The sequence below is a fragment of the Peribacillus sp. NPDC096448 genome, from assembly GCF_044762675.1.
GTDB lineage: Bacteria > Bacillota > Bacilli > Bacillales > DSM-1321 > Peribacillus > Peribacillus frigoritolerans_B.
The window spans coordinates 1-57671 of the sequence record NZ_JBIWEU010000009.1 but is presented as its reverse complement, the minus strand read 5'-3'; the positions used below and the strand labels follow the sequence as shown (position 1 = coordinate 57671).

The 57671-nt window shown below is 38.6% G+C and carries 57 protein-coding genes and 1 pseudogene (1 of these 58 running past the window's edge); 13 read left to right on the top strand and 45 right to left on the bottom strand.

Annotation, left to right across the window (positions count from 1 at the left end; translation table 11 throughout):
- The 6 genes from ACIQ0C_RS16070 to ACIQ0C_RS16045 form a co-directional block, all read right to left on the bottom strand.
- On the bottom strand, positions 1-800 hold the 5' portion of the coding sequence (locus ACIQ0C_RS16070) for a transporter substrate-binding domain-containing protein (RefSeq protein WP_403061670.1). The gene continues 1174 nt to the left of window position 1, outside the view; the window shows 800 of its 1974 coding nt (coding positions 1-800); it begins with the start codon at positions 798-800; its stop codon lies beyond the left edge, outside the window.
- Between the two features lie 239 nt (positions 801-1039).
- Positions 1040-2176, bottom strand: coding sequence for an o-succinylbenzoate synthase (menC, locus tag ACIQ0C_RS16065; protein ID WP_402840864.1), 1137 nt, complete (start codon positions 2174-2176; stop codon positions 1040-1042).
- Positions 2177-2287: 111 nt separating this feature from the next.
- Entirely contained in the window at positions 2288-3118 is an 831-nt protein-coding gene (locus tag ACIQ0C_RS16060; RefSeq protein WP_403061667.1) for a GNAT family N-acetyltransferase, read from the bottom strand.
- Positions 3119-3273: 155 nt separating this feature from the next.
- Positions 3274-4758, bottom strand: a complete 1485-nt coding sequence (locus ACIQ0C_RS16055) for an amino acid permease (RefSeq protein ID WP_403061664.1) — start codon at positions 4756-4758, stop codon at positions 3274-3276.
- A gap of 37 nt (positions 4759-4795) precedes the next feature.
- The gene (locus ACIQ0C_RS16050; protein ID WP_403061661.1) at positions 4796-5926 is read right to left on the bottom strand and encodes an amidohydrolase; all 1131 of its coding nucleotides are present in this window, start codon (positions 5924-5926) and stop codon (positions 4796-4798) included.
- Positions 5927-5971: 45 nt separating this feature from the next.
- Positions 5972-6829: a MurR/RpiR family transcriptional regulator gene (locus tag ACIQ0C_RS16045; RefSeq protein ID WP_402840854.1), complete on the bottom strand. Its 858-nt coding sequence runs from the start codon at positions 6827-6829 to the stop codon at positions 5972-5974.
- A 1009-nt stretch (positions 6830-7838) separates the two neighbouring features.
- Between ACIQ0C_RS16045 and ACIQ0C_RS16040 the strand changes: the two genes are divergently transcribed.
- Complete coding sequence (locus ACIQ0C_RS16040) at positions 7839-8255, top strand: PaaI family thioesterase (protein ID WP_402840852.1); 417 nt, start codon at positions 7839-7841, stop codon at positions 8253-8255.
- Between the two features lie 161 nt (positions 8256-8416).
- On the opposite strand, the gene ACIQ0C_RS16035 is transcribed toward ACIQ0C_RS16040, so the two are convergent.
- On the bottom strand, positions 8417-8989 hold the full coding sequence (locus tag ACIQ0C_RS16035) for a hypothetical protein (protein WP_402840849.1): 573 nt from the start codon (positions 8987-8989) through the stop codon (positions 8417-8419).
- Between the two features lie 342 nt (positions 8990-9331).
- On the opposite strand from ACIQ0C_RS16035, the gene ACIQ0C_RS16030 reads away from it, so the two are divergent.
- Complete coding sequence (locus tag ACIQ0C_RS16030; protein WP_403061658.1) at positions 9332-10096, top strand: hypothetical protein; 765 nt, start codon at positions 9332-9334, stop codon at positions 10094-10096.
- A 113-nt stretch (positions 10097-10209) separates the two neighbouring features.
- Here ACIQ0C_RS16030 and ACIQ0C_RS16025 read toward each other — a convergent pair whose 3' ends face one another.
- The 7 genes from ACIQ0C_RS16025 to ACIQ0C_RS15995 form a co-directional block, all read right to left on the bottom strand.
- Positions 10210-11808 (bottom strand): long-chain-fatty-acid--CoA ligase, encoded by a 1599-nt coding sequence (locus tag ACIQ0C_RS16025; RefSeq protein WP_403061656.1) that lies wholly within the window; start codon positions 11806-11808, stop codon positions 10210-10212.
- A gap of 71 nt (positions 11809-11879) precedes the next feature.
- Entirely contained in the window at positions 11880-12284 is a 405-nt protein-coding gene (locus ACIQ0C_RS16020) for a PaaI family thioesterase (RefSeq protein ID WP_063576637.1), read from the bottom strand.
- An 86-nt stretch (positions 12285-12370) separates the two neighbouring features.
- Positions 12371-13555: a thiolase family protein gene (locus ACIQ0C_RS16015; RefSeq protein WP_403061653.1), complete on the bottom strand. Its 1185-nt coding sequence runs from the start codon at positions 13553-13555 to the stop codon at positions 12371-12373.
- Positions 13556-13623: 68 nt separating this feature from the next.
- Entirely contained in the window at positions 13624-14772 is a 1149-nt protein-coding gene (locus tag ACIQ0C_RS16010) for an acyl-CoA dehydrogenase family protein (RefSeq protein ID WP_403061650.1), read from the bottom strand.
- Positions 14773-14883: 111 nt separating this feature from the next.
- On the bottom strand, positions 14884-16056 hold the full coding sequence (locus ACIQ0C_RS16005; RefSeq protein WP_403061647.1) for a thiolase family protein: 1173 nt from the start codon (positions 16054-16056) through the stop codon (positions 14884-14886).
- A 94-nt stretch (positions 16057-16150) separates the two neighbouring features.
- Positions 16151-17419 (bottom strand): MFS transporter, encoded by a 1269-nt coding sequence (locus tag ACIQ0C_RS16000; protein WP_403061644.1) that lies wholly within the window; start codon positions 17417-17419, stop codon positions 16151-16153.
- 94 nt (positions 17420-17513) lie between these two features.
- A complete protein-coding gene (locus tag ACIQ0C_RS15995) occupies positions 17514-19115 on the bottom strand; it encodes a long-chain-fatty-acid--CoA ligase (protein WP_403061641.1) in 1602 nt (533 codons plus the stop codon).
- Positions 19116-19814: 699 nt separating this feature from the next.
- Between ACIQ0C_RS15995 and ACIQ0C_RS15990 the strand changes: the two genes are divergently transcribed.
- From ACIQ0C_RS15990 to ACIQ0C_RS15975, 4 genes are all read left to right on the top strand, one after another.
- On the top strand, positions 19815-21203 hold the full coding sequence (locus ACIQ0C_RS15990; RefSeq protein WP_403061638.1) for an aminotransferase-like domain-containing protein: 1389 nt from the start codon (positions 19815-19817) through the stop codon (positions 21201-21203).
- Between the two features lie 108 nt (positions 21204-21311).
- Positions 21312-22616, top strand: coding sequence for an MFS transporter (locus ACIQ0C_RS15985; RefSeq protein WP_403061635.1), 1305 nt, complete (start codon positions 21312-21314; stop codon positions 22614-22616).
- Between the two features lie 118 nt (positions 22617-22734).
- Positions 22735-23937, top strand: a complete 1203-nt coding sequence (locus ACIQ0C_RS15980; RefSeq protein ID WP_403061632.1) for an aminotransferase-like domain-containing protein — start codon at positions 22735-22737, stop codon at positions 23935-23937.
- 279 nt (positions 23938-24216) lie between these two features.
- On the top strand, positions 24217-24624 hold the full coding sequence (locus ACIQ0C_RS15975; protein ID WP_403061629.1) for an Hsp20 family protein: 408 nt from the start codon (positions 24217-24219) through the stop codon (positions 24622-24624).
- A 67-nt stretch (positions 24625-24691) separates the two neighbouring features.
- Here ACIQ0C_RS15975 and ACIQ0C_RS15970 read toward each other — a convergent pair whose 3' ends face one another.
- The 8 genes from ACIQ0C_RS15970 to ACIQ0C_RS15935 form a co-directional block, all read right to left on the bottom strand.
- Complete coding sequence (locus ACIQ0C_RS15970; RefSeq protein ID WP_403061626.1) at positions 24692-27823, bottom strand: SbcC/MukB-like Walker B domain-containing protein; 3132 nt, start codon at positions 27821-27823, stop codon at positions 24692-24694.
- Positions 27820-28965, bottom strand: coding sequence for an exonuclease SbcCD subunit D (locus ACIQ0C_RS15965; protein ID WP_403061623.1), 1146 nt, complete (start codon positions 28963-28965; stop codon positions 27820-27822). The genes ACIQ0C_RS15970 and ACIQ0C_RS15965 overlap by 4 nt, the downstream gene beginning before the upstream one ends.
- 162 nt (positions 28966-29127) lie before the next feature.
- The gene (locus ACIQ0C_RS15960) at positions 29128-29556 is read right to left on the bottom strand and encodes a DUF2621 domain-containing protein (protein WP_034312903.1); all 429 of its coding nucleotides are present in this window, start codon (positions 29554-29556) and stop codon (positions 29128-29130) included.
- 80 nt (positions 29557-29636) lie between these two features.
- Complete coding sequence (locus tag ACIQ0C_RS15955) at positions 29637-29942, bottom strand: DUF3219 family protein (RefSeq protein ID WP_403061620.1); 306 nt, start codon at positions 29940-29942, stop codon at positions 29637-29639.
- Between the two features lie 128 nt (positions 29943-30070).
- Positions 30071-30298, bottom strand: a complete 228-nt coding sequence (locus ACIQ0C_RS15950) for a sulfurtransferase TusA family protein (protein ID WP_048685981.1) — start codon at positions 30296-30298, stop codon at positions 30071-30073.
- Positions 30299-30340: 42 nt separating this feature from the next.
- Positions 30341-31396: a YeeE/YedE thiosulfate transporter family protein gene (locus ACIQ0C_RS15945; RefSeq protein ID WP_403061617.1), complete on the bottom strand. Its 1056-nt coding sequence runs from the start codon at positions 31394-31396 to the stop codon at positions 30341-30343.
- Positions 31397-31559: 163 nt separating this feature from the next.
- Complete coding sequence (locus tag ACIQ0C_RS15940; RefSeq protein ID WP_305161405.1) at positions 31560-32036, bottom strand: CcdC family protein; 477 nt, start codon at positions 32034-32036, stop codon at positions 31560-31562.
- A gap of 317 nt (positions 32037-32353) precedes the next feature.
- Positions 32354-33061, bottom strand: coding sequence for a cytochrome c biogenesis protein CcdA (locus tag ACIQ0C_RS15935; RefSeq protein WP_402840790.1), 708 nt, complete (start codon positions 33059-33061; stop codon positions 32354-32356).
- Positions 33062-33307: 246 nt separating this feature from the next.
- Here ACIQ0C_RS15935 and ACIQ0C_RS15930 point away from each other — a divergent pair, with 246 nt between their 5' ends.
- A complete protein-coding gene (locus tag ACIQ0C_RS15930; RefSeq protein ID WP_402840788.1) occupies positions 33308-33481 on the top strand; it encodes a Spo0E family sporulation regulatory protein-aspartic acid phosphatase in 174 nt (57 codons plus the stop codon).
- An 81-nt stretch (positions 33482-33562) separates the two neighbouring features.
- Here ACIQ0C_RS15930 and ACIQ0C_RS15925 read toward each other — a convergent pair whose 3' ends face one another.
- On the bottom strand, positions 33563-33772 hold the full coding sequence (locus ACIQ0C_RS15925; protein WP_403061614.1) for a hypothetical protein: 210 nt from the start codon (positions 33770-33772) through the stop codon (positions 33563-33565).
- Positions 33773-34212: 440 nt separating this feature from the next.
- On the opposite strand from ACIQ0C_RS15925, the gene ACIQ0C_RS15920 reads away from it, so the two are divergent.
- On the top strand, positions 34213-34611 hold the full coding sequence (locus ACIQ0C_RS15920) for a DoxX family protein (RefSeq protein ID WP_214749530.1): 399 nt from the start codon (positions 34213-34215) through the stop codon (positions 34609-34611).
- Between the two features lie 870 nt (positions 34612-35481).
- On the opposite strand, the gene ACIQ0C_RS15915 is transcribed toward ACIQ0C_RS15920, so the two are convergent.
- From ACIQ0C_RS15915 to yneA, 10 genes are all read right to left on the bottom strand, one after another.
- The gene (locus ACIQ0C_RS15915; protein ID WP_403061611.1) at positions 35482-36603 is read right to left on the bottom strand and encodes an NADH-dependent flavin oxidoreductase; all 1122 of its coding nucleotides are present in this window, start codon (positions 36601-36603) and stop codon (positions 35482-35484) included.
- A gap of 81 nt (positions 36604-36684) precedes the next feature.
- The gene (gene trxA / locus ACIQ0C_RS15910) at positions 36685-36999 is read right to left on the bottom strand and encodes a thioredoxin (RefSeq protein WP_403061608.1); all 315 of its coding nucleotides are present in this window, start codon (positions 36997-36999) and stop codon (positions 36685-36687) included.
- Positions 37000-37054: 55 nt separating this feature from the next.
- Positions 37055-37429 carry an IDEAL domain-containing protein gene (locus tag ACIQ0C_RS15905; protein ID WP_403061605.1) on the bottom strand — a complete coding sequence of 125 codons (375 nt, stop codon included), beginning with the start codon at positions 37427-37429 and terminating at the stop codon, positions 37055-37057.
- 100 nt (positions 37430-37529) lie between these two features.
- Positions 37530-37949, bottom strand: a complete 420-nt coding sequence (locus ACIQ0C_RS15900; RefSeq protein WP_034312932.1) for an RrF2 family transcriptional regulator — start codon at positions 37947-37949, stop codon at positions 37530-37532.
- A gap of 782 nt (positions 37950-38731) precedes the next feature.
- Positions 38732-38947 carry a YneF family protein gene (locus tag ACIQ0C_RS15895; protein ID WP_034312934.1) on the bottom strand — a complete coding sequence of 72 codons (216 nt, stop codon included), beginning with the start codon at positions 38945-38947 and terminating at the stop codon, positions 38732-38734.
- Between the two features lie 84 nt (positions 38948-39031).
- Complete coding sequence (gene sirA / locus ACIQ0C_RS15890; RefSeq protein WP_402840776.1) at positions 39032-39472, bottom strand: sporulation inhibitor of replication protein SirA; 441 nt, start codon at positions 39470-39472, stop codon at positions 39032-39034.
- Positions 39473-39769: 297 nt separating this feature from the next.
- Entirely contained in the window at positions 39770-41773 is a 2004-nt protein-coding gene (gene tkt, locus ACIQ0C_RS15885; RefSeq protein ID WP_403061602.1) for a transketolase, read from the bottom strand.
- A 227-nt stretch (positions 41774-42000) separates the two neighbouring features.
- A complete protein-coding gene (locus ACIQ0C_RS15880) occupies positions 42001-42234 on the bottom strand; it encodes a DUF896 domain-containing protein (RefSeq protein WP_063592970.1) in 234 nt (77 codons plus the stop codon).
- Positions 42235-42299: 65 nt separating this feature from the next.
- Positions 42300-42956: a YneB family resolvase-like protein gene (locus tag ACIQ0C_RS15875; RefSeq protein WP_403061599.1), complete on the bottom strand. Its 657-nt coding sequence runs from the start codon at positions 42954-42956 to the stop codon at positions 42300-42302.
- A 19-nt stretch (positions 42957-42975) separates the two neighbouring features.
- Positions 42976-43287, bottom strand: a complete 312-nt coding sequence (gene yneA / locus ACIQ0C_RS15870) for a cell division suppressor protein YneA (protein WP_402840766.1) — start codon at positions 43285-43287, stop codon at positions 42976-42978.
- Between the two features lie 155 nt (positions 43288-43442).
- Between yneA and lexA the strand changes: the two genes are divergently transcribed.
- Positions 43443-44066, top strand: a complete 624-nt coding sequence (gene lexA / locus ACIQ0C_RS15865) for a transcriptional repressor LexA (RefSeq protein WP_048685959.1) — start codon at positions 43443-43445, stop codon at positions 44064-44066.
- A gap of 611 nt (positions 44067-44677) precedes the next feature.
- Here the strand turns inward: lexA and ACIQ0C_RS15860 are convergent.
- Together ACIQ0C_RS15860 and ACIQ0C_RS15855 are read right to left on the bottom strand one after the other, a co-directional pair.
- Positions 44678-46210: an esterase/lipase family protein gene (locus ACIQ0C_RS15860; protein WP_403062075.1), complete on the bottom strand. Its 1533-nt coding sequence runs from the start codon at positions 46208-46210 to the stop codon at positions 44678-44680.
- Between the two features lie 751 nt (positions 46211-46961).
- A complete protein-coding gene (locus ACIQ0C_RS15855; protein WP_402840762.1) occupies positions 46962-47186 on the bottom strand; it encodes a helix-turn-helix transcriptional regulator in 225 nt (74 codons plus the stop codon).
- 135 nt (positions 47187-47321) lie between these two features.
- Between ACIQ0C_RS15855 and ACIQ0C_RS15850 the strand changes: the two genes are divergently transcribed.
- A complete protein-coding gene (locus ACIQ0C_RS15850; protein WP_402840759.1) occupies positions 47322-47960 on the top strand; it encodes a LexA family protein in 639 nt (212 codons plus the stop codon).
- Between the two features lie 1110 nt (positions 47961-49070).
- Here ACIQ0C_RS15850 and ACIQ0C_RS15845 read toward each other — a convergent pair.
- Together ACIQ0C_RS15845 and ACIQ0C_RS15840 are read right to left on the bottom strand one after the other, a co-directional pair.
- Complete coding sequence (locus ACIQ0C_RS15845; RefSeq protein ID WP_403061595.1) at positions 49071-49760, bottom strand: N-acetylmuramoyl-L-alanine amidase; 690 nt, start codon at positions 49758-49760, stop codon at positions 49071-49073.
- A 329-nt stretch (positions 49761-50089) separates the two neighbouring features.
- Complete coding sequence (locus ACIQ0C_RS15840; RefSeq protein ID WP_403061592.1) at positions 50090-50866, bottom strand: alpha/beta fold hydrolase; 777 nt, start codon at positions 50864-50866, stop codon at positions 50090-50092.
- A gap of 181 nt (positions 50867-51047) precedes the next feature.
- On the opposite strand from ACIQ0C_RS15840, the gene ACIQ0C_RS15835 reads away from it, so the two are divergent.
- Complete coding sequence (locus ACIQ0C_RS15835) at positions 51048-51968, top strand: aminoglycoside phosphotransferase family protein (protein ID WP_403061589.1); 921 nt, start codon at positions 51048-51050, stop codon at positions 51966-51968.
- A gap of 102 nt (positions 51969-52070) precedes the next feature.
- Entirely contained in the window at positions 52071-52373 is a 303-nt protein-coding gene (locus ACIQ0C_RS15830) for a CotD family spore coat protein (protein WP_082196343.1), read from the top strand.
- 68 nt (positions 52374-52441) lie between these two features.
- On the opposite strand, the gene ACIQ0C_RS15825 is transcribed toward ACIQ0C_RS15830, so the two are convergent.
- On the bottom strand, positions 52442-52903 hold the full coding sequence (locus tag ACIQ0C_RS15825) for a GNAT family N-acetyltransferase (RefSeq protein ID WP_403061585.1): 462 nt from the start codon (positions 52901-52903) through the stop codon (positions 52442-52444).
- A gap of 27 nt (positions 52904-52930) precedes the next feature.
- On the opposite strand from ACIQ0C_RS15825, the gene ACIQ0C_RS15820 reads away from it, so the two are divergent.
- Positions 52931-53332, top strand: coding sequence for a hypothetical protein (locus ACIQ0C_RS15820; RefSeq protein WP_403061582.1), 402 nt, complete (start codon positions 52931-52933; stop codon positions 53330-53332).
- 610 nt (positions 53333-53942) lie between these two features.
- Here ACIQ0C_RS15820 and ACIQ0C_RS15815 read toward each other — a convergent pair.
- The 7 genes and pseudogenes from ACIQ0C_RS15815 to ACIQ0C_RS15785 all read right to left on the bottom strand — a co-directional run.
- Positions 53943-54080 (bottom strand): hypothetical protein, encoded by a 138-nt coding sequence (locus tag ACIQ0C_RS15815; protein ID WP_403061579.1) that lies wholly within the window; start codon positions 54078-54080, stop codon positions 53943-53945.
- Positions 54081-54192: 112 nt separating this feature from the next.
- Positions 54193-54375, bottom strand: a complete 183-nt coding sequence (locus ACIQ0C_RS15810; RefSeq protein WP_100533861.1) for a hypothetical protein — start codon at positions 54373-54375, stop codon at positions 54193-54195.
- 388 nt (positions 54376-54763) lie between these two features.
- On the bottom strand, positions 54764-55036 hold the full coding sequence (locus ACIQ0C_RS15805; RefSeq protein WP_403061577.1) for a hypothetical protein: 273 nt from the start codon (positions 55034-55036) through the stop codon (positions 54764-54766).
- A 132-nt stretch (positions 55037-55168) separates the two neighbouring features.
- The gene (locus tag ACIQ0C_RS15800; RefSeq protein ID WP_403061574.1) at positions 55169-55534 is read right to left on the bottom strand and encodes a CPCC family cysteine-rich protein; all 366 of its coding nucleotides are present in this window, start codon (positions 55532-55534) and stop codon (positions 55169-55171) included.
- Positions 55535-55922: 388 nt separating this feature from the next.
- A complete protein-coding gene (locus ACIQ0C_RS15795) occupies positions 55923-56375 on the bottom strand; it encodes a GNAT family N-acetyltransferase (RefSeq protein WP_403061571.1) in 453 nt (150 codons plus the stop codon).
- A gap of 39 nt (positions 56376-56414) precedes the next feature.
- Positions 56415-56990, bottom strand: coding sequence for a histidine phosphatase family protein (locus ACIQ0C_RS15790; RefSeq protein ID WP_403061568.1), 576 nt, complete (start codon positions 56988-56990; stop codon positions 56415-56417).
- 480 nt (positions 56991-57470) lie between these two features.
- Positions 57471-57671: pseudogene (locus tag ACIQ0C_RS15785) on the bottom strand (IS110 family RNA-guided transposase); the annotation flags it as partial.

Here is a 57671-nt window from a genome sequence, read left to right as displayed (position 1 = left end):
TACAACAGCGTTTTGCGTAGCCGTTGAGTATTTGGCAGGATATATTCCCCGAACCACTTTTTCTCTATCTTTTCATACGTTCCATCTTTCTTGATTTGAGAAATTGCCTGATTGAATAGTGTCAGCAACTCTTTGTTTTTCGGCATCACAGCCACAGCATAATTTGTGGTGTCAAGTGGCTCACCGACAATCTTAATGAGTGATTGCTGCTCATTTTTCTGTAGAAAATATTGACCAGTAATCCGATTTCCAATGAAAGCATCCACTTTTCCGTCTATCAGGGACTGAACGGCTTCTTGTTGATTATTAGTTTCCACCAATTGCAAACGATCGACTTTACTTAATAGACCGCTTGCAACATCTCCTTTTTGTACAGCTACTTTCCGGCCTTTAAGATCTTCGATTTTTCGGATATACATAGTATCTTTCAACACAAAAATTCCTTGTGAACTTGTGAAATACGGAGCTGAAAAATCATAAAACTCTTCACGTTCTTGATTGTACTTCATGCCTTGAATCGCATCCACTCTTCCAGAGCGCATAGCTTGCACTGCCTCGTTCCACGGCATGGGATAATATTCGAACTTAATGCCAGTCTCGATAGAAATGGCGTTCATTATATCCACATTAAAACCGGTATAAACACCCGAATCGCTCAAGTATTCAAAAGGTGGAAAGTTATTATCCCCTGCAACCCGTATCACTTTTTGGGCTTCCGAATGGACTGCTGAAGGAAAGAAACAGCAAAAAAAGAAAAGGTAGACGGTTATTACGGCACAGATAATATGTAAATTTCGCATCGTCTCACCCCTTTTTTCTATACATACAGTTTTGTATCATAAATGTGTACATATACAATGTACAAAGACTCTATTATGATAACTTTTTAAAGGATATTAGAAAAGCTAATCTGCATTTCATAACACCATACATGGCAGAAGGTCGAATTACAATATTTTTTGAATGGAAAGTGGATTATAAATAAAAAAGGCATGCTCCCTTTTTCGGGAATCATGCCTTTATGCAATGTTGTAGCACCCTAGGCGTTTCTAGCAACATTCTCACTTAAATGATAGGTTTGACTGTGTATAGTATACTTTTTGATTTTTTCCATGCTTGGTTCATAGCCGATTCCAGGCAATTCTGGAACACTGATCATTCCGTTTTCCACTGTAACTTCAGGGTCAGTGATATCTTCTGCCCAATAGAGGGAGGAAGCTGCGGTATCGCCGGGAAGAGTGAAGTTCGGCAGTGAAGTGATTGCAATATTATGTGCTCTTCCAATTCCTGATTCCAGCATACCCCCACACCATAGCGGAATGCCATGTTCAAGGCATAAATCATGGATTTTCTTAGATTCAGTCAAACCTCCGACACGGCCAATCTTAATATTAATAATTTTACAGCTGCCCAATTTAATAGCTTTCCTGGCATCCTCTAATGAGTGTATGCTTTCATCCAGGCAAATAGGTGTTTTTAACCTTGACTGTAAATCTGCATGGTCAATGATATCATTATAGGCAAGCGGCTGCTCAATCATCATTAAATTAAAATCATCCAAGGCGGATAACCGGTCTATATCTTTTAAGGTATAAGCTGAATTTGCATCGGCCATGAGCGGGATTTCAGGATATACTTTTCGTACCTTGTCTATTAGTTCAACATCCCAGCCCGGTTTAATTTTTAGTTTAAAACGTTTATAGCCTTCACCGAGACGAGCTTCAATTATATCCAGGGTCGAATCGATCGAATCCTTTATTCCGATGCTTACCCCCACTTCAATTTTCTTTTTTGTTCCACCTAACACATTTGAAAGAGAAGCACCTTGCTTTTTAGCATACAAATCCCAAACGGCACCCTCTAAAGCGGCTTTTGCCATATAATTTCCGCGAATATGGGTGAAATATTTTTCGGAAATTTCATCAGGATGCTTGATTTCATTTTTTAGGATTATTGGAATTAGATAGTCTTCTAGTATATGCCAGTTTGTTTTTAAGGTCTCTTCATTATACAGAGGGTCGAGCATCGCAACCGATTCAGCCCAACCGGAAATGCCATCATCGCTTATGGCTTCTACAAGGATAAAATCCCTATCGCATTCCGTCCCAAAGCTAGTTGTAAAAGGTTCAAGCAAGTCTAGCTTAAGATGCCTTAGAATAACTTGTTTAATTTTCACTTAGAAATTCTCCTTCTGTGATAAAACTGTTAATGGACACAGTCTTACAAATTTTTTATTAATAGGCTTACACAGCCTGAAATTACTAAACATTATATATATTCTTCTAGTTCATTTCCTTGATAGCACATAAAACTGAACGGGAATTTCCGTCATGGAATTCTTCATAAAACCTGTTACCTGCCATCCTTGCTGAAATAATCCGGTAAAAATGTCCCTGGTTTTCATCCGCCATTCTTTGGCCGCTTGAATATTTGTGACTCTTATTGTTCGGAAGTCCTTTGGAAGGGCCACAAAAGCTGTTTCACATTCTTGTTCAGGCAGCGAGCGAGTGAAAGATGGAACAGGCAATCCCTTTTCAATGGTATCCCATTGAATAAGCGAGTTTTCCATCATAAAGTCCAGCGGCATTCCCCCTCCGCTAGAATCCGTTGTCTCTTTTTTATCAATATGCCATTCGACAAGAAAGCGGTCAGAAGGAATTCCACTGTTTAATAGATCTTCCATTTCACCATAGCAGTTTGCTATATATGTGGAGCATACCCCGCCGAGCTTGGCTATATTTAAATACCCATTGACACTTTCTAAAGGATCGTATGTCCAGGTAATAAGGGAATAGCCGAGCTTAAGCGCTTCCTCACGTTGTGCTAACTTTAACTTCTCGCCTATACCTTTGTTGCGAAATTGCTCATCTATGCCTAGTATATGTGAACAAAGATAGGCTGATTGCCCATTGAATCCCGGAAAGCTGTATTGAAATCCAATCAGCTTTCCGTCGCAATAAGCTCCTATAACCAAACCGCCGTTTTTCACGGCTGTTAAGGTTTGGTGTGTGGGGATTGAGTCGGTTTCTCCCCAAATGCTGGACTCTAGCTTTCTTACGTCCTCTAGTTCTTCAATTCCATGAATAGAACGAATTATAATTTCCTGTGATTTCGTCATGGTCAACCTCCTTGGCATAGCACAAGTGCCCTTATTGACAACATAAGATGACAAGGCAGTCCACAGCTGACGGCATGTCGTTATGAGGCACTGGAGCTATCATGTAAATGGTCTTTCATAATAAGAAATACTTTCCTGCTTTTATACAAAAGAGGTTATTCCACTTTACTGAAATCGGCCTCTTGCAATGGAGTCATTTTTGTTCTCTTTACGATTTTATATCCTAGAAAAGCCAGGAAAAATAAAGGAAGCCCGATATAGGAAATTAAAATTCCATACCAGTCAATCTCAGGACCGAAAAATGCAGAGTAATTTTGTCCCAATATTGCCGTAACACATAAAAGTGTGGCTAATATCGGACCGAATGGATACCATTTTGATACATAAGGCAAATCTTTCAAATCTCTACCTTGTGCAATATATGCCTTCCGGAAACGATAATGTGTAATCGAAATTCCTAACCAGGATAAAAAACCGGATAATCCTGCAGCATTCAATAACCAAGTATAAATCGTGCCTTCACCGAAAAGAGAGGTTAGGAAAGCTGCCATCCCAACGATGGTAGAAAAGTACACAGCGTTCACTGGAATGCCGCCTGAATTCACTTTTTTTAGAAACGAAGGGGCCTTGCCTTCTTTCGCCAGCACCCAAAGCACGCGAGAAGCTCCGTACATGGCCGAATTGCCTGCAGAAAGAACGGAAGTAAGAATGACCACATTCATGACGGAGGCAGCGATGGCAAGCCCAGCGTTTTGAAAAACCAGAGTGAAGGGACTTACCGCAATATCTTCAATATCCGAGCTTAACAAACGCGGATCATTATAGCTTATTAAAAATCCAATCACAATTATCGCCAATACATAGAACAAGAGAAGTCTCCAGAAGATTTGCTTAATGGCCTTTGGTATATTTTTTCTCGGGTTTTCACTCTCACCGGCCGCAATTCCTACTAACTCGGTACCTTGAAAGGCAAATCCTACCACCATAAAGACACTTATAATAGATAAAAAGCCTCCTTTAAACGGTGCCTCCCCTTTGGTGATATTTTCAAAACCTACGGCATCCCCTCCCATGATTCCTACAATCATTAATAAACCTACTGCAATAAAAATGATAATCGTCAAAACCTTTATAATGGCAAACCAGAATTCTGATTCTCCATATCCTTTTACCGATAAAATATTCAATCCAAATATGAGTGCAAGAAATAATGCGCTCCAAATGATGCCCGGAACAGAAGGAAGCCAATATTTCATTATCAGGGAGGAAGCTGCTAATTCCAGTGCGACTACGATTGCATTGTTATACCAATAGTTCCATCCGATCGCAAATCCCAATGCAGGATCGACAAACCTTGATGTATAGGTACTAAATGAGCCTGTAATAGGAATAAGGGCAGCCATTTCGGCTAAGCTTGTCATCAGAAAGTAAACCATGATCCCGGCAATTATATAAGCAGCCACAGCTCCTCCAGGACCCGCAGTATGAACAATGGAACCGCTTGCTAAAAATAGCCCCGTTCCAATGGTGCCGCCGATTGCAATCATCGAAAGATGCCTTGGTTTGAGTTTTCGCTCAAGTTGTTTTTCATCAGCAGCTGTTTGGTCCCCGGTTTGTGATGTTTGTGCCGTATTTTCCATAAAACACCCCTTCATTAATTTTTTAAGTACAAAAATTTTACTCTTCTGCAGCCATCATGACTGTGTTAATTAAAATTTTCGTTCCATAAATAAGTGCTTGTAAATTAAACTTCATATCCGGATGGTGCAGACCAGGCGTTAGATCGCAGCCTAACCCTATCATGGTTGCAGTTATATCAGGATTTTCGGCTGTATAAAAATGAAAATCCTCTCCTCCTTGAGAAACACAGACCGGAACGACATTTTCCTTCCCAAGGATATCTGCAATTGCGGCCTCAGCCAGCTTTATCGCCTTTTCATTCAAGGTCGCAGCTGGGACAAATTCTTCCGCAGACCAGGAGATCGATGTTTCAGTTTGTTCCATTGTCTGTTCAAAAGCTTCCTTTGTTAAGCGATTTAGTTCATTCATTACATCATTTGACTGCGCTCTGGCATCAATAGCAAAGACAGCTGTTTCCGGGATAACGTTTGATGCTTTATTGTTTGTTTCAAATTGAGTCATTTTGATGGAATAAGGAATTTCGGTTACCAGATTGATCTGTTGTAATTTTTGGACAATTAAAGCTGCTGCTTCGATTACATTTATTCCATCTTGCGGACGGGATGCATGAGCCTGAAGGCCTTTGATTGTACCCCTTATTGTTTCGGCTGAGCCATGGACAATGACGGGGGAAGCCTTCATATAAGGAACCTCCGTACTGGGTCTTACATGTACCCCGAATAAATATGTAACATTCTCCAACGCGCCATCATTGATCATTTGAAGAGCGCCTTCCCCTTTTTCTTCTGCAGGCTGAAATATAAACCGGAGAGTGTGTTTAGGCCGGATTCCGCTGGAAGCAATGGCCAATGCTGTATATAAAACCATTGTGCTATGTGCGTCGTGTCCACATGAATGATTGGGCTTTACAACCCCATCAACTTCCTGAACGAGCGCATCCATATCAGCCCTTAATGCTACAACCTTTTTTGAAATGCCTGGAATCTCGGCAATAATTCCATAATGGCTCTGAAATGTTTTTAGGGATATTCCCGCTTCCCTAAGACATTTCAAAATATAGCAAGACGTTTTTTCCTCCTGCCAACTTGGCTCAGCCAAAGAATGCAGGTCATGGTAGGACTTTATCAATGATTCTTGATGCTGATCAATATATTGAATCGGGTCCATGATGATGCCCCTCCTCCTTTACATGAATTTTAACTTTGTTAAAACTCATTCATTAAACACCTCATAGCTTGAATATAGCCTTTCTAATTTTTGCTGATGGGTATAAATCCGTTTTGCGTCTTTTTGATGTATGCCTGCAATAACCAAGTCCAACAAGCTAATAACGGAAGCGATTGAATTGGTTCCGGTTTCTGCGTTTTCTTCAGTGGTCAATGAAATATCAGCGATGCGGCCGACAGGTGACAGAAGGCGGTCTGTAACTGAAATTAAACAAACTCCTTGTTCTTTGGCAACCTCTGCAACCTTTAATGTTTCATTCGCATATCTTGGAAAGGAAAAAACAACTAACGCAGACTTGTTAGTGAGATTACAAAACTTTTCATAGAAGTCACCTGTTGGTGAACATAAACTTACATTTTCCCTTAATGAACTTAGCGTATAGGAGAACCAATAGGCTGCGGCATGGGAAATCCGATGCCCTGCAATTAATATTTGGTCAGCCTGGATCAAGACATCGACTGCTTTCCATATATCCTGAACGTTCGTATGATCTAAAAGATGTCTTAAAATATGAACTTCGTTTTCTATCACTTTTGTAAATGGATCTTGCTTGTCATCAATGCGGAGAATGGAATCACTGTTGGATAAGTCTATTTGATTTTGGTGCAGCAGCTGTTTTTGAATCCTCGCCTGCATTTTACTAAACCCTTCAAATCCCAATGAATAGGAAAACCGAATGACCGTTGTTTCACTAACCTCCGCTTCCCGGCCAATTTGAAATGCCGTTTTAAAGGCGGCTTCATCCAAATTTTCGATCAGGTAAGCGGCAACTTTTTTTTGACCTGCCGATAGATGATCAAATTTTTCTTTTACTAATAATTTAAATGGAAGATGTTCCACCATATCACTCCTTCCTGACGAATTAAATACTTCTTTTCAAAATTAAGATGAAGGAAATACTTCTTTGTTTTATACACTATCACAATTTAATTAGAAAAAGAAGAAGTTTTTGATTTTTTTGATAATTATTAACTTCAACTTCCCTACAGCTTTTTATAAAATAATATTCCCGGTGATTTCAGAAATCCGCTCCCTTTCCGACTGTCTGCCGAGCCTCCTCGACGCAAGCGTCTGTGGGTCTAGGCTAGCCAGTTTTTCGACAGGAGTCTCGTAAATTTCTTCAATCCATTAAGAATTATAGTAAAAAAACAAACTAGGAGGATTAACTAGTCTCAAACATAATTCGGTGTGAGATCAGCCTGCAGTTTTTTCTAGAAAACATTCCAGCTGATTCCAGAAATCCGCTCCCTTTCCGCCGACTGTCTGCCAAGCCTCCTCTGCACGAGCGCCTGTGGGGTCTCGGCTAGACAGTTTTTCGGCAGGAGTGTCGCAATTTTCTTCCATCCAATAAGGATTATAGGTGAAAAAAACTTAAAGGATAAACTGGTCTCAAACATAATTCGGTATGAGATCAGCCTACAGTTTTTTCTAGAAATCATTACAGCTGATTTCAGAATTCCGCTTCCCTCCGCCGACTGTCTGCCAAGCCTCCTCTGCACGAGCGCCTGTGGGGTCTCGGCTAGACAGTTTTTCGGCAGGAGTGTCGCATATTTCTTCCATCCATTAAGGAGTACAGGAAAAAATATGAAATATAAACAGGTCTTAAACAGGGTTCGTGATGAGACCAGCTAACAGTTTTTTCTTTTAAAACACAAAGTTGATTGGAACGGAAGGTACGAGACTCCTGCGGGAAAAGCGTGGCATGGGAGACCCCGCAGGCGCGCCGAGGAGGCTCCCGCCCGCCCGCGGAAAGCGAGTACCTGGAGTGGAAATCAAAATCAACAACTTCATTGACATCAAGATATATGTTAGAATATTCTGTAGTTTCAACTTATTCAAGGGGGGTAATTTAATGGGGGAATCATTTAAAGGACACGAGCTTTTACAAGTTATAACAGAGGGTAAACAGCCACCGAATTGTGATTTTACGTTACAGATTGAAGCAAATTATGCCCAGGATGGAATTGCAAGGGGAATATGGAAAGTGGATGATAAATTTATAAATGGAAATGGTGTAGCAATGGGCGGTTTTGTCACTTCTGCAGCAGATATCATAATGGCTTATGCGATATCTTCTAAATTAAGCATTGGACAATCCTTCGCATCCATTGATTTACATACTACCTTTCATCGACCAGTAAGATTAGGAGACGTACAAGTTGAAGCAAAAGTTGACCGAATCGGAAAAAAAACAGCTTATGTACTCGCAGATTTATTTCAAAATGATAAAAAAGTGGCAAGCGTTGTATCATCAGTTATGGTCCTTTGAACCGGATAAAAAAGCATGTTACACAAAAAAAGCCAATTGTAACATGCTTCTTTCATTTAGATAATTCGATAAAATCAAGAACAGTTCAGAAAATTCACCGCTTCGTCTAATCATTTCATTTGATCTCCATTATATATTTTTCTTGCAGATACCTTCCATCATCAAACAAACCATCGCAGCACAGGGCTTTTGAGATCCATTGTGAATAGACCGTAATCAATGACAACCATTTCATCGTTCCCGTTATATCCGACATTATCCAAACGCAAATCTATTGGAATAATTCCGTACCTTAGAAAATTCAATTCCAACTTGATCAGTTTTGTATATTCCTTGATTGCAAACGGTACGTTCGTGTCCACCTTCTTCATGATAATCCAGCCCGTCCCATACTCCTTAACCGGACATAAATACTTTTTGACTTTCTCATTACAGTTATTATATATATAGGCTTCGTTTGCATTGCTGATTAATCCTACTTCTGAAAATGCAACTTTTAATATATAACCATTATTTAAATCATAGACGACCCGGTTAAATCCATGCCCAATGATTTTATACTTGAACTTTAGCGTTTTTCTGGCAGTAGACATTTTTTGTCCAGCTGTTTTATAAAATTGGAATATCCCTATTTGAGATATCCAGGACTCAATGGCTTTTATCTCTTGCCGGGACAGCATTGCACTTTTATTCGGCAGATGTATCCTTTCCTTACCATTGTTAATTGGCCACATTCCCTAAACGTCTCCTTTTATAATAATTTGTTACTAGAGAGAGGTTTCCAGGGATGAAAAAACAATATAAGAATAAAAGCATGTTCTCATTTTTTCAAGATTTCCCCTTCGTTATATAATATGACTCTTTTATAAAACGGCTTGTACTGTAGCTGAGAAATCATTATCAAGGACAGGGAACCTCAAATCAGTGGGAAAATGGAATTTTTCGGTAATGAAAACCCACGATCTCTTGGGCACTCTTCTTTCCTTCATTTGCAAAAAAAATGGTATATTATTCTTTGACATCAAAGTTAAGACAGGGAGTGATGAAGTATTCGTAAAAGTTGGATCATTTCGGTAATGGTTGGTTTATTGCTTACTTGTTTAAGTGTAATTGCCTACAATTATTTCGAGAGCGATAAAACTGAAAAAGGGAAAAATCCGGAAACAAAGGAATCTAAAATTGCTGAGGTGGAGGAATATGGCGGGACCCATCTAAAAAAAGTCGGTGATAAGGTTCACAATAAAAATTGGGGAACCTTCACATTACTAGAAACGAAGTCCATTAATGAATCATTTGAATTGGCACCCATGGTCATCACAGTCAAGGATATCCGCAGGATTCAATTATCTTCACTCACAGATGAAGCGAAGGAGGAGCTCAAGCCCTATACGGGATTGAGTTTTGAAGAGGCCTATTCGATATATTATAAAGAGAATTTATCCATGGAGGAAATCGATCAACAGGCGGCGTTGTCTAAAACGGATATCGATGAAGAGGTTTCTTATCTAGAGATAACTTATTCTGTTGAAAATGAAGATTCGAAGGAACTTCAGTTCTTCAGCATGGAAAATGTTACTTTCAATGATTACCTTTCATATGATGTGCCTTCTAAAAATTTCATCCATTCCGGAGATACTTTTATGGGGACAAAAAAAGTAAGTCGATCAGACTACCAACCAGGAGAAATGAGAAAAGGCACAATTGGCTTATTGGTTGATCCCGAGGAAAACTTCGAACGGCTCGATTCCTTTTCTTTCACTACCGATGATATAGCGGATGGTGAGTCTCATGAATTATTGGTGGATGGGACTTCATTTGAAATTCCCCTAAAAGGAAAGTAGTTTTATAATCTATAAAGAATATGATAGAAAAACCCTAAATAAGGGGAACCTCGAAAAAAGGTTTCACTTATTTAGCGCTTCATATAAGCTTCCTAACGATAAATGAAATGGGATTATCTTTCCCCTACAGTAGGGCTTTGTGCTCCTTCCTCCATTAATATTCTACGCAATATTTTTCCTACAGCAGATTTTGGCAGTTGTTCCCTGAACTCAAAACTTCGCGGCACTTTATATCTGGCCAGTCGCTGCTCACAAAACTCCCTGATTTCCTGCTCCGGCACTGACTTTCCTTTCTTTAAAACTATGGCCGCTTTTACCGTTTCCCCACGGTATGAATCCAATACTCCATATACACATGTCTCTTTTACGGCTGGATGCTGATAAATAATATCTTCGACTTCGATTGGATAAACATTATAACCGCTAGTAATGATCATATCTTTCTTCCTGCCTACGATATAAAAATATCCATCTTCATCCATCTTAGCGATATCCCCAGTGTAAAGCCAACCATCCCGCAAAGCTGTTGCCGTCTCCTCCTGATTTTTCCAATATCCCTTCATTACTTGCGGACCTTTAATGATCAGTTCGCCTCTTTCTCCTGCTGGCAATTCATCAACGCCTGTTTTCAAATCGACGATTTTAGCATCGGTATTTGGGTATGGAATTCCGATACTTCCTCGTTTTTTCTGTCCTATGACTGGATTACGGTGTGTAGTGGGTGAAGTTTCCGACATTCCAAATCCTTCCAATATTGTAACCCCAAATTTTCTTTCGAACTGCTGAATGATTTCTACCGGGAGCGGGGCAGAACCACAGCTGCAGTACTTAAAGCAGCATAAATCGTCCGCCGTTAAATCCGGGTGATTCAATAAAGCAATATACATGGTCGGGACACCAGGAAAAATGGTTGGCCGATGTGTTCGAATCAAATCTACCACCTTATTTATTTCAAATTTCTCTAATGTGATATAAGTTGATCCGGCATATATGGCACTATTCAATCTTCCATTTCCAAACACATGGAATAATGGGGTCAATCCAAGCATCCGTTCGCCAGGACTTTGGAGTTGAAGGGCATTTGCCGTGAAGGCAAAGTCTTGAAATACATTCGAGATCAAATTAAAATGCGTGAGCATGCCCCCTTTTGATTTCCCTGTTGTTCCCCCTGTATATTGAAGAACAGCCACAGCTTCCTTGGGGTCGATATCCAGAGCAGGGAGTTCCTTATCTTTACTTGATAAATCAGTTCCGGTTTCCATTAATTGCTCGGCTGATATGAACGTTAACCTGTCAGAAAAACTTGTTAGCACTAATTTTTCCCGTTGTACCTCACGCCCAATGAACCAATTGGCTCCGGAATCCTGTAATATATAGTCCAATTCACTTGACTGATACAGTGGGTTCACTTGAACGACCATACCTCCCAAACGATGAATGGCATAATAGGCAATGATATATTCTAGACAATTTGGCAGCATGATTGCTATACGATCGTCTTTTTGAAATCCACGGTTGTCTAAATTCACAGCAAAACGATCTGAGGCTTCCTTTAATTCCATATATGTCATTTCCCGATCCCCATCTATCACGGCCTTGCAGGTTGGGTAAAGTCGGGCTGAACGTTCAAGGAGTCCATATAATGACAATACTGGAATCTCAATTTCAGCAGGGGTTTCTTTAGGATAAAATCGATGCCAAGTTCTAGTCAATTTTTCACACCTCATTCTTTTCTATTAAAATGGAGCATAGTCACTTGTCAGCCAACTTGATCATCCTTGCCTCATTTATCACGAATGATTTTAAAAATTCCTGTGCCCTTCGCAATGATGTTGCCTTCAGCATCTTTTATTTCTCCTTCAGTAAAGGCTATTTTGTATCCTTTTTGCAGGACTTTTGCTTCCGCAAATAGTTCCCCGCTTGATATGCTGGCTAAATAATGTACAGTTAAGCTTGTCGTCACGACTTTAGATTTGGTGACGGAACGAGTCACCATTCCCAGAATGGTATCCAGCATGGTGGCATGAATGCCCCCGTGCAGTGTTCCATTGACATTAAGTAAGTGTTCTTCAATGTTTAGCTTTATAGTTACATTACCTTCTTCAAACCGGATGATTTCAAACCCAATATGTGAAAAGAATGCACTACTTTCGAATTGATTCCGAATATCCTCCACTTCAACAGGCAATCTTCCTCCCCCTCACTTATGCGCGATTCAACTTATATACGGAAAGGAGCAGAAACGTATGGGGTTTCCACTCCTTTATCGTTGGACTATATCGTTTCAATCATGATGGCCATTCCCTGTCCGCCGCCAACACAAAGTGTAGCAACTCCATATTTTTCTTTTCTGCGAATCAGTTCATATATTAGTGTTGTCACGATCCGGGCGCCCGTTGAACCGACTGGGTGCCCAAGTGCAATGGCTCCACCATTTACATTAACCTTGTTTTCATCTAACGATAAATCCCTGATTACTGCCAATGCCTGTGAAGCGAACGCTTCATTTAATTCGAAAAGCCCAATTTCTTCTACTTTTTTCCCGGTGCGCTCCATAAGTTTTCCAACGGCTGGTACTGGACCAATCCCCATCACTTCAGGAGAAACTCCAGCAGTCGCCCAATCGACAATCTTTGCAATTGGCTGTAATTGCAACCGTTCCGCTTCACTGGCTTTCATTAATACCAATGCAGTCGCTCCGTCATTACGGCCACAAGCATTACCGGCAGTGACGGTCCCGTTTTCCCTGAATGCCGGTTTTAAGCTTGCAAGCTTTTCCATTGTGGTGTCCGGGCGTGGATATTCATCCGTTTCAATGATAACCGTACTCTTCCTGTCAGAGACCTGGACAGGAACGATTTCATCTTTGAACTTTCCTTCTTCCATCGCTTGCGCCGCTCTTCGTTGACTTTCCACTGAAAAGGCATCTTGTTCTTCCCTGGAAATGTTGTATCGCTGTGCGACATTTTCAGCGGTGATTCCCATCCCCAAACTTTTCCCATAAATCTCTTGAGGTTGCTGCCCAGCTTCAGTATTAGAATCAACTAGTTTGGTGCTGTCTCCCCCAAAACGGGTACTTCTTAAATAAAGCGGTGCGCGACTCATGCTTTCCGTACCGCCGGCAACGACTATATTTGCTTGACCTGAGCTTATCTGCTGTGCTGCTGAGGTGATGGCTTGCATTCCAGATGCACATAACCGGTTTACCGTAAAAGCCGGTGCAGAATCGGGAATCCCTGATCGCAATGCCGCCACCCTCGCGACATTCGAGGATTCGGTCGTTTGCCTAACCTCCCCTAAAATGACTTCGTCCACTTGTTCAGCTGCAATATTTGCCCGCTTTATCCCTTCTTTAATGGCAATGCTAGCTAAATGACCGGAACTAATCTCTTTAAATGCTCCACCGTACCTACCAATTGGTGTTCGTACAGCACTCACGATCACGATATCTTCTCCCATTTCGTTCCTCCCCCTTGAAATACCAGATACTTGGGCAAAAGACTGCCTGCCCGAATAAAGCAGTACATTTAACACTCTTCCAAGACATTTCTTGCAATGATTAAACGTTGGATTTCATTCGTTCCTTCATAGATCTTCGTTATGCGGGCATCCCGATAGAAACGTTCAACTGGATATTCAGCCATATATCCCATACCACCATGAATTTGAACCGCTTTATCCGCCACCCGATTAAAAACGTCAGAAGCGAACAGTTTTGCCATTGAGGCTTCCTTGATCACTTTTTTTCCTTCAACAATCTTTTGTGCCGCCATCATCGTCAATGCTCTTGCAGCTTCCGTTTCGGTTGCCATATCAGCAAGCATCCATTGAATCGCTTGGTTGTCTGCGATTGGTTTACCGAATTGGATGCGCTCTTTTGCATATTTGGCTGATAATTCGATTAATTTACCACTTGAACCCACTGCTCTTGCAGCCAATCCTACCCGCCCTTCACCTAAAATTTTAAGTGCAGAGATATATCCCATTCCAACTTCGCCGATTACATTTTCTTCTGGTATGATACAATCCTCAAAAATGACCTGTGAGGTATATGATCCTCTTAACCCCATTTTTTTGTCCTTTTTGCCGACATTCAAACCTGGAAAATCTCTTTCCACTAAAAAAGCGGTAATCCCTCCCTTTGCCCCTTTATCTTTATCCGTTAAAGCAAATACGGTATAAACATCAGCTATCGGCCCATTCGTGATGAAATGTTTCGTCCCGTTCATCACCCAGTAATCACCCTTCTTTTCTGCACTCGTTGCCAAATTGGTTGCATCCGAGCCCGCTCCGGGTTCAGATAAAGCAAAGGCGCCAATTTTCGTGCCTGCTGCCATTTCAGGCAAGTATTTATTTTTCAAATGTTCGGATGCTAGCTTAACCAGACCTGTACTGCCAATCCCGGTGTGAGCGCTTATTAATGAAACGAAACCATTATGGGTCCTTCCTAACTGCTCTAATACGGTAGCCTTTCCCACCGCATTTAAGCCAATTCCACCGTATTGTTCGGGAATGCTTATCCCGAATAAGCCAAGGTCTTTTGCTTTTTCCACCAAATGCTCCGGGATGGCATCTTCTTCTTCAATTTGTATGGCAAAGGGCTCCACCTCCCTTTCAACAAAATTACGGATCATTTCCTTCATTTGCTGCATTTCCTTAGTTAAAGTGATTGTCATGAGTTTATTCCTCCTCAGTTCTGTTCATGTATAGTTCCATTGACAAGTTTTCTTCATAGGGCATATAGGGCTGAATGCTGTGTTAAATTCATTGTTTTTCTGCTATAAAATTCAGGCTTCACGTTCAATTATCGTAGCAATTCCCTGTCCGCCTCCAATACAAGCTGTAATTAGGGCGAGCCTTCCGGCAGAACGCTTCAATTCATGAACCGCTTTCGTAATGAGGATGGCACCCGTCGCACCTAGTGGGTGTCCATGTGCAATGGCTCCCCCGTTCACATTCACTCTTGCAAGATTCATATCAAGCTCCCGATTACAAGCAATGACTTGAGCAGCGAAGGCTTCATTAATTTCAATGATGTCCATTTCATTTAAGGAAAGCCCTGATTTCTCCATTACCTTTCTTATAGCGGGAACAGGCCCTATTCCCATATAATTTGGATCTACCCCTGCAACAGCCTGTGCCCTGATCGTCGCTAAAGGTTTAATCCCCAATTCCACCGCTTTTTCCCTCGACATGATGACCAATGCTGATGCGGCATCATTCAATCCCGAACTATTGCCTGCAGTCACCGACCCGCCTTCTAGAAACGCAGGTAATAATTTGGCAAGCCCTTCTTTCGTTATTTGCGGTCGTGGATGTTCATCCAATTTAAATTCGATATCGTCACCTTTTCTGACGGGAATGTGAATAGGCACAATTTGTTCATTGAAGCGGCCCTCTTCCACGGCTCTGGCCATATTTTTTTGGCTTTGTAGAGCGAAGGCATCTTGTTCTTCCCTGCTGACCTCATATTTTCCCGCTAAGTTTTCAGCCGTGATTCCCATCGGGGGATCGCCAATCTCTTTTGGGGACAACCGGGACTTTCTAAACTGCGGTGGCTTTGCACTGTATGGTTTTTCCGGTCGGTCCATCAAGTATGGCGCCCTGCTCATGCTCTCGACCCCACCTGCGATATAGACATCGTCTTCGCCAGCCCGGATCGCTTGTGCAGCCAAGTTAACAGCATTTATTCCCGAGCCGCATTGACGGTCGACAGTCACTCCCGGAAGATGAATCGAGAGGCCAGTTTCCAGTGCAGTTAACCTGGCAATGTTTCCACCCCCGCTTAACACATTCCCCATGATTACATCATCTATCATTCGAGGTTCGACATTCGCTCGTTTTAAGGCTTCTTTCATCACTTCTGCTCCAAATACGTGGGCAGGAACAGATGCAAGTGCACCTCCCTGTTTTCCAATTGCTGTTCGAACTGCAGAAACTATAACGGCATCTCTATTCATTTCCCATCCGCTCCTTTTCCTTTTATTCACACCATTATTTGAAGGCATTCCTTCATTTCACCAATTTCATTGAATGTAAGCAGGTTCCGCCTACTTATGAGGACTTAAGGTCAAAGTTATCCGAACTTTTATTTTTAAGTTTCCCGGCCGGTTTAACGAATATCGCAAACAGGATGCCAAAAGCCAGGACAAGGATGGCCATGAACAATATCGATAGGTTATAACCCAATAGTTGATTTCCTCCAGCTAAACTTATGATATAGCCAGTTAATAGAGGTGCAATAATGCCCGCAAGATTTCCTGATGATGTTAAGATACTTGTCATCAATCCCCCCCGCTCCTGCATTTCATTGATCATGATCGTTGGTCCAATTGGTAAAATGGCGTATGTAAGACCCTTTGCTAAACACATGGCGACTATCACCCAGATTGGATTTTGAAATACCATGATTGAGGAAAAGAACAATGCACCAAGAATCATGGCGCCCGCAACGACGAATACCCTTGATGATCGCCAATTCTGATTCTTCTTGAATAAATGATCAGACGCCATCGAAACACCCATATAAATACATACGGAAACGACCCCGATTATCGCAACGCTGGTTCCCATTTGACCTGGAGTCATTTTTACGGCTTCGACTAAATAAATCGGGAGCCAAACAGAAAACCAAACAACTAAAATATACGTTGAAAAATAAGCGAGGGTAGTAAACAAAGCAGTAGGTGAAGCCAATAGCAGCAAAAAGTCTTTCACTTTTATTTTTTCCAGTTTTAGTTTCTTTTTCTTTTGAACGTTTTCATATACTTCAACTGGATTTTCCTTTGTTAAAAATTGAAAGAGGAAGAACCAAACAAGGCTTGCTCCTCCAAGAGCGGCAAAGGCAGCCTTCCAGCCGAATATCGTAATTAAGGAAACGAGGATCGGTGCCACGATCATCGCACCAACGGTCCCTCCGCCAACAACTACCGAATTGGCAAAACCTTTCAGCTTCGGCGGAAACCACTTATCGGCATGACTGTAAGCAATTGGACTATAAGGCCCTTCGAATGCGCCAAGTAAAATCCTATATAGAATTAATAATGGAAGAGCGGTAATGGCTAAAACGCCGAATTGCAAAACAGTCCATGTCAGCATGATGAACCCAAGCACTTTTTTAGCCCCCAGCCGATCAGCCCATGCTGCCCCAAAAATCCCTGTTACTGGGTAGAGCCAATAATAACTGCTTCCAACAAGACCCCACTCCGCATAGGTAAGATTGAATTCCTTCATGATGGGAACAGCTGCGAGTCCCACGATCGATTTATCTGCAAAATTGATGACGGCTCCAAAGAATAATAGAATGAGAACAACCCAACGCATATGAATCCCTCCTCTACTTTATTTTTGTTCGCAAACTGGCAGACCATCCAAAGTATGTTTCGACTTAGATGGTTGGAACCACATTTCCCCTCTTTCAATCCTTTTCTAATTCCTCTTTAACTAACAATCTTTTTAATAGTTTACCCACTGTATTTCGCGGAAGTTCTTTTCTCAATTCAAATACTTTTGGTACCTTATATGGCGTCAATTGGGAATAACAATATCCTTCTATTTCTTCAAGATCCACGGAAGCGCTTTCTTTAGGTACGATGAATGCTTTCACTATTTCTCCTTTTTCTTTATGGGGGATGCCAACCACAGCTGCCTCTTTAATTGCCGGATGTTCATACAGAACCCCTTCTACCTCCTGCGGGTAAATATTGAATCCTCCGACGATGATCATTTCTTTTTTCCTGCCGACGATATAGAAATATCCTTCGTCATCCATCACAGCAAGATCTCCAGTATATAGCCAATCATTCTGTAAGGCCTTTTTGGTTTCGGCTTCGTTATTCCAATAACCCTTCATGATTTGCGGACCTTTTATGAGCAACTCCCCGACGCATGTGTTAGGCACTTCATTATTTTCATCGTCAATGATCATACAGTCCGTGCCTGGAAAAGGGATGCCAATGCTTCCTATTTTCCTTTTTCCGAAAGGCGGATTACGATGAGTGGAAGGTGAAGCCTCCGACAAACCGAAACCCTCTCCGATTTTGGCGCCGGTCAGCTCCTCAAATCGCTTAATTACTTCAACCGGCAGCGGCGCCGATCCACTAGAACAACTTTTTAAACAATTCAGTCCATAGTTTTCAATTCCTGGATGATTGACGAAAGCGTTATACATCTTTGGAACTCCTGGAAAGAAAGTCGGACGATACTTTTTTATTTTTGCAAGTACATCTTCAAGTTCGAATTTAGGAAATAAGAGGATGGCAGCTCCAATATAGATACCTAGATTCATTGCACTTGTCATTGCATAAACATGATAAAGAGGCGTTGCTGCCAAAACTATTTCTTCACCAGGTTTCAGGGAATCCCCATACATTTCAAAGCTCTGCATGACATTGGAGGTTAAATTATGGTGAGTAAGCATGACACCCTTCATCTTCCCAGTGGTGCCGCCAGTATATTGGATGACTGCAGTATCTTCATGCGGGCTTATCACTTCGGGCTTCTTGATGGCATCCCCGGTTTCAATCATCATTTGAAGGGAATAAGAGCCATTATGATCATTTTTCGTATCAATGCAAACATCAAATTCATATATCGTTTTCGTTTCTTCGATTGTATTTGCGGCCGTTTGGTCAAATACAATATTCTTGGTATCCGAGTCAATTAAAATTTGCAATAGTTCGCGCGGTTTATACATAGGATTTATTTGTACAACCAACAGACCTAGCGCCTGGGCAGCATAATAACTGATTATGAAATAAGGGTGGTTGGCCATCATCAGTCCAATCCGTTCACCTTTAACAAAGCCCATTTCTCTCCATTTACCTGCAAGTTTGTCTACCTGCATTTTTAGATTCTTATAATCCATGGACTTGTCTTCATAAATGATGGCTGTATGGTGTGGAAACTTACCCGCTGTTATATCAAGCAGTGAATAGACGGATATTTCCGGTAGATTCATAGATTTCATTCTTTCAACATACCATTGCTCCCATGGTTTATTTATCGTTTTTCGCACCATATATCCCTCCCCACATAAACGAATTTCATATCGTGCATGTTTGTTTTATACTTATTATTATGATTATGCAACTCGCATGCCAAGTCCCATTTTTATGAAAAAAGCGCTTATCATTAAGAACAGTCAATTCATTAATGAATTTTATTCACAAATAATGCCTTTCTATAGAGGATTCATCGAAATGCCCATAATTCATTTTTGAATTTAAACAAACTCAGCTTTGATTGCTTATATAACAGTATTGAAAAGTTGGTTTTTACCATAGTATAGATTATCCCTACTCATAAAACGTGATTTAGACTTTATCTATGGTGTATTAAAAAAAAAAATTCGAAAAGCCCATCCAGCTAAGGATGGGCTTTTCGAATTTTATTAAAACTTTGCCTACGAGTAAATTATATACTAAATCTATAGCTCAACTTCCATTCCTGTATTTTTAGCTTTTACGGATTCCTAGATAGATTTTTTCGCCGTTCCAAGAATCATCCTCTAGGTTGGAAGGAATTTTAATCGAGCTCTATATTAAAGCTATATTTGGTGTGAATAAATAATATAGTTGTTTATAAAATAAGACCCGATATTATTGCTGGCAATTTAGTAAAAACAATTGCTACTCAGATATTCGTTAAAGGGTTAAGAAAAGTTTAATTGTTTTATAAATGGCACAATCATATAATTGTATGAAAAAGGATGCGTATCATGCCAATTAATTCTTTTGAAAACTATCCGATGAGCTGGAAGCCATCGATTGATAAAAATGAAAAGCCTATTTATCAAGCACTAGCAGGGCAATTGGAACAGGATATTTTAAACGGAGTTTTATTACCTGGAACAAAACTTCCTCCACAGCGAGAACTAGCCGATTATTTAGATTTGAATTTGAGTACCATTTCAAAAGCGTTTAAAGTGTGTGAGTTAAAGGGCTTGTTAAGTGCAACTGTTGGAAGTGGCACATTTGTATCGTATGATGCGTTATCGAATGCGTATTTACTTGAAGATACAAAGCCGAAGCATTTAATTGAAATGGGAGCGACACTACCAGATAATGCTTCTTACGAGCCACTGCTACTTCAACTGAAAAGTATGCTGCAAGAGACAGATTTTGAAAAATGGTTTGGTTATGGTCGAGCAGGCGAAAGCCTTTGGCAAAAGGATGCAGCTATAAAGTTAATCCAAAGAGGTGGGTTTGAAACAACAGTTGATCACATTTTATTTGCAAATGGGGGTCAAAATGCGATTGCTGCCACACTGGCGAGTCTTTGTAAGCCTGGAGATCGTATTGGTGTTGATCATCATACTTACCCTGGTTTAAAAACTGTTGCTGCGATGCTTAGTGTGCAAATAGTGCCGATAAAATCAGAGAACTATGAAATGAGTCCAACTGCCTTTGAATATGCGTGTAAAAATGACAATATCAAAGGCATTTACTTGATCCCGGATTATCATAACCCGACAGCTTCCTTCATGTCTGTTGAGAATCGAAAAATGATTGCAGCAATTGCCAAAAAGTATAAACAGTTCATTATTGAAGATGCATCGTACCATCTTCTCAACAAAAAACCACTTCCAGCAGTCGCATCATTTACTCCAGAACAGGTCATCTATATTGCAAGTTTATCTAAATCATTAGCACCAGGGTTGCGTCTGGCCTATGTAGCAGTACCGAGTCAATTCAAGGAGCCAATTTCAAAGGCACTTTATAATTTAAATATAACCGTTTCCCCGTTACTAGCAGAACTTACAGCACGTATGATTGTATCGAATCAATTTGAAGTCTTAATTGAGGGTCATCGGGAACAAACTATTCGCAGAAACCAAGTCGTAAATCGATATTTGGCAGACTATACGTGTTTAGGTGTGGAAACAGGCATCTTTCGTTGGTTGCTATTACCAGGCAAGATTACAGGTGCTGAATTTGAAACGTTAGCTGCACAGCAGGGGGTGCAAGTGTATGCAGCTGAACGTTTTGTAGTCGGAAATAGTTGTCCAGAGAGGGCTGTAAGGGTTTCTGTCTGTGCACCGGAAACGCTTGAAGAGCTTGAGCGAGGATTGATTATCCTGGAACGTTTACTAAACGATTTTACGTAATATTGTTCGCCATACAATTATAATATTGTATGGCTTTTTTACGAGTGTTATGATGATTCAAATCCAGTTATATTAAATGGAATTAGCTTTCTAGAAAGGAAGGTTGTTATGTTACATAAAGATAGTGTAAAGGAGTTGGACGTCCAATCGGCTTTGTTACAAGGTTACATTAGTTCTTCAGAAAAACAACAACAATTATATAAAAGAACATTAATTGTTGTTGTAATATCCCAAATTTTTGGAGGAGCAGGACTTGCTGCAGGAATAACAGTGGGGGCTCTTATAGCCCAAGACATGCTAGGTACAGATAGTGTATCGGGAATTCCTACGGCGTTATTTACTTTAGGGTCAGCAGGGGCGGCACTACTTGTGGGACGTCTTTCTCAGCGGTTTGGACGTCGTTCTGGACTTGCGACAGGATTTTTGGCTGGAGGCATCGGCGCCATTGGTGTAGTCATTTCAGCATTAACAAATAGCATTCTACTTTTATTTATATCGCTGCTTATCTATGGGGCTGGATCAGCAACCAACTTACAAGCACGCTACGCAGGAACTGACTTTGCAAACTCAACACAAAGGGCGAAGGCTATTAGTATGGCCATGGTTTCCACCACATTCGGTGCAGTTGCAGGCCCAAACCTGGTGGATGTAATGGGTGAGTTTGCGGTATCCAAAGGAATTCCTTCTTTAGCTGGTCCATTTATATTAGCTGCTGCAGCTTATATACTTGCTGGTTTAGTTCTGTTAATTTTACTTCGTCCTGATCCCTTTATTGTTGCTAAAGCACTATCAGATGCTCAAAGAAAAACCAGTAATTTACCTTTAGAGGGAAATTCTCATACGTTATCGGTAAACAGGCGAGGAATTTTTGCAGGAGCATCAGTAATGGTTCTAACTCAATTTGTGATGACGGCAATTATGACGATGACACCCATACATATGGGACACCATGGACATGGTTTGAATGAAGTAGGGCTTGTCATTGGATTTCACATAGGTGCTATGTTTTTTCCTTCATTAGTAACTGGTTTTCTTGTTGATAAAATTGGCCGTTCTGCTATGGCCATTGCTTCTGCCGTTACGCTACTTGCTTCAGGCATTCTAGCTGCTATGGGACCTGCTGATTCGATGGTAGTCCTCATTACAGCACTTGCTTTACTTGGACTTGGCTGGAATTTTGGTTTAATTAGCGGCACAGCAATCCTAGTGGATGCAACTCCACCATCCACTAGTGCTAAAACGCAGGGTTCTGTAGATGTTTGGATTGCTTTGTCAGGAGCATTGGGAGGAGGCTTATCAGGAATCATCGTAGCACATTCTAGTTATGCAACCCTAACAATTGCTGGTGCTGTGCTTTCATTACTGCTTATTCCATTTGTTATTTGGGCAGGCGTCAATCAGAGTAAGGTCTAACCATATTAAAATAACTGAAAATTCAATATTTAACTAGAGTAAAGATAGCCTATTAGACTTTTAAATTAATTGTTAAACGTAACCAATTGCAAAAAAAAAAAAAAGGGAATGGTTATAGATGAAAAATAAATTTGCGGAGAGAGCTCGTTTAGTAAAATCTTCTGAGACACGTGAAATATTAAAAGTAACAGAAAGACCAGAAGTCATCTCTTTTGCAGGAGGCCTGCCAGCTCCAGAGTTGTTTCCTGTAGAAAATCTTAAGCATGCTTGCAATGCTGTATTGGATGAAGAAGGTGCAGCTTCTCTTCAATATGGTACGACTGAAGGATATATTCCTTTAAGAGAAGCTATTAGTCAAAGAATGAAAGATATTGGGATCAACTCCACTATTGAAAATGTTCTTATCACATCAGGGTCCCAGCAAGCAATCGACCTTACTGGAAGATTATTTATCAATGAGGGAGAAACCATTATTTGTGAAAGCCCAACCTATCTTGCAGCAATTAACGTATTCAAGTCATACGATGCCAAATTTGTTGAAGTAGTTATGGATGATGATGGAATGGTTATGGAAGAGCTGGAGAAAAAGCTGCAAAAGCATCCTAACACAAAATTCATCTATACTATTCCAGATTTCCAAAACCCTACAGGTCGCACATTAAAACTCGAAAGACGAAAAAGAATGATTGAGCTTGCCAATCAATATGATGTACTGATTGTAGAGGATAATCCCTATGGGGCCGTAAGATTCGCTGGAGAGGAACTCCCCCCTGTGAAACATTTTGACACAGAGAACAGAGTAATTTATATAAGCACATTCTCTAAGATTTTCACTCCCGGTCTTCGGCTTGGATGGATATGTGCAGACGAAACTTTCATTGAAAAGTATGTTGCTTTTAAGCAAACAGCTGACTTACATACGGACAGCCTTGCTCAAAGAATTACAGCTAAGTATTTGGAAATTTACGATATGGAAGAGCACATAAATAAAATCAAAGCAGTATATAAAACAAGATGTATAGAGATGATGCGCAGTATTGAAGAATTTTTCCCAAAGAACTTGTCTTATAGTAAGCCGGAAGGTGGTTTATTTATTTGGGTCGAGCTTCCTGAGGGCATTGATTCAAGGCATATATTTACAGAGTGCTTAAAAAATAATGTTGCTTGTGTTCCTGGTACCCCATTTTTTCCAAATGGTACACAAAAAAATACATTACGTTTAAATTACTCCAATATGTCTAAAGAGAAGATTATTGAAGGGATAAAGCGTATGGGAGAAGTATTACATCGTGAATTGAAAAAAGAATTAACTCTTTTATGATTCAGAGCCGATACTCAGTCCGAGGAAGACACACAAATAAACAATGTATCGTGCCATGTTTTATACTTTTAAAGTTTCTGCAGATGCTGTTATCCTAGCACCGCAAACTACTTTTGGATTCCCTTTAATACCCACACCATCGTTCCTTTGCCTTGGTTGCTTTTACATTTTTTTGACCACTTTTCCGAAAACTTTTTATCATCACCATTTTCACTTTTTCAATCACCATTCTTCATGCTCCAACATATAATACCTCAAAGGAAAACCGGGGGTATCAACATGCAAGACAATCAACATGGATCGCAAATGACTGAGGTTGAAAAGTTTGATGAATGGGTAAAAAGTTTTTTTCTGGATCCGGAAACTTGTGCGTTGGATCATCAACTTTTTTCAATTGATATATACGAAAGTGACGATGAGTATATGGTGGAAGCGGTTTTGGAAAACCATGATGTGAAAGATATAAAAGTTTGCCTATGTGATAATGAGCTATCGATCATCGTTGACGATACAGATAAGCATGTACTTGAAAAAAAAGAAGATACACTACCCACACAGAGAAAGATCCCTTTCCCCTTTTCGATTTGCTCACGAAGAATTACCGCTGAATTCTCGAATCCAATATTGGTGATTCGCATCCATAAGTTTTCCCCCGGAAAAACAGCTGAAGATATTAACATTGAGTAGTTCGTTCATAAAAATAAAAAGAATGGCCTAGGGAACCACTTCCCCCTTAGCCATTCTTTTTTCTTGATTATCCAGCAAAATAAAAGGACGTTCGACTTCCATTTTGTGTCGAAATGACTTGAAGCTGTGCATCGATTCTTTCTTTCAATTCCGGGACATGGGAAATTATCCCCACCAATCTCCCAGTGCTTTGTATATCCATTAATGCTTCAATCGCATGATCAAGAGATTCAGGGTCGAGCGTACCGAAACCTTCATCGATGAACATCGTTTCGAGTGAAATTCCGCCAGCATTCTGCTGGACAACATCCGCAAGACCCAAAGCAAGTGCAAGTGATGCCTTAAAGCTCTCGCCTCCCGAAAGGGTTTTGACATGCCTTTCATGCCCTGTATATTGGTCATACACAGATAACTCCAGACCGCTCTGGATATTCCTGCGTGTAGGATCAAGCTTTCGCAACAGCTGATACCTGCCGCTTGTCATTTTCAGCAGTCTTGAATTGGCTTCTTTTAGGATATCATCTAAAAAGGCTGCCAGTACATATCGTTCAAAAGTTATTTTGAAGGAGTTTTGACCTTTGGAAATCTCAGACAGATGACCGACGATACTGTACCTTTCATCTAAACTTTTCTGATCTTCCCTGATTTGCGCCAATTTCCTTTCGATTTCTTCGTTAGTCCGTTTGTCAGCCTGCAACTCATTCTGTTTTTGGCGTAACGACTCCAATTCTTCATCTATGAAATCGAAAGTCTTTTTCAATCCTTCAAGATCCGGTTTGGTCACATCTTTTAATTTCATTTCCAAATCATGAAACAGACTTAAAACACTTTGCCAATTTTGATTATACTGCTGAACTTGGTCCTCCAAATTTCCAAGAGCCGGTTCCGATATTTTTGCTGCCTTATATTCTTTATAATTGGAAAAACCTTGATTGGTCATATCCGCAATTAACTTTTCCCGCTCCTCTTGCAATTCTGTATTTAAAGCCTCTATATTGCCACTTAGGGATTCTTTTTTTGCAATGATGGCCGATTCTCTTTCCTTCACCAGTTGAAGGTTTTTTTGTGCATCTTCCAAGGCCGATTGTAAGCGTTTCTGTGTATTTACAGCCATTTGATAAGCTGCATTATATTCTTCCTCTGTCCGTATTCCGTCTGGCAGGGAATCGGTTAATCCTGTTAGTTTTGTAGAGTTTTCAATATACCTGGTTTTCCCTTGGTCCTCTTTTCTCTCTAAAGAGATCAGATTTTCCTTTAACTGGGATGCTTTCTCTTTTAAATCCAGCAACCTTTTTTCCAGATCATTGAATACAGACTTTTTCCGCATCAATTCTTTTAGCTGCTCTTGCAGCACTTTTCCTTTTTGTACAAACTGCAGCAAATGCTCATCAATATCTTCATCCCTAAACTCCGGCATGTCATTTTGTAAGTCACTAAGCTTTTCTTGTGAAGACTCTAACAGTGCATCATATTTGGATTTCGCTTGATAATATTCACTTTCCGCTTGGCTTTTTTGTTGTTCCGCCATTTTCAGCTTGTTTTCTTGCTCTTTCAATTCCAAATCCGTCGGCATATGCTCATGCATTTGCGCTGGTTTAGGATGACTTTGAGAACCGCATACAGGACAATTTTCTCCAGAGTGCAGCATGGAAGCAAGCATACCAGCTTGGCCTGATCGCCAGTTTCGGTTCAGGGTTTCCAGTTTTTCCTTCTCCTGAATTTGTATTCTTTGTAACTCCTGGAACCGATTATTCTTTTCATCCAGAACTCGTTTCGTATTCTGGATTTCAAAAAGAACTTCTTGAAGCTTTTGAATTTTCGATAAAGCTGAATTATTTCTTTCTGCTTCAATTTCCTGATCACGATAAAGAACAGCCGCTTTTTCCGCTTCTGTTTTTTCTTGAGCGACTTTCTCAGCTTCCGCTTCGATCGACAGATGTTCCGAAACAGTTTTTTCACGAAGTCGTTTACAAGTTTGCCACTCTTTTTCATCTAAGGTAACTTGTGCTTTTAGGCTTGTAAAAGTCATGACAGCCTCTTTTACCTGTTCAAGCTGATGAACAGTTCGGACTGCCTGCTCCCTTTCATTTTCCTTCAACATTTCCTTATCATAGGAATCCTGCTTCTCCATGCGTTCAGTTCGTAACTTCTCGGACTGCTCACTTAACTTTTGAAGTTCGGCATTCGCATCTTGCACTTGTTTGCCAATTCGCAAATAGTATTGTTCCTGCTTTTCTAGTGAAGCCGCTTTGTGTGCCATTTTTATTTGGACTTTCACTAATTCCATTTCTGGCAGCTTTGCTTCAAGGGCCTCCTTTTCTTTTCGCAGTTTTTCTTTTTCCGAAAATCGATTTAATAAATCGACAGCTTTTGAAAGCTCTTGATTTACTTGATCACGAGCTTTTTGCTTTTCCTGTATTTGTTTATTTATATCCTCGTTTTTTTCTGTTGCTTGCAAAATGACTTCCTCTAACAATGGCAAGATCTGCTGTTCATTAGGCTCTTCCCCTTGTAATTGCGCCTGCAGCTCTTCATGATTGCCAGGATGGATGCCTTTCATTAATTCAATTCGCCGCTGAGCACTTTTTTCGCTTTGCCTTCTTAGGATGGAAGCCTCTTCTTTTAATTTTTCTTCTATTCGTTTATAAAGTTCAGTATGGAATAATTTTTGGAGAATCTGTTCTTTATCCTTACTGTCGGAAGTTAACAGTTTTCGGAATTCATTTTGTGGAATCATCAGGATTTGCCGGAATTGGTTCGCATCAAGTCCAATGAGTACTTTTATTTTTTCTTCAACTTCCCGTACATTTGCACCCAGCAATTTTTTTCCTTCGGCCAATATCTCATATAATTCTGCCTTTGCTCCAACCGTTGTTGTTCCTTCACCTGCTTTTTTCTTCCGTTCCTGCTGCGGTGACCGGGTCACCAAATACTTTTTTCCCCGCAGGGTAAATTGTAACGAGACTTCCGTCAACATATCATCTTCGGCAAACTGACTTCGCAAATCTTGCCCGCTTCGATCTTCGCCGCTCGCTTTTCCATATATCGCAAAACTAATCCCATCAAATATCGTTGTTTTCCCTGCGCCTGTCTTTCCAGAAATGACAAACATGGTCCGTTCTCCAAGGGAATTAAAGTCAATGGTTTCCCTTCCTGCATATGGTCCGAATGCCTGCATCGTTAAAATATCCGGTCTCATTTCAAAGCCTCCTCTTTCTTAACGGCTTCAATTACCGAAACCATCAAATCCAGCTTTTGTGAATCAAAATCCCTATCTGTCATTTCTTGATAAAACGTTTCAAACAGGTCCAATTCTGATTTCCGTTCATCTTTTACAGAAGTGAAGGAATTTTTTCTCCTAAGGTCGGCCAAATCCCATTTTCGCTCCAGATGAAGTACGTTCGGATAAATCTGACGCAAGCGGTTAATAGGATCGATGAGTGCACCCTCATCATTTAGTGTTATTTTCAAATAGTCATCCCTGTTTTGCGATTGATAGAAAGCGGGATCAAGCAACTCTTCCATAACCCCGGATATTTCCCTCATATCGAATTTGGGTGTCAAAGAACGATAGCGTATATTAAAGCTTCCATCTTCTTGCATATCGACGATGGAAAGAGATTTATTCTGCTTGGCCTCGGAAAAAGAATATTTTAATAGTGACCCAGAGTAAAACACCTTAGGATGACGTATCGCGTCTGGACTATGTAAATGCCCAAGTGCCGTATAATCGAACGCATCGAATAAGTCGGATGAAACACAGCCGGAACCACCTACCGACAAGACCCTTTCCGAATCACTCGTTTTTCCGCCTAATACAAAAGCATGTCCTACAAAGACATTCGGCTCATCCATATTGAAATTCTCGGCTATCGTTCCGGTTATCCGTTTCATCGCTTCTTGATGGGAATGGATACTATCATCTTCAAAAAGATGGCGGACCGTCCCAGGTTCCGCATATGGAACGCAATAAAAGTTCACGCCCTTGATGCGAACCGGCTCACATGTTTTTGTCAATTTCCCATGAATGTATAACTGACTATGACGATACCATGATGAACCGAATGCGAGTCTTTCCGCAGAATCATGGTTTCCCGATATCGCAACGATCGGTGTATTCATTTTCACATTAATCGTATAAAGGATTTCATCAAGAAGCTCCACCGCTTCAGTCGGCGGAACGGAACGATCATATAGATCACCGGCAATCACGACCGCATCCGGTTTTTCCTCTTCGACAATTTCTATGAATTGCAAGAGTGCATGCCTTTGGTCATCTGTCATATGTACCCCGTGCACGATTTTCCCTAAATGCCAATCGGCCGTATGGATAAATTTCATAGTTTCACTCCGTCCTAATTTTTACTTACTATTATTATATCAAAAATTTAACGAATAGCATGGTTTGGGTACAAACGTTCTAATTTTTACCACACTGCTCCATTCTTTTGTATGATTCAAAATGAAAAAAGCATACTCCAATAGAGTATGCTTTTTTCATCATTAGCTGAATAAGTGTTCATATGGACCCATATTCACCTTTCTTTCAGCTAATTTTTTTTGCAAAAATTTATGGTCTCGCTTTGGTGTGGCAATGATATAGCCGCGTATCACTAAATCTTCCGTAATATCGCCCGCTTTTTCCTTTAGCGCCAACTCCCCGATTTTCCCCGCGATTTTATGACGTGCAACATCACGAAAAAGTTCTGGCACAGGACTCACTAAATCTTCCAGTAATTCCTTTTGCTGCTTTGACCATAAGTGCTTTGTTTGGTCCAAATAGTATTCTTCCCAATCCATATCGGATTTCCCATCTTCTTTGGGAAATCTTTTCAGGAACTTTCGAAACATGAAAAAGCCACCTATGCTCATCAATATAATTAAAAGGGCTACCCAAAATAGAATGAACCATAAAAACCATCCGCTAAGCAAAGTACCACCTCATATGTATAGAATGATCGTCACTATTATTATAGACAGTAACCCATATCTTTACAAGACTGGCAATGCAATCATTCTTGACCGTTCACTTCCAGCAAGACGAGCGAAAAATCCCCCACCGCATTTTCTTCATATAAATTCGTGACAGAAGTTGCATAGTTAAAGATCTCAGCTCTAAACTCCTCGTTTGACTGCGGAATCTTTAAATCAAATACCATTTGATATAGCAGTGTAGTAATATCATGATATTCACTATGTGTGACCTTGAAATTGAAACTGACTTTTCTGATTTCCTTACCTTCAGAATCCTTTACATTTTCAGAAAGAAAATCAGTAACATGCAGTGAAACATCGTTTAAAATGACCTCATCTACCATTATCAACATCTCCTTAATAAAGTGGTTAAAGACATGTTATCACTAGAAACTTTCAGCGCCAAACATTCAGCCTTGTAAAATAAAAAACGTGCACAGGAAACCCGAGCACGTTTTTTATTCCATTCAAATTACTTTCCCTTTTTCACGATTATACGCCATTTAGCGTCATCGATTTGCTCAAACTCCGTGATTTCATGACCTTCGGTAGCAGCCCAGCGGGGAATGCTTTCCGTTGCTTGTGTGCAATCGAAATTAATGATCAATTCCTCTCCTTTTGCCATGTCCACTATCGCTTCTTTTGCTTCCACTAAAGGGAATGGACATACCATTCCAGTCGTTTCCAATACTTTTGCCATTTATATTCCACTCCTTGATCATAAAATTAATTGGCCCGTATCTTAAACCGCTTTGGATGCAGCCGCTGCCTGCTTTTGCTTGCGGATGATCGTGAAATAAGTTGCTACCCACGTACCAAGCAAGAAAAAGACAATCGCGATCCAACCTTGCCAGGCAAATAGCGCCGAGTTCACCAGACCATTTCCGATTGTGCATCCCCCGGCAACACTTGCACCGAATCCCATGGTTACACCGCCAATCGCATTGTTACGTAACGTTTTCATATCTGGCAAACGCCAACGGAATTCCCCGCTCCCTTTGGCTGCAATGAAAGCACCAAGGAAAATGCCCAATACCAAAAACGTCCCCCAATCGATTAACGCATTATCTCCTGTTATAAGGAAAGTTAAAATGTTCGCGGAAGGTGCTGTAATTCCAAGTCCGAACATCCGGCCTGTCATGGCACTTAGCGGCCATGCCACGATTGCAATAATGCCAACCAATAATGCTGTAACAAAAGGATGCCAACGTTTCTCGAATAAGATGTGGGCCAATCCCGTTTTTTTCGGTTTCATTTTAAAAATTGGCAGTTTCGGTTTTCTCAATTCACGAATCACCAATATGCCAACCAAGAGTGTCACGATAATCACAAGCACCCAAGGCGAAACATTTAACGTTTCATGAATATACGTATCATTTGTACGATAAGATAACAGATTATCTCCCGCCACTTTCCATACACCATATTTCGTCATTGCTGCCCCTAACATATATCCAAAAAGGGCAACCCAACTTCCGATCATGCCCTCTCCGGCACGATACCATGTTCCAGTGGCGCAACCTCCTGCCAGAACCATACCAATACCAAAAATAAAGCCACCCACAATTGTTCCCAACCATGGAAAACCATCATTTCCAAACTGAATGACCCCTGTATCATTCAATGCATAAACACCAATACTCTGTATCGCTATAACAACAAATGTAGCCAAAAACATCCGTCCATCTTTAGCTAAAATCAAATCTCGATATGCACCAACAACACAGAAACGGCCTCTTTGAAGCACAAATCCCAGCAGTAAACCACAAATAATCCCGAACACAATCATTTGTAACATGTACCGTTTCCTCCTTAGTAAAATAATAATACTAATATAATATAATCCGGATGAAATTACTAGGTTTTTATATTGATTTTTTTCTCATGAAAAGTTTCCGGGCAAATGAAAAACCCGAGTCATTATGAATAACGACTCAGGTTTTTTTAATATCATCTGATTATCACACCATACTGCTTCCACCAAAACTTGCTGCTTTAACTTTCTTATATTGGTAAAGCATGGCAATTCTCCACGGAACGATCATCGCAAAAGCAAGCAAGAAAAACATTCCGCTCAATACACCTATTTCAATCGTGCTTCCCAGCATCAGTTTTGCCACCAGTCGAATCACCATGAGACCAATCAATATGAATATGAACGCTTTAGAGCGCAGAATATAAATTTTTTCATCTCTTACTTCAAATTTAGATGTTTTAATCAATAAGATGGAAAATAACATCCCTGCAACAAGAGCCTCCAACAATTCGTATCGAGTGACCCTAAACATCGGGAAAATAAACATCAAGGCACCCGTACTCATAAACAGCGGCGGTAAAATGATCTTCTTTTCATTCACTGGTTTTTTCGTTTCCTTCATCCGTAATATGAAAACACCTATAGCCATCACAATCGCTATACCTGTTGATATATAAATCATCTCTTAACCATCCCTTTAAACTAAAAATAGGTAAGTACCATTAAAAATTATATATGACTTCAATTTATAAACAAAGTATATATTACCTATTTGAGATAAACAAGGAGGTGTTATTAATTAAGCTCGCTTTTGATGCTTCCAATACCCCGCCCTTGACAAAAGGCTTGACGATTAAACCTTGCGCCCCGGCTTCCATAGCCTTCGTCGACCATTTTATTTGTGACTGACCTTATACCCAAAATCAACGAAATTGACACCATATCACCTAATAGCAGGCAATAAACTAGAATTTTATTGAAAAAATAACTTATTATGGACTAAAAACCTGTGAAGCCACCGAATAGTCTAGACAGGACTGCAATTATTTTGGTCATCCAATCAAAAAACAAAATCACACCCATTACAATCATCAAGTATCCGCCAATCTTCATGATGTATTGGCTGTACTTTTTGATCCATTTCAATTTTCCGACAAAGAAGGATAATATGAAGAACGGTATGGCAAATCCTAAAATATAGGCAGTCATATAGCTCATGGCAGCACTAGGATTAGTAGCACCCAATGAAATGACAGCACCTAATAGCGGACCTGCACAAGGGGTCCATCCAGCGGCAAAGGCAAGTCCAATAAGAATGGAACCTATATATCCGCTAGGTCGGTTCTTGAATTCAAAACGACTGTCTTTCATCAGAGATTTCGGCTGAAAGATTCCTACAATGAATAAGCCAAAAATGATAATCAGGATGGCACCAATCTGACGAATTAATTCTTTGTAATCCGAGAAAAAAGAACCTAGGTATGATGTGCTAAAACCTATTGCAATAAAAACCAGGGAAAACCCAAGAAGAAAGAATAAAGTATGCAGCATGCTCCTTCTTTGGAGCATGGCGTTCTCGGATTTGATTTCGCCAACACTCATTCCAGTGATATAAGATAAAAAGGCCGGATATAGAGGTAAGCAGCATGGCGAAATAAAACTCAGGAATCCCGCCCCAAAAGCTAAAAACATATTAATATCATTCAAATAAGCTCACTCCTATGTATGTCAACCTATAAACATTGTAACAAATAAGATAAAAAAATACATTTATGGAACTGTGAATATTTCATGACAACCAATTGCTTATAACTGGAAGGGCGACGGGCTAAGTTAACTTATTTGAATTCATTAGTCCAAGCCGATATAATTGTTATATTCATACATATTTTACAACGAACACATAAATTAAGGGTACCTTGAAATAAATGTTGGGGCCAGAAAGGAAATATAATGGCTAAAAAGAATGAATTTCTCGAACAGATTGAATTAAAGAGAAATGAACTTATCAAAATTGTCGCTAAAGATGGTTTAAACTCGCATGTTGCCGTTGAATATAGCCAGCAACTTGATCAATTATTAAATAAATATAATGAACTTTTTTATAAAACCGGTACAAATCTTTAATCCAGTACATCTCCCATTGATAACCACATAAGTTATTATATGATTTATTTCGCTGTCACTTTCCCCTTTTTACATTATTTCTCAATTAGGATACTTAGGCATGACCATATAAAAAAAACAGGCAACCGCCATGGGCACTGCCTGTTTTCCTGTTTTTCCATTTAAAATGATGAATATGAATCTTTTTGCAATATCAACATCGGATGTCGGTGCATAATTTGTCACTATTAGAACAGTACGAACGGAACAGTGATCACTAGACTTCCTACCCTTATGCCACCTGGTGTGCATGTTGTTATATCCTCGACGGCGGTCTCAATTGAGTACCATATATAATGATTACGAGTAAAAGTGGAAATTTACAAGTAAATGCGCGGAACTCACGAGTAACAGTGTGTAATTTATGCGTAAGATGTATGTTACAGGGAGGCATTCGTTTAAGAGATATGCCTTACAAATAAAAGGAACAGTTTTTTCTCCCCTATAGTAAAAAAACAGAAAAAATGTATTTATTTTTAATTCATCCAAGAAACCTTTCCTATCCTCGTTCCTTATCCTAGAAGACAATCATTCAAATTAAAATGATAAAAAATTGTGTTTGACAAATCGCTCAAAAAATATTATCTTTAATTAAAGATAAATTAACTCGAGATAATATAGTTTGTTTTTTTAACATAAATCTCGATTTAAAGATATCTAAATTCAAAATACATTCCAGGAGGAATCATAAAATGATTGGTATTGGTTTATTGGTTATACGTGTAGTAATAGGGTTATCATTTGTTGGACATGGAGCTCAAAAATTATTTGGATGGTTTGGCGGTCATGGCTTGAAAGGTACAGGCGGCTGGTTTGATTCGATTGGCATGAAGCCAGGTGTTACGATGGCCCTATTTGCGGGTCTATCTGAACTTATTGGCGGAGCTTTATTTGCTTTAGGTCTCCTTACACCCTTTGCAGGTATATTAATTGCACTTACAATGCTCGTTGCAATCGTTAAAGTCCATGGAGCAAATGGCTACTGGGCAACTCAAAACGGTTATGAATATAATCTTGCCATTCTTGCAGTGGCGATTGGCATAGCGCTAACCGGAGCTGGACCATATTCACTTGATTCCTTTCTATTTTAAGGAAGCTTGGGTTTTATAATCCCTACATTATGAAAACACGGAGTTGGATAAACCACTCCGAGTTTTTACTTTTTCCCCATTGTTCAGAAATTTTTCTATTGGTTATCAAAGCATAAAGGGTATATCGGACAATACGTATATGTTCCTACATCAAATAATGGGAAAATAAACATTAAAATAACGTATGGTCATAAAAGAATTTCTGGTACACCTTCTGTGTCAGTCTAACCGGCCGGTTTATCAATTACACCAAATAAAACTACAGATACAAGGTCATATGCATTAACGCTGTCTATTTGATCTGTTGTTAGAAAGGGGGAGCATGAGGCAAATCATTATTAATTTCATTTTCATTCTAATCATATCAGTGATCTTATTTTTTATCTTTAGCTATGATGCATCTTTAGTTGAACATTTTATATTGTCACTTTTACTTATCATTTCACTGCAAATATCTTTGATATTAGCTATTCTGTTAAAAAGAAGATAACACCAGAAAGCAGCCTTTAATTAATGGTTGCTCTTCTTGTGTTACCAACGTCCTTCCTAACCTTTTCCACGCGTTCCGTAAAGAAAACCCCTTTCCCCACCAAAATTCCCGAAAGTATCTGCCGTTGATCTTAATTGCCAGTCAATGAAAATTCGTAAATCTCTCCCCATTTTTATTTTCCGAAACAGCTTAGAAATAGAATGCTCAGTTATTCATTCTTAAGGATTCAATTTGAAAACCACTTATTAGATTCTCACTCATATAAATGACTCTTCCATAAACATAAAAAAAACCGGTTAAGAACACTTTTATATGTGTTCCTTAACCGGGGTTATATGAAAATTATGCATTTTTTATTTCTCTAATAGATGAACGTCTATTTATTCAATCCCCGGAAACCATCCTGGAGAGTGGATGATCGCTTGCCATAATGGTTCTGGAATATCAAGTTGCTGCTGATTTTCTTTGTTTATTTTTGTCACGATTTCAGCTTCCCTGCCTTGTTCCACTTTTTGTACCCATTCAGGATCAATTATGATTTCACGGCCTAATGCGATTAACGGAATCCCCGATTGCAGTGCTTTGATCGCATCATCCGCTGTATAGATTGAACCAACACCAATTAAGGGAACTTGATCTCCGATACGTTCTTTAATGATCTCTATCCGAGGTCGGTCAACATCGGTTCCCCGTCTTACTTTCGACCAGAAATCCATTAATGAAACATGAAGATAATCCAGATCCTTTGTTACAAGTCCATCAATTAATGCAAGTGTATCATCCATGGTTATTCCTGGTGATTCCGGCTCTTCCGGTGAAAAACGATATCCTACGATGAACGGATTCTTGGCATGTTCAGCAACAGCCTTTTTCACTTCATCCACAACAGCTAATGGAAAAGTCAGGCGCTTTTCAAGGGAACCGCCCCACTTGTCTTCACGACGGTTCGAATGAGGCGAAAAAAATTGCTGTAGCAAGTAACCATTTGCACCGTGAATCTCGACACCGTCAAATCCCGCTTCAATGGCACGTCGGGTGGTTTCACCAAAGTCGAGAATGATTGATTCTATTTCCTTTTCAGATAGGGGACGCGGAACCGCTTTCCCTTCGCCTTCCGATGGGATGTTGCTTGCACTGACAACATCCCCATTTACCAATTCCGGTGGAACCTCTCGGCCGCCATGAAAAATCTGAAGAATTGCCTTTGCCCCTTTCGTTTTAATCGCTGATGCCAAACGGCTTAGACTAGGTATCAATTCATCCTGATCTCCGCCAAATTCCCCATGAAAACCTTTGCCATTAGCCGTCACGTAAGTACATGCCGTTATAACCATACCGACCCCGCTTGACCGACGTTCATAATAGTAAACTTCGGCGTCGGTTACAGTCCCGTCAGGATTAGAAGAGAAATTTGTCATAGGTGCCATCACCAATCGATTTTTCAATTCTAATTTCTTTCCTAAATTGAACGATTCAAATAATGGTGTATATTGAGATTTCATTTAGTAATCCTCCATTTTGTTACCCACGTTGGTTAGTATAAGTCCTTCATTCACAATATCATCCGCGTATTATAATTATAATCATGCATACTTTGCGATTAATGCCGAAATGGCTTCTTTTGGCTGGAAGCCAATAGCTTGATCTACCTTTTCTCCATCTTTGAATAGAATAAGAGCGGGAATTCCCATCACTCCATATTCGCTCGTCGTATCTGAATTTTCATCCACATTAAGTTTAACGATCTTAACCTGATCACCCATTTCCTCATCGATTTCATTAAGAACTGGGGCAATCATTTTACACGGACCGCACCACGGGGCCCAAAAATCAACCAATACTAAACCTTCCTTGATCTCACTAGCAAAATTATCATCTGTAACATGTTCTATTGTCATGATCATTTCCTCCTTGTATTATCCGAAATATTTATGATCTTTACTCACCATTTATTTAAAGTTTTGCAATTCTATTTCCCGGGATAAGAACCTCTGATTTCCTGGCACTTATTTTCGGGTGGATTTTGATGGATTCCAATTTACCGGATAACTCCATAAACCATGTTTCATCTTTAGAAAGTAACGCCAGATCAATTAAGGCCAAAAGATGAGTTTCGTTACTGATTTCTAGATCCGGCAGTTTTTCAGTCCATTTACTCGGAATCCAAATCGATTTTCCAACCACTTTTTCATTGTCACTTTCAACCACATTCACTTTAACGATTTCTCGATTATCACTTACGGTTTCAACGAAACCATGGATAAGTTCCCCATCTCTTGATTTTCCCTGTACCCAATCCCCATTTTTGAATAGATTGTTTTCAACCATTTCCTTAGCACCCCTTTTATGTTCATTTAATATTAAAACTATAGTTATTAACTGTATTAATAAAATATACATTTTGTGCAAAGAAAAAACTAAATCAATATCACGGACATTGTTTAATTTTTTCCAAAAATGTGCTGAGAGTTATATCTTCTAAATATTTTTCAAAATATAATTCAGCTTCATCAAATATTTGATCCATGACTACCTGGGTATTTGAAGATATGACACATTTTTTCTCAGGATCACCTGTACACCACTTTGGTTTCAGGGTTCCATGTGAGACCGCAATATATATATCCGCCAAACTTACCTCTTCAGGGTTACAGTCTAGAATATAGCCTCCGCCCACACCTTCTTTAGTCTTAACAAATCCCTTTTTTCTTAAGCTGCTCATCATTTTCCGAATCCTAGCCGAGTTTGTACAAACGTTTTCTGCGATAGACTCACTGCTTGCCATATGATCTGGTAGATAAGCTAAATAGACCAAACTATGCACAGCTATTGTAAAATCACTATTCACTTTACTTATCCTCCTTAAGGAGATTACTGTAATATTAATATTTACAGTTGATAAAGTCAAATCAAAAAACTCAACAGCTTCCTCAGCTATGTTTGATCGATTTATTATTCAGTGAAATACCCACTTTTCGCTTTTATTATTGCCCAAGTTAATAAATACATTAAATTCACAATCAATGACAACGATTCAATTCTTTCTTCCTTCAGCTTTAGATTTTACTGAAACGAATTTTAACCTTTATAAATACAATAAAGCACTCGACCAATTCAGGTTAATTGGTTTAGTGCTAAAATAAAAAGATTAATAGAAAAGATTTTTTATTTTTTACATTTAGATTTCCATTTGATTTTTGATTCCCATTTGTTGTCTTTAAATTTACATTTGTGTTCAAATTTATGTTCACATATAGGAAGCCACACTTTACAAGTATCCTCAATGCATTTTTTTACAAAATCATTTATCATTCTATCCCCCTCCTTAATACTATATATGCATCTTTTTTGTAGAAAGTGTGGACAAGTATATTTTTTTCGTGTTAACTTTCCAATTAAAAAAACCCTCACATAGAATGAGGACTTACCTTACAATCAAAAACAAAAACCACCTTTACTGAATCATTCATTCAGAAAAAGTGGCTTAAGAAACAAAAATGAAAGATAAACCAAAATTTTATATAAAATCGGTGGAAGGATTCAGTCTAAATGGATCAACCATTTCGATATTATATAAAATTTTGCATCCAATCTTCCAAGAACATTGATATATCAAGGTTTCATGCTATCTTATTTTGTTTGTTGTTTATTCATGGCGCTCATCATTTGATTAATTTTCTTTTGGGATGGTTTCATACCCATTTGCATCATCATCATTTTCAACATCTGTTCGTTAATTGGCGGATTTTTCTTTAAGTAATCCATCATGTATTTACGAGCGATGAAAAATCCCAGCACTACTCCAGCAATCAATGCCAGTACGCCAACTAGAATGTAAACCCACATACTATTTCCTCCTTCGTGTTGTCTAACATCAGTGTACTAGACCAAAGGTTATTATACAATACCCGCTACCGAAAAGTCCCCCATTTAGACAAATTTTCTTTCTTTTATCGGTTTTAACCAGCCGTATTTTTCATGTTCAAAATCAATGGCCAAAAAACTCGCTTCATATTTTCGAATACTTTCAAAAAAAGCCGTCTCTGCCTCGTAATCTCCTTCAGCCTTAAGGGTAATGGAATCATTCTGAATGATTAAAACGGCTTTACTTGATCCGTTTGTTTTTTCTAAATAGTATTTTCCATTTTGAGTCCAATAATTCATCTTTTTTTGCAAACGTTGTTCTATAGCTAACTGCAACTGGATAGTCGGGACTTTTTTGGTGACATATTCGATTTGTTTTTGCAAAATACTCTTTAGTCTGCCCCTTGCTTGAATATACTCCAAAAACAAATTGAAAAATAGCTTTTCTCTTCCATAATAATGATGGGCAAATTCATCTTCGATTAAATAAATTTGATAGGTTCTCATCAGCCAATGCCTCCTAGCTTTCCTATTTTGTTACGAAAACATCTAACCACCAGGACCCTCTCCACTATTTTCCACCATTGATGTCTTTCCCCTTTAACTGACACATTTAAACGAAATTTATTTATTCTCATTATATATTGACAAACTAAAAAGATATGTTGTTTGCTGGAGAAATTTTCTTCTTTTTTTGTCGAATGGAAGATTTGCTTTAGAATATGAGCACTTTCAATATAAAATAGAATTGTTTTTGATAAAAAAACTGACACCAATCTAGTTGGTGTCAGTTCCGCATTACCGTTATTTAAGCATTTCCTTAACACGAGCAACTACATTTTCTACAGTGAAACCGAATTCCTTCATGATTTTACCGCCTGGTGCAGAAGCTCCAAAATGATTGATGGCCAATATTTCACCCTCATCACCTGCATAACGATCCCAGCCAAACGGTGAAGCCACTTCGATAGCTAAACGTTTTTTCACTGCGGGATTGATTACGCTTTGTTTATATTCTTTAGATTGAGTTTCAAATCGATCCCATGATGGCATGCTGATTACCGAAACATCAATTCCTTCGTTCGCTAAAGCTTTCTGTGCTTCCACAGCCAAGTTCACTTCGGAACCAGTTGCAAGAAGTAATGCATCGGCTACTTCTTTCTTTGAAGCAGAGATGATGTAAGCACCTTTTGAAACACCTTCATACGCTGTTTCGGAAGTACCTTTTATAGTTGGCAACCCTTGACGAGTCAGTACAAGAGCAGTTGGTTTATTTGTAGACTCCATAGCCACTTTCCAGGCTGCTGCCGTTTCATTGCCATCAGCTGGACGGATTACCCCTAGGTTAGGCATTGCGCGCAATGATGCCAATTGTTCGATTGGCTCATGAGTCGGTCCGTCTTCCCCTACAGCAATGCTGTCATGAGTGAACACATAATTAACAGGCAGTCCCATTAGTGCTGCCATTCTTATGGCAGGACGTAGATAATCAGAGAATACGAAGAATGTTCCTCCATAGACTTTTAATCCACCATGAAGTGCCATACCATTTAAAGCCGCACCCATAGCGAATTCACGTACACCGAACCATATATTACGGCCACTGTAATTACCAGGTAATAGATCTGTCTCACCTTTGATGGCAGTATTATTAGATCCAGCTAAATCCGCAGAACCCCCAATGAAGCTAGGGACCTTTTTGGCGATCGCATTCAGTACTTCACCACTTGAAGCACGGGAAGCTAATGTCTTACCTTCTTCATAGACTGGAATTTCCTGATCCCACTCAGCAGGCAGTTCACCTTTGATGGCAAGTTCCAATTGCTGTGCTAACTCAGGATATGCTTCTTTGTAATTTTTAAACAATTCATTCCACGCTTCTTCTTTTTGAGCTCCTGCATCAACAACAGCTTCATTGAAGTGTGAATACACTTCTTCAGGTACATGGAAGTCCTCTTCGAATGTCCATTTGTATGCTTCTTTTGTCAATTTCAGCTCATCTGCACCAAGAGGAGCGCCGTGAACAGCAGATTTACCTGAACGATTTGGTGAACCGTAACCAATAACCGTTTTCACTTCTATTAATGTGGGGCGTGCATCGTCGGTTTTCGCTTCTTCAATCGCTTTAGCAATTTCCTGAAGATCGTTCCCATCCTCAACGCGAATATATTGCCATCCATAAGATTTGAACCGGTCCGCTACGCTTTCACTAAATGATTGACTTAAGTCGCCGTCAAGGGAAATATCATTAGAATCATATAAAACAACAAGTCTTCCGAGTTGTAGATGTCCAGCTAATGAAGCGGCTTCTGCAGAAACACCTTCCATTAAATCTCCATCTCCACAAATGCTATATGTATAATGATCGACAACATTATAAGAATCACGGTTATAGCTTTCTGCCAAATGACGTTCTGCCATTGCCATTCCGACTGCCATTGCGATACCTTGTCCAAGCGGCCCAGTAGTTGCATCTACACCAGCCGTATGTCCGTATTCAGGATGTCCTGGAGTTTTACTGCCCCATTGGCGGAAGCTTTTCAAATCATCGATAGATAAGCCATATCCCGATAAATGAAGAAGGCTGTATAACAGCATAGACCCATGACCAGCTGAAAGAACAAAGCGATCTCTATTAAACCAATCAGGATTTTTCGGGTTATGGTTCATATATTCGGTCCATAGTTTATACGCCATCGGCGCTGCACCCATCGGCATACCTGGATGGCCTGAATTAGCCTTTTCAATTGCATCAATCGACAATGTACGAATCGTATTGATAGAAAGTGCATCTAATTTATCTAACATATCGTAAAACATCCCTTCCTGTAATGTACCTCTTTATATTATAGTGACAAGCATAATATCACAACTAAAATCACTATTTAATACCCCAATATTACAATTTTCTAGGAATAAGAAGTCTCCTATTTAGATTAAACTAAATAGGAGAATACATACATGAATGCACTCTCTTTTTACTCCAAAATGCCAAAGAATCCTCTAATGAATGTTCCATCAGAAGAATCCAAGCATTAATGTAAATTTCTTTTTTCTTTTATATTTTTTATCTTTTGAGGAGTGACGTCATTACCCTCTGGATCCACGACTTTCACATGCTCCAAAGTATCGGACATGGACTTTCTGAATGTTTCCAAATATTCACTTCTCAATTGGGTTTGCTCTTTCGCCTCAACTTCCGTCAAACCTTCGGCCTTTGCCTTTTTAGAAAGTTCATTTATACGGGCTATTTTTTCTTTTGATAACATAATCTCGCTCCTTCATATTCTGCGGATATTGTCATGGTATTAAAAAAAAAGCGAAATTACAAGTTCTATGATTTACTTTCCTTTGTATTCATTTGATGTTCGAGAAAACGCCTGTTCACAGTAGCCTTAGATACATTGTATCCAAAGCCCCTTAATGTGGCTGCGATTTCTGAGAATGTCAACCCATTGGCACGAAGTTTAATAATCTCTTCAATAGGAATCTCCATACGGTCCCTTCCAGTGGAATTCCTTTTGTTCTGAAGATTTTTTTGAGGACGGTACCCTTTTTCTACGGCTCTTATCATTCCGCGCTTTATTTTAAGATTATGTAGTTTCCTTTGATATTCTTCTACAATGCCGACTATCTGGATGACCATGGCATCCGAATCCGATAACTCCAGCTCCCCATCGTGTGAGAGCGTATAAATTTTCACATTTTCTTTAAGGATGACATGGAATAGGGCTATTTTGGCATTCCCTCTTCCCAGTCTTGTTTCGTCCTGGATTAATAGAACTTCAGCTTCTTTGGTTTTAAATAGTTCGAGCATGTCAAAAATGCCATCCCGATTCAACTCATAACCACTTGCCTGTTCTTTTATAATGGAGATAACTTCCACATCCATCTTTTCAGCCAATTTGACCAATTCATCTTCCTGCCTTGCCAATGATGTTTCCTGTGACTCTTTTTCGGTGCTGACCCTACAATAGATTACCGCCTTCATAATACCCTACCTTCACTACTTACTGATCACTGGCCAAATTCTGGACAAGTTCTTCCCCTTTAACCGGTATGACAATGACTTGACCAGGTTTTATCGAATCCGCCCTGACTCCATTATGCTCTTCTATCCAACCAATGAATTCTTTTTTTGTCAAATTCGATTCTTCATATTCTTCGGCAATTCCCCATAGGGTATCACCTTCACTTACTTCTATAGAAAGGAAATCTTTTTTTTGATCATTGTTCAGTGTACAAGAGAATAAAATTGAAAAGATGAATACTGATCCCGCTAATAGAATCGTATAAATATAATTTTTGTATAATTTTTTCATAATTATCCCTCCAAAGCGAATGTTCGTTCGTATGTTATGGTCAAATTATAATACGAACGTTTGTTTCAGTCAACAACAAAATTCGAACTTATGTTTGTATAGAGTTGGGCGCCATGCTATAATGTAGCAAAGAACATTGGGGAAGAGGTGCACAAATGACAAAACTATCAAAACGGCAGCAAGATATTCTTGATTTCATTAAAGAAGAGGTCCGCCAAAAAGGTTATCCACCTTCCGTACGGGAGATTGGCGAAGCAGTGGGACTTGCATCAAGTTCAACAGTTCACGGGCATTTATCCCGCCTGGAAAGTAAAGGCCTTATTAGACGTGACCCAACTAAGCCAAGAGCCATTGAAATAATGAATTTGGAGGAAGCGAACAATATTCCCAAAGCCAATGTCGTGAACGTGCCGTTACTTGGAAAAGTAACAGCGGGCATGCCGATAACGGCCATTGAGAACATTGAAGAATACTTTCCGCTTCCCGAAAGCATGGTTCCGCATGATGACCATGTATTCATGCTGGAAATCATGGGTGAAAGTATGATCGAAGCAGGAATTCATGATGGAGATTATGTCATCGTGAAACAACAAAGCAGTGCCAATAATGGAGATATCGTCGTGGCGATGACGGAAGATGATGAAGCCACTGTAAAACGATTCTTTAAGGAACCGGATTACATAAGACTTCAGCCTGAGAACTCAAATATGGAACCAATTATTTTACGAGATGTTTCGATTCTTGGAAAAGTAATAGGCTTATATAGACAAATACACTAAAAGCGCTTTCCGCGCTTTTTTTGTTTGTTTAAATTTATGTACCTTATTCTCTCAATATGCATATGGAAGAGTAGATATTGAAAATTTTTTAATAGAATCAAGTTTTCGTGGAAATTTAAACATCCTTTATAACGGATGAGAGTTATACATCGCCTTTCTGGTAATATGTACTTTTGAAAAAGCTCATCGAATAAAAAAAGAGTGGGTTAAAATCCCCCTCCCATTAAAATTCTTCACTCTTAATCATTGGTTCACTTTAATAAAGTTAAGATCGCCTCAGCCATTCCACTGTTGAATCTGCACTTGTTGAGAAATTTGCAAGAGTTGAAAACAAAAACCCCTTTTTTTCACAATATGCCCTGTTAAATTTTTTCTGGGATAAGGAGCAATTTTCTTAATGGCTGTTTCCTTGCTCGTTAGATCTCTGATTGCTATGCATAATTTCCAGGGAACCAACTTTTAAATATATCCATCTAACAAAAGTTATATAAATACTTCTATAAGGCTGTTCCATTTGCGTAATTACCATCACCCTATTTAACCCTAACATTTGGCACCTCCCTCATTTTTCATCCAAAAAAATGCCTTCTCAATTAAGAGAAGGCATTTCGCTATTTCTCAATATAGACCGAACGAATCAGCGTCCGGGTCCTTTCAGTACCATCCACATTTTTTTCCTTGACATCTATTGTTACATTATAAACACCTGACTTAGGTACTTCTGGAAGGGTACCAGTAAAATTTTCAGTATCCATTACCTTAATTGAGTTTTTTTCACTAATTTCATTACCGGTTTCATCTATCAGATGAACCAAAAATGTTGTGCTAATTGGTCTTTTTTTACCATTCATTGGATTCTTTATTAAAAACTTTGCATCTTTTTGCTTAACTTTACCGGCCATACTAAATGTAATGGGATTCTTTTCGTTAAATTGTGCTGTGAACAAGTAGGCGTCTTTTGGTGATTTAGTCTTCATTCGTACTTTCCAGTCACCAATTTCAAGGTTATTTCTATAGAATGACTGGATGGTTGCACCATTAAAAAAGGAAGTTTCCTTTTTGGCTGAATGGACCTTTAAGGACGGTGAATACTTTTTATTGGATGGAGAAATCAACTCAACCTCGACATCATTTGAGGCTGTATATATGCTTATATTACCTGGGGCCGCTTCATTTACATGGAAGCTTTGTTCGACCCAGACATTTTGTTTCAGGACATCACCCAGAACGGTTTGAGCAAGTGCGGTTGTAATGACATCATCTTCAACCCGTTCTTTATAATTGACATTATATTCAGGAATCCCAGCGGTTGAAGTGCTTCTTAAATAGGGTTCAATTCTTGAAAATACAGCTGAGCCAACTCGAATATTGTCGTGATCAAAGTTGGGATCCGTAAATAAATGTGTTGCATAGGGTATTTTTGTACTCCATACATTCACTAGTCCATCATTTTCCCCATATGAAGATAAATATTGTCCACCCATTGATAAGGCTGATAGAACTGGGCCTCTGTTCATACCTGCTACAGTGAAATATAAGTTTTTACGAGAGTTAACATGGTTATCCGTGACAGAACGAAATTCGGCCATTTTACCAACCTGTAAAGAATAAGTTCCCTCATCTTTTTGACCTAATAAGGAACCAAGCCAGCCCGCATACCAGCTATAAGCCAAATCAGCTAGATGAGAACCATGATGAGGGGAAGCTAAAGTAATCACCCGTCCAACATATTGGTGTGCTCCATAGTGTACTAGAGCCGCTTGGGTGTCTGGGCCCCCTTTGCTGTGAGCTATAATATTTACTTTTTCGCCCCCGAAATGGTTACTGATTTCTGAAAGCATTTGAGCTAAAAGCCTTCCATTAGCATATTGGCTCACTGATCCATTTCCAGCTGAGTCATGAAGCTGAACAAAAACCGTTTGGTAGCCTGCTTCATATGCTTTGGTATACATATCATTGACACCATGATACTCCGTTTCACCGTACCAGCTGGTTGAACTGCCGTTTTTCCCTTGAACAAACACGATCGGTGGTTTCTTTGTATCAAGATTGGAAGGAATACTTCCAAGAAACCAATCCCCTGGACTGAAAGTTTCGGAGGGCGGCTTCAATTTTCCTGCTGAGGAAATGTCTGGCTTAGCCATAATTAATATGGTTAGAATGAGGACAAGAAAAACGATATAATTGATTACATTCCTTTTCAATTGTTATCTCCTCCAATATCATGTGGAATATTTTTCGAACCCATCCAATTATCAATGCCCTCCTTCCCATCCCTTCATTAGTATATAATTGTACTTTTGCATACCATTACCTGCTATCCTCATAAAGATGGGAGAAAAAAACTAGAAGAAATTTCATTGAAAATGGAGATAAAGTATGAAGATTTGCCTTCAATTCATTTATGTATGAGATCTTTTCATTTAAGGAAGACGTACTTAGGGAGGAAATCGGAATGCACAATTCAAGAAAAAAAGAACAAGCCCTTATCCTGCAAAGGATAAGGGCTTGTTCTTCCAGATTAACTTTTTCCTTTGAATTTGCCATTGTCCAATTGCTCCTATTCATGGTGTTTTGAAGTCCGTCCTATACATTAAGTAAGTAAATAAATTTCTTTCACAGCAATTGGCTGTCATTCATTGGGACCTCAGTAGTATTTGCAGGCCCTTTTTTAAAGAACTCCCAAGAAGTTTGGATTTTTACTCCTTTTACTACAAACACGTATTTCACAAATGTGCTAATGGCAGCATATCCTATGCAACTTCAAAAGAATTAATTTCCCTTTCCACTTTGTTCACTTTCTTTCCATCATAACTTGAATCTTGTCTTATTGAAGTTAGGGTGCATGGATTCAAATCGCCACTATGTTGAAGAAACGCTGGTACAATTGAACTTTTAACTACATTTGAAGTGTAGTTGAGGGTCAAAAAAAATGATATCGTCGATCGAGAATCCTACACATTCAGCAAATAAATAAGCCTTATCGATTCTCAAAGGAATCTTATATTGCTCATAGTCAATGTAAGTCCTCTTGGCCATCTTCAGCACTTTAGCCATTTCATCTTGAGTTAATCCTTTATACTTCCTGGCTTGTTTAAGTGTAAACTTAACGCTTGTCATATCTTGTCACCCCCTATCTAAAAAAAATAATATCACACTTGAAGTATAGTTACCAACATTTTTTCGCAAAATTCACGCACTTTAAGTTTACTCGCTTTCACTCATAGTGTATATTCAAGTAAGAGGTGAAGAAATATGCACATCGGTGAACGGATCAAAATGTTAAGAAAAGAAAGAAAAATGACACAAGAAGATTTGGCAAATATATTAAAAGTGGCTCCTACGGCAGTATCAGCTTGGGAATCCGGACGGAATAAACCTTTAATGGATAAATTAAGCATGATGTCCACTTGTTTTGAAATACCGCTATCCCACCTCATTGAAGGAGCCCCTATCGTTAGAAATAATCCTGGAATGGAATTCCTAAACGAAAAGAACGTAAGATTAATTGGTGTCTACGGAAATATCACTGCTGGAGAGCCTAATTTCACCAACGAATATATAGAAGCCTATATGCCGACATTAAATTCGATGCTTAAATCGGATAAGGAATATTTTTTCCTTAGAGTGAATGGCAATAGCATGAATAAAGAATTCAGAGACGGATCATTGATTCTCGTTGAAAAAACAACCTACGTCGAAAACGGAAAAATTGGTGTGGTCTTGGTAAATGGTCACGATGCTACAGTCAAAAAAGTGAAGATCAATGAAGAAAACATCACACTCACTCCCTGCAGCACGGATCCTTTTTATGAAGAAAAAACCTATAACATCAAAAATGATAGAGTCCGTATTTTAGGAAAAGTGGTTCAAGCCATTAAAATATACGATTAATATCTAACTCGAGGGTTTCTTTACGGAAAGGAAAATAAAAGAATAATGGGCAACCATACATAGATTCAATTCCTTCAGTTCATCAACTAAATTGCTGTTGCATGTTAGGTACAAGCCATCATGGTTTGTGCTTTTTAGTATTGTTTTTTTATTTGTCTTTACAAAGAATCCATTTAAATGTGTGTCAGCCCGTAAAAAAAGGCATACCTTACATTATAGTGAGTGGAATAATTCATTGCAAAATTATCCATTTGGAAACCAAGATACCGTAATACCCCCAGGGCATTATGCCTATACGAACAACTTCCCGCAAACGATGAAAACTTTATCACCAACTTATACAATTCCTACAGAATCAGTTTTCTTTGACCATCTACTGATGAATTCAGGAAAAACGATCATTTTCGTAACTAACCGGAATCGCTATTGATCACCTTCAATTATCTATCGGTGATTTAAAATATATCATATCCGTTATCCCCAGATTACTTATTTCATTGAGTGAATGTATTTGGAAACTATCAGTATATTTTCCTTTCATGCAAAAGAATAAAATTGTTTATATTGGGCAATAAAATTATCATAATTTTTAATATTCGGTTCACAACCTCATATAAGAATCTTATAATTGATGATAAGTATTTGCCTCTGTAGCTCTAGAAGGGAAGAGCGCCGGAAAACATTGTAGCCACCGGGTCGCAAGGTAAGGGTTTCAGAAGCACCGAAAAGCAATTACGCTGAGGCAGGTGAAATTCCTGCCGGTGAAAATCCGTAGGGAAGCGTGTTCCCCCCTAACCTATGCTTACGAAAGGAGTGCGGGTTCGAATCCCGTCAGAGGCTTGTTTCCTGAAAACTGCGATTATATATACTCACAGAAAGTGACTCCCATTTGCACAAGTCCTCTTTTGCCAACTGTGTAAATTATTTGCCCCTTACACTTCTACCGCTATTATCGAAGTAATGGACCGAATCAGGATGGCAGAATGTATATGGTTATTTCATTACATGCATATTCCTGAACCAAAAAAGCCCCTCTCTTTTTGAGAAGGGCCTACTGCGTGGTTTGCTTCTGGAAGTTATAAATAATTTAACCAGTCAATTATTAATTATTCATTTCACCCGCAATTTCTGGTTTACTGTTATGGTGTACTGACTGTCAAGACCGTTCCAATCTTTAATTTGCTGAACCGTACTGCCATAAGTAATGCTTAAGGAATATACTGTATCCCCACTAACGACAGTGTGGTATACAGCTGTACTTTTTTTTGTAAGATTGAAGCATTTAACTAAACCGTTTACATGTCCGCGAGCCAGTGATTCGATAAAGGATGACGTTTTCAATTTGGCTGCGTCATTGACATTATCGATAAATCCATTTTCAGTCAGGAGTGCAGGCATGTCCGTTTCACGGAGTACATGTAAATCTCCTGTTTTTTGTCCCCTGTCCTGGATGTTGATAAGCTTCATGACCTCTGAATGAATATGATCTTGATACGTTTTCGTTATCTGGTTTGTGGACGTATAAATGTAATCCTCGTACCCGGTTCCGCCGCCGGCATTAATGTGGATGGAGAGATAAAAGTCAGCTCCCCACACGTTCGCTGCATTCGTACGATCGTTTAAGGAGGGGTAGGTATCTTGGGTCCTGCTCATTTTCACAGAAACGTTATTATATTCTATTAATAAGATGTCTTTGATTCGAGTTGCAATGGATAAAGTTAAATCCTTTTCTCTCAATCCATTCCCCACCGAGCCTGGATCCGTACCGCCATGGCCGGGATCAATAAATACTTTTACCATTTCTATCACCTCTATTAATCTTATGTTACGTATTAACAAATGCTTGTACACATAACTATCGGATTAAAGAAATTTCAAAATAATATAGAATTCTACTTCTTGGCTGCAGTTCCAAAAAAAAATACACCCTTAAAGGTGTTATGGCATTATATGATGACAGTTGCACAATGGGCGAGAATTTCTTGAAAAAGACTTCTTCTTTTTTTTCACTTTCACATCAGGAGTTTTTTGGGAGAATAAGCCATCTTTAAAACAAAGGGATGGAAGGAGATAGAGAGATTTAAAAAAAGTCAACTTTAACAAAAATACTTTTACAAAAAGCTTTGAATTTATCGGTTTAGGTATGTTTTATTTGGTGCTTCTGCACATTCTTTGATTGAGTCAATCACTATATTCGGTTCCGATAATTGCGGAAAATGTCCACTTTTTTCAGCGACAATGTGTTTGCTGTTTCTTGTCAATGAAAGTAATTCCAATTGATTCTCAAGTCGTTTTTTTCGAACTTCCTCAGGCATCATTCGATTTTCTTGTCCCCCAGTAATGACATATACAGGTATTTCGGGAAATGTATCAGTTTGATGGATTTGATCAACAGTTTTTTCCACAAAATTAACTTCATTGAATTGTTGATGTGAAGACAAGGAATCAAACAGCTTGAACAGCTTATTAATGGTTTTTACTGCCTTGCCTTGATATTCATTAAGGCTGCTATCTTTCGTGGTACTGGGTTCTAAAAAAACAATTCCCGCCACTTCATTTGGGTATAGGCGAGCATATAAATTAGCATATAGGCCGCCTAGCGAATGTCCAACCAATAAGAATGGAGGTTCAAATCCCACGCTTGTTAAAACTTCACGTAAAGTGTTAACAATATTAAACCCGTCTTGGCTTTCCTTAGGTTTATCACTGCCAGCAACACCAAAACGATTATAGGAAAATACTGATGATGACTCCGAAATTGCCGGCAGTATTTTCATCCAACCCTCTATCGGGCCAGAACCACCGTTAATCAAAACTATATTTGGTTTGCCGTTTCCACTAATATTATATTGTAGCGTCCCTTTTAGAGTTTCCACTTTATATTTTTCTATTTTCAATGTCAGCACACCTCACTTTGTTTAGATTACTTTACGTGTGTAACAAGCTAGGGGTTTCATTTATAAAAAATGCTGAATGGATTCTTTGAATTTTTTTCGAAAGCTATAGAAAAACTGTACACTTATCCTATGGATAATGTGAACTTTAAACCCTAAACATTGTACGGGATTTTAAAAGGAGAAAGATCGTATGATAAATATATATGGAAAATTTGAACAATTAGTTAAAAAGTTGGATCAAGGAAACAAGCTAATTCGTGCATGGGAATTAATAGGCGGAATTTCTGCACAGGTGACAGGACTGGAAATATTACAATCGTCAGGGCGGATCGTAAAAATGATCGTTCGTCAGCATGGTGATAAAGACTTGAAACGGAATCCAAATATTGCAGCAAATGAACACAAGCTCTTAATGATATTGAAAGCTGCCGGCTTGCCTGTACCAATGCCATATTACTTCGAGCAATCCTGCGAGATTTTTTCCAAGCCATGCTTACTTATCGAGTTTATTGAGGGTAAGTCAGAATTCACGCCCTCAAATCTTAATGATCATATCTTACAATTGGTAATCAATCTAGCAAAAATACACCGTGTTGATTGTGCGAAACTAGCTTTATCATTCCTGCCTAAATTAGGGAATACATATATCGAGATGTTAAATGATAAAGATAGGGTAATCCTGGACGAAACATTAAATCTTAGCTTGATTAGAGATTTGCTAAAATCTTTCATGCCATTACGTTCCATGAATAAGGAAGTGATCCTTCATGGCGATTATTGGCCAGGAAATATATTATGGAAAGAGGATAAACTAGTTTCCATAATTGATTGGGAAGACTCAGGCTTAGGGGACCCTTTGGCTGACCTTGCCAATAGTCAACTCGAAATTTTATATCATTTTGGGATGCAAGCGATGAATGACTTCACCAATCAATATAAATTCATGATGCCGGAGGTGAATTTTACAAACTTACCCTACTGGCAATTATTTGCCGCCTTACGGTTATCTACATTTCCTGAATGGGGCTTGGAAAAGAGCAAGGAAAATAAATGGCGGAAAAGACACAAGTCATTTGTTCGTCAAGCGATTGCCCAAATTCGTTCAAATTAGTGTTTAATCAATATATTTGATAAAGGCATTTATACCAGTCCCTTTATCATTTATTATCATAAACTAATAATGACTTTCAAAAAAAATCCAGGAGGTGTTTAAATGTATAATAAGCCCTGGGGGCATCCGAAAGGCGGTCAATGTCCACCACAATATTGCCCACCTCACAGAATGCCTACTCAATATAATCCATCTCAAACCTCCCCGACCAAGCAATATGTTAAAACCAATGTCATTAACACTGTGATTCCAGTTTTTCACCCGACACATACAACTACCGTGAATAAACACTTCAACACATATATACCGCATACCCGAAGTATCGTGAAAGAGTGTTATTCCCAAAGCTTTGTTTGTGGAGTTCCTCAACCCCCCAGTTATTCGAGGAGAATGTTAAGATATTAATTAAAAAACCCCCGAATCGGGGTTTTTTTATTAATTCCTTCAACCTCTTGAATTGTCTTACAAAGGATTTACAACTGTCTAAATGCAAACTCCCTATACTTTTTAAAATTTTGTTTCTTATAAAACTCTTTTGCTGCTATGTTTTCAAACCAATAATCCAGTTCAATTAAATCTATATCATTCTTTTTAGCAATTTCATAGACCTCATTCATTAGTTTTTTACCGTAGCCTTTATTGGCCTGACTTTCAACGATACTAAGCTGATGCACATATACTGATTTATACTCATTTTTAAAAGCACTTTCAGGATAGTTTTTAATTTCAATCCATGCGTAACCGATTGGTACTTCATGATCTTTTATAACTAGAAAAACAAAACTGTTATTTTTAACCAAACTTTTGAAGGTTTCTTTCATTGCATTATAATTATATTCCTTAAAATACTTAGGATATAGTTTTGCATGCAAATTGTGAACATTTCGATTTAATTTTGCAATTACTTCATGATCCCAGGTTTGAATAACATTCATAATTATCCCCCTGTCTATACCCTGTGAATGTTTACATTACGAACCAAGCAACGTCCACATTCCAAAGTACAATTTAATAAACATTATGTCAATCTTGTAAAGGCACTAAAATGGTGGCGCCGAATTGACGATCCTGAAGGAAAACAGCCGAAAAGTTCCCCATTAGAACATCTGATTGGTCAAAGTTTTCCTGAAGCAATAGATTCCGTTGCTGAAGGAATTATGCTCACCTTGGAGAAATTGTTGCTAATTATCAAGCGAAGCCGAAAATGCCAGATCATGGGGTTCCTGAACATGATGTTTTCGATAGACTATCAGGAACAAGAATATGAAGCTTTTTACGAGAGAGTAAAAGAAGTTGCTAATATGGGCCGAGAAGCGCTAGATGCCGAAACAGTATTTGAGAGTGCAACAGCTTGGAGAAAGTAAGGCACCCGTTAGCTGAATAACAAATGCTTTATTTAACTAAACTCAAGTTCATCATTTCTGATATTTTGTATTTTGTATTGCCCACAAAACCCAAAAAACCATAATTAAATGAATAAAAATTAAATTCAAGGTAATTCTTTCATTCAAAATAATTGAAATAACATCATTGACAATTAAACTAACTAAAGTTAATAAAACACCTATTAACAATGCATGAACAGATAGTTTTAATATCTTCACTTTTGAAAAGCTTAATAAATTTATTATTTTATCTCACTCCTTAAACAGCATCATAAGCATATATAATTACCAATAGTCCAGATCTTCTGCTAACGCACCCGTTAGCCATCCATGAAGCGCAAAAATCAGCGCTTCACCACAGAGAATAAAAATGGTTCAGAACCGTCAATACTAATTCTACGGCTGGGAGAGGAAGGTCGATGAACTATGGTGCCTTTGAGCCCATCCGTTAGTCTGACTCCGACGACCACGGTGTACCACCGACTGTCGTACCCTTTATGGGTAGCACACATTATCAATTGTCTTTTCTACATTTTCTAAAGTAGGATTTACTTTTTGTAAATCTTCAAGAAAATTTATAGTTTCCTCCTTACTTTTTTAGGATATACTCTCTAGCTTCATCGATCTTGTCATTTTGTGGTTCAGGGGTCTCAGCATTAGCAAAAGAAGCAGAAACACCACCTACCATAACAAGGGTCATCATTGACATACATACTTTTTTAAACATAAATAGCCTCCTAGTTTTTAACATACTATTATAGTATAAATCAAAGAACTAAAAAATCTTACTTTTATGTAAAATAAAGTGAGATTTAGATGGATGATGTACTATTTTCTTATTAATTGTTTTGTTGTTTTTTTGTGTAATAATAATAAGCAAGATAACCTATTAAAAAGATTAGTGCTGCTAATGCTCCAAGGAAGATTGCTGGTAATAAAAAAGATGTTTTCTCAATTACAAAATAAAGAATAAAAGCACTTATAAAATACAGGGAAAGAAAAATCATAATTTTTCGATACATTTAAGTTCCTCCTTTGGTCAAAAGATTTTAGAATGAAATTTATTATTTTAATGGAGGTTTTATCTTTACCAACCTACCATTGCCTTAAATCCACAATAAAATCCCTTTCATTTACAATTTTAATTAATTCTTACTAAAATACAACTTCTAATAGGAGTCCTACCATAAGCCCGAGTCCAAAATTTCGTTCTAGGGTACTACAAAACTTTAAATTGATGGCAATGTGTAGACCCCTATAGTAAATTTTCTTCTTTTATTTTTAATCTTTTCAATATCTTGTTTGTATTATTAACATATAAATATCATTTCTTATGGAACTAACCTGCCCAGATAGTTCCATAAAAAAAAGAGCTGATGATCAGCCCCTAATATAAAAAATAACGCATCGTTAGTTCATTAATTTGTCTATACCCATTCCACAAAACATTATCGTTAGGATGAACCAAAATATATATTCTTTTTTTAAAACAATATAGTTTTCAATTCCTGTTAGAAGGGTGATTATTCCTGCAATTAATCTTAAAATTCCAGAGTAAAAATACTCTATACTGTCATAAGATTGGAAATATAATATTACTGCTAAGATTATCAATGCCCACTGTATAAACAGAATAGGTTTATTTCTGTCTTCCCAAAATTCTTTTCTCAAAAATGAACGCATTATTTTATCTCCTCCATCTAAATCAAAGTCTACTCGTATTATATACTGTAATGAACTAACCTTCCCCGATAGTTGCACAAAGAAAAAGCTGCCTTAAAGACAGCTCCGGTCTTCTGCTAACGCACCGTTAGTTCATTTAGAGACTTCTAATAAAACCTTCTCGTAAGACTTTATTTTGTTCCAAAGTGCCTTATATTCTAACGAATCTGGTTCACACTTGCCTAATTCAACGAACGCACTTATTAAAGACTTTTTTGCTTCAATTTCTTTATCAGTTTGAGTAAATATATTTCTTCTATCTCTATACATAATGAGATTTTCTTTAAAATTTCTTCTTGCTTCTGTAAGAGAGGAATCCCCATTTGGACCACCCCAAACTTGATTTGCATATGGATCGTCTTGTCCATCATCTTCCCAATTACAAAGTTCACATATATCATAAATCCCACGCTCTTCCAATGTTGGAAAGCCACAACAAGGACACTTTTCACGTTGCACTAAAAATCCCACCCTATTACCTTTGCTTTTTATCTAGAATAAATCCAATAGTTTCCACTAAAATCACTAGAAAGATACCTATACAGGCAGTAACTATGCCTTCTGTTTTGTCTTTTGCATAAAAACAAATATATGTATTAATAGAGAAAAAAATTAATAACTTTGTAACGAAGTAATTGTATTTATTGCTCTCACAGTAAATCACATTCCTTAATGGTGAATTAACGATATTAAATTAAAATTATTTGAACCTTTAAGAAAATAATAACAATAAAGAGTAATTATTCATAAGTGTAAAATAATCCATTTCTTTATGGAACTAATCTGCCCCGTTAGTTCATTAAGAAAAGCGATTATTGAATAATCGCTAACCTGAAACATGATTATTTTAGTTATTGCTCTCATAAATTCTTGAACTACTTCCCCAAGGATGGTATCCGTCACCTATATAAGTAAATCCGTATTTTTCATAGTATCCAATGTGGTCAGTACAAAGGAAAACTTTATTGAATCCTGGTTTTTCAGCATCAGCTTTAGCACGTTTAAGTAGCTCTTTGCCTAAAGACCTACCACGATAACTATTTTCAATATAAAGGGCACATATCCAAGGCCATAAATCCATACGACTAATAAAATCATTGCTAATAAGACCTGCGCAGCCAATAACTTCACCAGAATCCTCCATTAAATACCAAATAGGAAATGGACTATCCGTTGTTATGCTGTGTGTAATACAGTCCTCATATACTTTCATACTGTTTTCGTTTGCCCATTTGCACTGAAAATACTTTATTGCTTTTTCTTTATACTCTGGATGTTCTCTAACACTAATAATTTGCATAAGACTTTCCCTTCAAGTATCTTATTTGCGCGATACTTACTAGAGGATCACGCTACACCCATTCATTTTATCTTCATCCCATATACGTTCCAAGATCACTTCATTATTAATACAGTTTATTTGAAAAACGTCAGGATTACTAAGGTTTTCCCAACTCTCAAAATCAAAGTCACGATTATAATTCTTTAAAAGTAAGGATATTATATTTCCGTGACTGACGATTACTGTGTTTTCAGTCCCACTTTTAAAGACTTCTTCTACAACATCTACGATTCGATTCATCGCTTCTTGGCTTGACTCTCCTCCTTCATATTTTAATTCCATATCATTAAATGTTGCTTTTAGTTTTTCATACCAATCAGGTAAGTCCGTTGTGCTTAGTGTTCGTTCTGAGAGGCGTTCATCAATCTCTATTTTAATATTTGTTTTCTCACTTAATGGTTCTACTGATTGAATAGCACGCAAAAAGGGACTCGATATTATTCGGTCAATTTTTGCATTACTGAAGAAATCAACTAAATATTTCGCTTGTTTCGAACCTTTTTCTGTTAATTGAGATTCCGAAGGTTGCCCCTGTGCTTCACAATGTCTGACAATGTAAATCTTCTTTTTCATACAGATCCTCCCACATAAGTAGTAAATACTAGTTTCTATATTTCTCGATAATTTTCCTCTTGAACTCCCTCAGTTTGATGCGAATATCTCTCGAATGCTCACTTATTCGCAGGATTTCATAACCCTTTTAATTAGACTTATGGGTAAATGAAATGAGTTCAGATCAGTTAGGCTTCGTGAAGGCATAGTTAAATAAAGGAGTCAGTTATCACTCCATATTTTACCATATAATGTACATCTCCACGCCGCCCCTGGAGGCTTTCCCTCCCATGTCTCAACGGGTCAATCGCCCTCTCATTCCTTCGTCATGCCTATCCAAGGGGTGGAAGGCCAGTTATGCTAACCTGATGGGTCACAGTGCCCTTTTGTTCAAGAAACCTGGTACTCCGTACATATTTGAAATCCTACGAATAAGACAACATTCAAAATTAAAGTTGACTATTATAAAATGATACTTTTTATATAACTAATGTTTTATTTCTATGCTGCTAAAGGGATTGATACTTGGACTTTTTTTGGACAATAAGACTCGTTTCGTCGTGCTATTCCTACAAAAATCCTTGCTAGTTTACCTATCAGTTTCATGATTGATTTCATTTTCTTTATCTTCTTTACCTTCACATTATGGGAATGGACGGCTTTAAACTCAGGGTTATTCATCACAAGGCTCATAGTTGCTAA

Excerpts from the sequence above, each read along its gene's own strand:
- ACIQ0C_RS16035 (WP_402840849.1), bottom strand. The coding sequence starts at position 8,989 with ATGTGGCCAATTAACAATGGTAAGGAAAGGATACATCTGCCGAATAAA.
- ACIQ0C_RS15945 (WP_403061617.1), bottom strand. The coding sequence starts at position 31,396 with ATGTTACAAATGATTGTGTTCGGGATTATTTGTGGTTTACTGCTGGGA.
- ACIQ0C_RS16055 (WP_403061664.1), bottom strand. The coding sequence starts at position 4,758 with ATGGAAAATACGGCACAAACATCACAAACCGGGGACCAAACAGCTGCT.
- ACIQ0C_RS15985 (WP_403061635.1), top strand. The coding sequence starts at position 21,312 with ATGTTACATAAAGATAGTGTAAAGGAGTTGGACGTCCAATCGGCTTTG.
- ACIQ0C_RS15995 (WP_403061641.1), bottom strand. The coding sequence starts at position 19,115 with ATGGTGCGAAAAACGATAAATAAACCATGGGAGCAATGGTATGTTGAA.
- tkt (WP_403061602.1), bottom strand. The coding sequence starts at position 41,773 with ATGTTAGATAAATTAGATGCACTTTCTATCAATACGATTCGTACATTG.
- ACIQ0C_RS15820 (WP_403061582.1), top strand. The coding sequence starts at position 52,931 with ATGTTTACATTACGAACCAAGCAACGTCCACATTCCAAAGTACAATTT.
- ACIQ0C_RS15965 (WP_403061623.1), bottom strand. The coding sequence starts at position 28,965 with ATGAAATTTATCCATACGGCCGATTGGCATTTAGGGAAAATCGTGCAC.
- ACIQ0C_RS15835 (WP_403061589.1), top strand. The coding sequence starts at position 51,048 with ATGATAAATATATATGGAAAATTTGAACAATTAGTTAAAAAGTTGGAT.
- ACIQ0C_RS15915 (WP_403061611.1), bottom strand. The coding sequence starts at position 36,603 with ATGAAATCTCAATATACACCATTATTTGAATCGTTCAATTTAGGAAAG.
- ACIQ0C_RS15795 (WP_403061571.1), bottom strand. The coding sequence starts at position 56,375 with ATGCAAATTATTAGTGTTAGAGAACATCCAGAGTATAAAGAAAAAGCA.
- ACIQ0C_RS15860 (WP_403062075.1), bottom strand. The coding sequence starts at position 46,210 with ATGGCTAAGCCAGACATTTCCTCAGCAGGAAAATTGAAGCCGCCCTCC.
- ACIQ0C_RS15895 (WP_034312934.1), bottom strand. The coding sequence starts at position 38,947 with ATGTGGGTTTACATTCTAGTTGGCGTACTGGCATTGATTGCTGGAGTA.
- ACIQ0C_RS16050 (WP_403061661.1), bottom strand. The coding sequence starts at position 5,926 with ATGGACCCGATTCAATATATTGATCAGCATCAAGAATCATTGATAAAG.
- ACIQ0C_RS16040 (WP_402840852.1), top strand. The coding sequence starts at position 7,839 with ATGGGGGAATCATTTAAAGGACACGAGCTTTTACAAGTTATAACAGAG.
- ACIQ0C_RS16010 (WP_403061650.1), bottom strand. The coding sequence starts at position 14,772 with ATGACAATCACTTTAACTAAGGAAATGCAGCAAATGAAGGAAATGATC.
- ACIQ0C_RS15830 (WP_082196343.1), top strand. The coding sequence starts at position 52,071 with ATGTATAATAAGCCCTGGGGGCATCCGAAAGGCGGTCAATGTCCACCA.
- ACIQ0C_RS15845 (WP_403061595.1), bottom strand. The coding sequence starts at position 49,760 with ATGGTAAAAGTATTTATTGATCCCGGCCATGGCGGTACGGATCCAGGC.
- ACIQ0C_RS15855 (WP_402840762.1), bottom strand. The coding sequence starts at position 47,186 with ATGACAAGCGTTAAGTTTACACTTAAACAAGCCAGGAAGTATAAAGGA.
- ACIQ0C_RS15925 (WP_403061614.1), bottom strand. The coding sequence starts at position 33,772 with ATGCACACCAGGTGGCATAAGGGTAGGAAGTCTAGTGATCACTGTTCC.
- ACIQ0C_RS15790 (WP_403061568.1), bottom strand. The coding sequence starts at position 56,990 with ATGAAAAAGAAGATTTACATTGTCAGACATTGTGAAGCACAGGGGCAA.
- ACIQ0C_RS15810 (WP_100533861.1), bottom strand. The coding sequence starts at position 54,375 with ATGTATCGAAAAATTATGATTTTTCTTTCCCTGTATTTTATAAGTGCT.
- ACIQ0C_RS15955 (WP_403061620.1), bottom strand. The coding sequence starts at position 29,942 with ATGGTAGATGAGGTCATTTTAAACGATGTTTCACTGCATGTTACTGAT.
- ACIQ0C_RS16000 (WP_403061644.1), bottom strand. The coding sequence starts at position 17,419 with ATGCGTTGGGTTGTTCTCATTCTATTATTCTTTGGAGCCGTCATCAAT.
- ACIQ0C_RS15875 (WP_403061599.1), bottom strand. The coding sequence starts at position 42,956 with ATGAAGGCGGTAATCTATTGTAGGGTCAGCACCGAAAAAGAGTCACAG.
- ACIQ0C_RS15850 (WP_402840759.1), top strand. The coding sequence starts at position 47,322 with ATGCACATCGGTGAACGGATCAAAATGTTAAGAAAAGAAAGAAAAATG.
- ACIQ0C_RS15905 (WP_403061605.1), bottom strand. The coding sequence starts at position 37,429 with ATGGTTGAAAACAATCTATTCAAAAATGGGGATTGGGTACAGGGAAAA.
- ACIQ0C_RS16060 (WP_403061667.1), bottom strand. The coding sequence starts at position 3,118 with ATGACGAAATCACAGGAAATTATAATTCGTTCTATTCATGGAATTGAA.
- ACIQ0C_RS15975 (WP_403061629.1), top strand. The coding sequence starts at position 24,217 with ATGCAAGACAATCAACATGGATCGCAAATGACTGAGGTTGAAAAGTTT.
- ACIQ0C_RS15930 (WP_402840788.1), top strand. The coding sequence starts at position 33,308 with ATGGCTAAAAAGAATGAATTTCTCGAACAGATTGAATTAAAGAGAAAT.
- ACIQ0C_RS15990 (WP_403061638.1), top strand. The coding sequence starts at position 19,815 with ATGCCAATTAATTCTTTTGAAAACTATCCGATGAGCTGGAAGCCATCG.
- ACIQ0C_RS15880 (WP_063592970.1), bottom strand. The coding sequence starts at position 42,234 with ATGTTATCAAAAGAAAAAATAGCCCGTATAAATGAACTTTCTAAAAAG.
- ACIQ0C_RS15815 (WP_403061579.1), bottom strand. The coding sequence starts at position 54,080 with ATGTTTAAAAAAGTATGTATGTCAATGATGACCCTTGTTATGGTAGGT.
- sirA (WP_402840776.1), bottom strand. The coding sequence starts at position 39,472 with ATGAGAACCTATCAAATTTATTTAATCGAAGATGAATTTGCCCATCAT.
- ACIQ0C_RS15970 (WP_403061626.1), bottom strand. The coding sequence starts at position 27,823 with ATGAGACCGGATATTTTAACGATGCAGGCATTCGGACCATATGCAGGA.
- ACIQ0C_RS15825 (WP_403061585.1), bottom strand. The coding sequence starts at position 52,903 with ATGAATGTTATTCAAACCTGGGATCATGAAGTAATTGCAAAATTAAAT.
- ACIQ0C_RS15920 (WP_214749530.1), top strand. The coding sequence starts at position 34,213 with ATGATTGGTATTGGTTTATTGGTTATACGTGTAGTAATAGGGTTATCA.
- trxA (WP_403061608.1), bottom strand. The coding sequence starts at position 36,999 with ATGACAATAGAACATGTTACAGATGATAATTTTGCTAGTGAGATCAAG.
- lexA (WP_048685959.1), top strand. The coding sequence starts at position 43,443 with ATGACAAAACTATCAAAACGGCAGCAAGATATTCTTGATTTCATTAAA.
- ACIQ0C_RS16005 (WP_403061647.1), bottom strand. The coding sequence starts at position 16,056 with ATGAATAGAGATGCCGTTATAGTTTCTGCAGTTCGAACAGCAATTGGA.
- ACIQ0C_RS16030 (WP_403061658.1), top strand. The coding sequence starts at position 9,332 with ATGGTTGGTTTATTGCTTACTTGTTTAAGTGTAATTGCCTACAATTAT.
- ACIQ0C_RS15980 (WP_403061632.1), top strand. The coding sequence starts at position 22,735 with ATGAAAAATAAATTTGCGGAGAGAGCTCGTTTAGTAAAATCTTCTGAG.
- yneA (WP_402840766.1), bottom strand. The coding sequence starts at position 43,287 with ATGAAAAAATTATACAAAAATTATATTTATACGATTCTATTAGCGGGA.
- ACIQ0C_RS15940 (WP_305161405.1), bottom strand. The coding sequence starts at position 32,036 with ATGATTTATATATCAACAGGTATAGCGATTGTGATGGCTATAGGTGTT.
- ACIQ0C_RS15805 (WP_403061577.1), bottom strand. The coding sequence starts at position 55,036 with ATGCGTTCATTTTTGAGAAAAGAATTTTGGGAAGACAGAAATAAACCT.
- ACIQ0C_RS16045 (WP_402840854.1), bottom strand. The coding sequence starts at position 6,829 with ATGGTGGAACATCTTCCATTTAAATTATTAGTAAAAGAAAAATTTGAT.
- ACIQ0C_RS15950 (WP_048685981.1), bottom strand. The coding sequence starts at position 30,298 with ATGGCAAAAGTATTGGAAACGACTGGAATGGTATGTCCATTCCCTTTA.
- ACIQ0C_RS16015 (WP_403061653.1), bottom strand. The coding sequence starts at position 13,555 with ATGGGAGAAGATATCGTGATCGTGAGTGCTGTACGAACACCAATTGGT.